The organism is Vescimonas fastidiosa (genome assembly GCF_018326305.1).
Taxonomy (GTDB): domain Bacteria; phylum Bacillota; class Clostridia; order Oscillospirales; family Oscillospiraceae; genus Vescimonas; species Vescimonas fastidiosa.
In genome coordinates, this window is the sequence record NZ_AP023415.1 from 1,378,614 (window position 1) to 1,436,284 (window position 57,671).

At 58.2% G+C, this 57,671-nt stretch carries 53 protein-coding genes, 2 tRNA genes and 1 pseudogene (2 of these 56 cut by a window edge); 27 read left to right on the forward strand and 29 right to left on the reverse strand.

The window, feature by feature from the left end:
- Window positions 1–1,268: the 3' portion of a nucleotide-binding domain-containing protein gene (locus tag KI236_RS06575; protein WP_212820377.1), read on the forward strand. The gene continues 76 nt to the left of window position 1, outside the view; only the last 1,268 of its 1,344 coding nucleotides appear in the window; the start codon falls outside the window, past its left edge; it ends in the stop codon at window positions 1,266–1,268.
- A gap of 333 nt (window positions 1,269–1,601) precedes the next feature.
- Here the strand turns inward: KI236_RS06575 and KI236_RS06580 are convergent, their stop codons facing one another.
- From KI236_RS06580 to KI236_RS06600, 5 genes are all read right to left on the reverse strand, one after another.
- On the reverse strand, window positions 1,602–1,976 hold the full coding sequence (locus KI236_RS06580) for a TnpV protein (RefSeq protein WP_212820379.1): 375 nt from the start codon (window positions 1,974–1,976) through the stop codon (window positions 1,602–1,604).
- A 152-nt stretch (window positions 1,977–2,128) separates the two neighbouring features.
- Window positions 2,129–2,428 carry a DUF6809 family protein gene (locus tag KI236_RS06585; RefSeq protein WP_212820381.1) on the reverse strand — a complete coding sequence of 100 codons (300 nt, stop codon included), beginning with the start codon at window positions 2,426–2,428 and terminating at the stop codon, window positions 2,129–2,131.
- Window positions 2,428–3,033, reverse strand: coding sequence for a helix-turn-helix domain-containing protein (locus KI236_RS06590; protein ID WP_212820383.1), 606 nt, complete (start codon window positions 3,031–3,033; stop codon window positions 2,428–2,430). Before KI236_RS06590 ends, KI236_RS06585 begins: the two co-directional genes overlap by 1 nt.
- A 371-nt stretch (window positions 3,034–3,404) precedes the next feature.
- Window positions 3,405–4,073, reverse strand: a complete 669-nt coding sequence (locus tag KI236_RS06595) for a tyrosine-type recombinase/integrase (protein ID WP_212820385.1) — start codon at window positions 4,071–4,073, stop codon at window positions 3,405–3,407.
- A 260-nt stretch (window positions 4,074–4,333) separates the two neighbouring features.
- A complete protein-coding gene (locus KI236_RS06600) occupies window positions 4,334–4,489 on the reverse strand; it encodes a hypothetical protein (RefSeq protein ID WP_228738099.1) in 156 nt (51 codons plus the stop codon).
- A gap of 396 nt (window positions 4,490–4,885) precedes the next feature.
- Between KI236_RS06600 and KI236_RS06605 the strand changes: the two genes are divergently transcribed.
- From KI236_RS06605 to KI236_RS06640, 9 genes are read left to right on the forward strand one after another with little or no spacing between them, the layout of a single operon-like run.
- Entirely contained in the window at window positions 4,886–5,581 is a 696-nt protein-coding gene (locus KI236_RS06605) for a polyphosphate polymerase domain-containing protein (RefSeq protein ID WP_212820387.1), read from the forward strand.
- A gap of 12 nt (window positions 5,582–5,593) precedes the next feature.
- Window positions 5,594–6,271, forward strand: a complete 678-nt coding sequence (locus tag KI236_RS06610) for a DUF4956 domain-containing protein (protein ID WP_212820389.1) — start codon at window positions 5,594–5,596, stop codon at window positions 6,269–6,271.
- Between the two features lie 30 nt (window positions 6,272–6,301).
- Window positions 6,302–7,774, forward strand: coding sequence for a CotH kinase family protein (locus KI236_RS06615; protein ID WP_212820391.1), 1,473 nt, complete (start codon window positions 6,302–6,304; stop codon window positions 7,772–7,774).
- A gap of 18 nt (window positions 7,775–7,792) precedes the next feature.
- Window positions 7,793–10,024, forward strand: coding sequence for a hypothetical protein (locus KI236_RS06620; RefSeq protein ID WP_212820393.1), 2,232 nt, complete (start codon window positions 7,793–7,795; stop codon window positions 10,022–10,024).
- A 25-nt stretch (window positions 10,025–10,049) separates the two neighbouring features.
- Window positions 10,050–11,171: a HEAT repeat domain-containing protein gene (locus tag KI236_RS06625; RefSeq protein ID WP_212820395.1), complete on the forward strand. Its 1,122-nt coding sequence runs from the start codon at window positions 10,050–10,052 to the stop codon at window positions 11,169–11,171.
- A complete protein-coding gene (locus tag KI236_RS12140) occupies window positions 11,156–11,707 on the forward strand; it encodes a glycosyltransferase family 2 protein (RefSeq protein WP_228738100.1) in 552 nt (183 codons plus the stop codon). Before KI236_RS06625 ends, KI236_RS12140 begins: the two co-directional genes overlap by 16 nt.
- A gap of 21 nt (window positions 11,708–11,728) precedes the next feature.
- Window positions 11,729–12,559 (forward strand): glycosyltransferase family 2 protein, encoded by an 831-nt coding sequence (locus KI236_RS12145; protein ID WP_228738101.1) that lies wholly within the window; start codon window positions 11,729–11,731, stop codon window positions 12,557–12,559.
- A 14-nt stretch (window positions 12,560–12,573) separates the two neighbouring features.
- Entirely contained in the window at window positions 12,574–14,481 is a 1,908-nt protein-coding gene (locus KI236_RS06635) for an EAL domain-containing protein (protein ID WP_212820397.1), read from the forward strand.
- Between the two features lie 7 nt (window positions 14,482–14,488).
- Window positions 14,489–15,082: a nucleotidyl cyclase domain-containing protein gene (locus KI236_RS06640; protein ID WP_212820399.1), complete on the forward strand. Its 594-nt coding sequence runs from the start codon at window positions 14,489–14,491 to the stop codon at window positions 15,080–15,082.
- A 24-nt stretch (window positions 15,083–15,106) separates the two neighbouring features.
- Here KI236_RS06640 and KI236_RS06645 read toward each other — a convergent pair whose 3' ends face one another.
- The 4 genes from KI236_RS06645 to KI236_RS12390 all read right to left on the reverse strand — a co-directional run bounded on the left by KI236_RS06645 (window position 15,107) and on the right by KI236_RS12390 (window position 17,619).
- Window positions 15,107–15,502: a hypothetical protein gene (locus tag KI236_RS06645; RefSeq protein ID WP_212820401.1), complete on the reverse strand. Its 396-nt coding sequence runs from the start codon at window positions 15,500–15,502 to the stop codon at window positions 15,107–15,109.
- Window positions 15,503–15,594: 92 nt separating this feature from the next.
- Window positions 15,595–16,557, reverse strand: a complete 963-nt coding sequence (locus KI236_RS06650) for a TlpA family protein disulfide reductase (RefSeq protein WP_212820403.1) — start codon at window positions 16,555–16,557, stop codon at window positions 15,595–15,597.
- 5 nt (window positions 16,558–16,562) lie between these two features.
- Entirely contained in the window at window positions 16,563–17,513 is a 951-nt protein-coding gene (locus KI236_RS06655) for a 4Fe-4S binding protein (RefSeq protein WP_212820405.1), read from the reverse strand.
- Entirely contained in the window at window positions 17,506–17,619 is a 114-nt protein-coding gene (locus KI236_RS12390; protein ID WP_456243478.1) for a CD1871A family CXXC motif-containing protein, read from the reverse strand. Before KI236_RS12390 ends, KI236_RS06655 begins: the two co-directional genes overlap by 8 nt.
- Window positions 17,620–17,807: 188 nt before the next feature.
- Between KI236_RS12390 and KI236_RS06660 the strand changes: the two genes are divergently transcribed.
- Both KI236_RS06660 and KI236_RS06665 read left to right on the forward strand, forming a co-directional pair.
- A complete protein-coding gene (locus KI236_RS06660) occupies window positions 17,808–18,485 on the forward strand; it encodes a response regulator transcription factor (protein WP_212820407.1) in 678 nt (225 codons plus the stop codon).
- Window positions 18,482–19,624 carry a sensor histidine kinase gene (locus tag KI236_RS06665; RefSeq protein WP_212820409.1) on the forward strand — a complete coding sequence of 381 codons (1,143 nt, stop codon included), beginning with the start codon at window positions 18,482–18,484 and terminating at the stop codon, window positions 19,622–19,624. Before KI236_RS06660 ends, KI236_RS06665 begins: the two co-directional genes overlap by 4 nt.
- Window positions 19,625–19,703: 79 nt before the next feature.
- On the opposite strand, the gene KI236_RS06670 is transcribed toward KI236_RS06665, so the two are convergent.
- From KI236_RS06670 to KI236_RS06740, 15 genes are all read right to left on the reverse strand, one after another.
- Window positions 19,704–20,294, reverse strand: a complete 591-nt coding sequence (locus KI236_RS06670; RefSeq protein ID WP_212820411.1) for a TetR/AcrR family transcriptional regulator — start codon at window positions 20,292–20,294, stop codon at window positions 19,704–19,706.
- 183 nt (window positions 20,295–20,477) lie between these two features.
- The gene (locus KI236_RS06675; protein ID WP_212820413.1) at window positions 20,478–21,479 is read right to left on the reverse strand and encodes a transglutaminase domain-containing protein; all 1,002 of its coding nucleotides are present in this window, start codon (window positions 21,477–21,479) and stop codon (window positions 20,478–20,480) included.
- A gap of 286 nt (window positions 21,480–21,765) precedes the next feature.
- Complete coding sequence (gene phoU, locus KI236_RS06680) at window positions 21,766–22,410, reverse strand: phosphate signaling complex protein PhoU (RefSeq protein ID WP_212820415.1); 645 nt, start codon at window positions 22,408–22,410, stop codon at window positions 21,766–21,768.
- Entirely contained in the window at window positions 22,410–23,165 is a 756-nt protein-coding gene (pstB, locus tag KI236_RS06685) for a phosphate ABC transporter ATP-binding protein PstB (protein ID WP_212820417.1), read from the reverse strand. Before pstB ends, phoU begins: the two co-directional genes overlap by 1 nt.
- Window positions 23,166–23,170: 5 nt before the next feature.
- Window positions 23,171–24,028: a phosphate ABC transporter permease PstA gene (pstA, locus tag KI236_RS06690; RefSeq protein ID WP_212820419.1), complete on the reverse strand. Its 858-nt coding sequence runs from the start codon at window positions 24,026–24,028 to the stop codon at window positions 23,171–23,173.
- A 1-nt stretch (window position 24,029) separates the two neighbouring features.
- Window positions 24,030–24,962, reverse strand: a complete 933-nt coding sequence (gene pstC, locus KI236_RS06695) for a phosphate ABC transporter permease subunit PstC (protein WP_212820421.1) — start codon at window positions 24,960–24,962, stop codon at window positions 24,030–24,032.
- 377 nt (window positions 24,963–25,339) lie between these two features.
- Window positions 25,340–26,182: a phosphate ABC transporter substrate-binding protein gene (locus KI236_RS06700; protein ID WP_212820423.1), complete on the reverse strand. Its 843-nt coding sequence runs from the start codon at window positions 26,180–26,182 to the stop codon at window positions 25,340–25,342.
- A 299-nt stretch (window positions 26,183–26,481) separates the two neighbouring features.
- A complete protein-coding gene (locus KI236_RS06705; RefSeq protein WP_212820425.1) occupies window positions 26,482–26,817 on the reverse strand; it encodes a branched-chain amino acid transporter permease in 336 nt (111 codons plus the stop codon).
- Window positions 26,814–27,506, reverse strand: coding sequence for an AzlC family ABC transporter permease (locus KI236_RS06710; RefSeq protein WP_212820427.1), 693 nt, complete (start codon window positions 27,504–27,506; stop codon window positions 26,814–26,816). Before KI236_RS06710 ends, KI236_RS06705 begins: the two co-directional genes overlap by 4 nt.
- Window positions 27,507–27,653: 147 nt before the next feature.
- Window positions 27,654–28,532, reverse strand: a complete 879-nt coding sequence (epsC, locus tag KI236_RS06715; protein ID WP_212820428.1) for a serine O-acetyltransferase EpsC — start codon at window positions 28,530–28,532, stop codon at window positions 27,654–27,656.
- A gap of 364 nt (window positions 28,533–28,896) precedes the next feature.
- Entirely contained in the window at window positions 28,897–29,541 is a 645-nt protein-coding gene (locus tag KI236_RS06720) for a M23 family metallopeptidase (protein WP_212820430.1), read from the reverse strand.
- Window positions 29,542–29,723: 182 nt separating this feature from the next.
- Window positions 29,724–31,235, reverse strand: a complete 1,512-nt coding sequence (gpmI, locus tag KI236_RS06725; protein ID WP_212820432.1) for a 2,3-bisphosphoglycerate-independent phosphoglycerate mutase — start codon at window positions 31,233–31,235, stop codon at window positions 29,724–29,726.
- A gap of 26 nt (window positions 31,236–31,261) precedes the next feature.
- Window positions 31,262–32,035, reverse strand: a complete 774-nt coding sequence (tpiA, locus tag KI236_RS06730) for a triose-phosphate isomerase (RefSeq protein WP_212820434.1) — start codon at window positions 32,033–32,035, stop codon at window positions 31,262–31,264.
- Between the two features lie 81 nt (window positions 32,036–32,116).
- A complete protein-coding gene (locus KI236_RS06735) occupies window positions 32,117–33,385 on the reverse strand; it encodes a phosphoglycerate kinase (RefSeq protein ID WP_212820436.1) in 1,269 nt (422 codons plus the stop codon).
- 142 nt (window positions 33,386–33,527) lie between these two features.
- Window positions 33,528–34,025: a tRNA (cytidine(34)-2'-O)-methyltransferase gene (locus KI236_RS06740; protein WP_212820437.1), complete on the reverse strand. Its 498-nt coding sequence runs from the start codon at window positions 34,023–34,025 to the stop codon at window positions 33,528–33,530.
- Window positions 34,026–34,546: 521 nt separating this feature from the next.
- Here KI236_RS06740 and KI236_RS06745 point away from each other — a divergent pair.
- The 9 genes from KI236_RS06745 to KI236_RS06785 all read left to right on the forward strand — a co-directional run bounded on the left by KI236_RS06745 (window position 34,547) and on the right by KI236_RS06785 (window position 44,746).
- Entirely contained in the window at window positions 34,547–35,506 is a 960-nt protein-coding gene (locus KI236_RS06745) for a ribose-phosphate pyrophosphokinase (protein ID WP_212820438.1), read from the forward strand.
- A 99-nt stretch (window positions 35,507–35,605) separates the two neighbouring features.
- Window positions 35,606–36,190: an aminoacyl-tRNA hydrolase gene (pth, locus tag KI236_RS06750; protein WP_212820440.1), complete on the forward strand. Its 585-nt coding sequence runs from the start codon at window positions 35,606–35,608 to the stop codon at window positions 36,188–36,190.
- 250 nt (window positions 36,191–36,440) lie between these two features.
- Window positions 36,441–39,989 (forward strand): transcription-repair coupling factor, encoded by a 3,549-nt coding sequence (gene mfd, locus KI236_RS06755; protein WP_228738102.1) that lies wholly within the window; start codon window positions 36,441–36,443, stop codon window positions 39,987–39,989.
- A complete protein-coding gene (locus tag KI236_RS06760) occupies window positions 39,986–41,092 on the forward strand; it encodes a peptidyl-prolyl cis-trans isomerase (RefSeq protein ID WP_212820442.1) in 1,107 nt (368 codons plus the stop codon). Before mfd ends, KI236_RS06760 begins: the two co-directional genes overlap by 4 nt.
- 200 nt (window positions 41,093–41,292) lie before the next feature.
- Window positions 41,293–42,549 carry an acetyl-CoA C-acetyltransferase gene (locus tag KI236_RS06765; RefSeq protein ID WP_212820443.1) on the forward strand — a complete coding sequence of 419 codons (1,257 nt, stop codon included), beginning with the start codon at window positions 41,293–41,295 and terminating at the stop codon, window positions 42,547–42,549.
- A gap of 252 nt (window positions 42,550–42,801) precedes the next feature.
- Window positions 42,802–42,887: transfer RNA gene (locus KI236_RS06770), tRNA-Leu, on the forward strand.
- 17 nt (window positions 42,888–42,904) lie between these two features.
- Window positions 42,905–42,980, forward strand: a tRNA-Met gene (locus tag KI236_RS06775).
- 122 nt (window positions 42,981–43,102) lie between these two features.
- Window positions 43,103–43,648 carry a DUF5662 family protein gene (locus KI236_RS06780; RefSeq protein WP_212820445.1) on the forward strand — a complete coding sequence of 182 codons (546 nt, stop codon included), beginning with the start codon at window positions 43,103–43,105 and terminating at the stop codon, window positions 43,646–43,648.
- A 210-nt stretch (window positions 43,649–43,858) separates the two neighbouring features.
- Entirely contained in the window at window positions 43,859–44,746 is an 888-nt protein-coding gene (locus KI236_RS06785) for a 4Fe-4S cluster-binding domain-containing protein (protein WP_212820447.1), read from the forward strand.
- Between the two features lie 162 nt (window positions 44,747–44,908).
- Here KI236_RS06785 and KI236_RS06790 read toward each other — a convergent pair whose 3' ends face one another.
- Both KI236_RS06790 and KI236_RS06795 read right to left on the reverse strand, forming a co-directional pair.
- Window positions 44,909–45,910, reverse strand: a complete 1,002-nt coding sequence (locus tag KI236_RS06790; protein WP_212820449.1) for an aspartate-semialdehyde dehydrogenase — start codon at window positions 45,908–45,910, stop codon at window positions 44,909–44,911.
- 18 nt (window positions 45,911–45,928) lie between these two features.
- On the reverse strand, window positions 45,929–47,248 hold the full coding sequence (locus KI236_RS06795) for an aspartate kinase (protein ID WP_228738103.1): 1,320 nt from the start codon (window positions 47,246–47,248) through the stop codon (window positions 45,929–45,931).
- A 157-nt stretch (window positions 47,249–47,405) separates the two neighbouring features.
- Here KI236_RS06795 and thrC point away from each other — a divergent pair, with 157 nt between their 5' ends.
- The 3 genes from thrC (at window position 47,406) to KI236_RS06810 (ending at window position 50,036) form a co-directional block, all read left to right on the forward strand.
- A complete protein-coding gene (gene thrC, locus KI236_RS06800) occupies window positions 47,406–48,872 on the forward strand; it encodes a threonine synthase (protein WP_212820450.1) in 1,467 nt (488 codons plus the stop codon).
- Window positions 48,866–49,741, forward strand: a complete 876-nt coding sequence (gene thrB, locus KI236_RS06805) for a homoserine kinase (protein WP_212820452.1) — start codon at window positions 48,866–48,868, stop codon at window positions 49,739–49,741. Before thrC ends, thrB begins: the two co-directional genes overlap by 7 nt.
- Before the next feature lie 127 nt (window positions 49,742–49,868).
- On the forward strand, window positions 49,869–50,036 hold the full coding sequence (locus KI236_RS06810; RefSeq protein ID WP_212820454.1) for a hypothetical protein: 168 nt from the start codon (window positions 49,869–49,871) through the stop codon (window positions 50,034–50,036).
- A gap of 168 nt (window positions 50,037–50,204) precedes the next feature.
- Here KI236_RS06810 and KI236_RS06815 read toward each other — a convergent pair.
- From KI236_RS06815 to KI236_RS06825, 3 genes and pseudogenes are all read right to left on the reverse strand, one after another.
- Window positions 50,205–50,470: pseudogene (locus tag KI236_RS06815) on the reverse strand (DUF1294 domain-containing protein).
- Between the two features lie 42 nt (window positions 50,471–50,512).
- Window positions 50,513–51,442, reverse strand: coding sequence for a pseudouridine-5'-phosphate glycosidase (locus KI236_RS06820; protein ID WP_212820456.1), 930 nt, complete (start codon window positions 51,440–51,442; stop codon window positions 50,513–50,515).
- A 54-nt stretch (window positions 51,443–51,496) separates the two neighbouring features.
- Window positions 51,497–52,573 carry a PfkB family carbohydrate kinase gene (locus KI236_RS06825; RefSeq protein WP_212820458.1) on the reverse strand — a complete coding sequence of 359 codons (1,077 nt, stop codon included), beginning with the start codon at window positions 52,571–52,573 and terminating at the stop codon, window positions 51,497–51,499.
- 151 nt (window positions 52,574–52,724) lie between these two features.
- Between KI236_RS06825 and asnS the strand changes: the two genes are divergently transcribed.
- The 3 genes from asnS to KI236_RS06840 all read left to right on the forward strand — a co-directional run.
- Entirely contained in the window at window positions 52,725–54,119 is a 1,395-nt protein-coding gene (gene asnS, locus KI236_RS06830) for an asparagine--tRNA ligase (RefSeq protein WP_212820460.1), read from the forward strand.
- Between the two features lie 1,179 nt (window positions 54,120–55,298).
- The gene (locus tag KI236_RS06835) at window positions 55,299–56,174 is read left to right on the forward strand and encodes a hypothetical protein (RefSeq protein ID WP_212820462.1); all 876 of its coding nucleotides are present in this window, start codon (window positions 55,299–55,301) and stop codon (window positions 56,172–56,174) included.
- A protein-coding gene (locus tag KI236_RS06840; RefSeq protein WP_212820465.1) for a class I adenylate-forming enzyme family protein crosses the window boundary here: on the forward strand, window positions 56,167–57,671 show its 5' portion. 271 nt of this gene lie beyond the right edge of the window; only the first 1,505 of its 1,776 coding nucleotides appear in the window; it begins with the start codon at window positions 56,167–56,169; its stop codon lies beyond the right edge, outside the window. Before KI236_RS06835 ends, KI236_RS06840 begins: the two co-directional genes overlap by 8 nt.

The window sequence follows — 57,671 nt, forward strand, 5'->3', positions numbered from 1 at the left end:
TGCGTAATAAAAAAACTTTAAATATAGACCGACTAAAAGCAGGATTAAAAGAATTAAATGATGAAAACGGAACCAGTTATTCAGTTTCTGATATCAAAGAACAAGGCAGTATTGCAATGTCTACGGTTGTTCAAAACGATGACAAGGATTATGATATAGATATAGCAGTGATTTTTGATGAAGAAAATATCGGTTCAGATACTGGAACTACAACAATAAAACATATTGTTACTAATGCTCTAAAAAAGAAATGTTCAAATTTCAAAAAAGATCCTGAAGCATTAACCAATTGTGTAAGAATAGAATACGCAGATGGATATCATGTCGATTTTGCTATATACAAAAAAACTTCTGATGGTACATATTATCATGCGGGCAGTAGTTGGCAAGAGCGAAATCCAATGTCTATTAAAAATTGGTTTAGTGACGCTGTAAAAAACAAGGGTGATAATCTTAGGAGTGTTGTACGTCTTTCAAAGATGTTTTGTAAATCTCGCAGCAGTTGGCAAATGCCAGGGGGACTGATACAATCTGTACTATGTGATGAGTGCTTCGTCGAATATGAGCGTTTGGATGAGTGCTTTTATTATACAATGAAAGGTATCATTAAACGACTTGAAGAGTCAATAGAAGTATATAACCCCACAGATGCGACTAAATCTCTGCTGTTAAAGCAAAAAGACAGAGATAAGATGAATAATTGGAAGCAACGTTTAAGTGACAAACTGGATAAAATTGATGTTATACTTAAGTCTGATTGCACAAAAAAACAGGCTTTTGATTCATGGTACAAAGTATTTAATCATGATTTTTGGCTGTATAGTGATAATGAATCCACACAGAATTCTTATTCAAATATTGTAAAAAGTTATACTTATGCAAGTTCAGAAGAGTATATAAGAAATAAATATAAAATAGATATTAATTATTCAGCACGAATTGATTGTAATGTTGAGGCAAATGGTTTTCGGCCAAGACTTTTGTCACACATCCTTAAATGTAGGGAATGGTTACCAAAATCAAGAACACTTACTTTTTATTGCGAAACAGATACCCCGGCTCCTTATGAAGTTTTATGGAAAATAAGAAATGTCGGCATTGAGGCAGAACGAAGAAAAATGATACGTGGTGAAATAATACGAAGCAACTATGGTAGAACTAAAAGGAGAGAGCATACAGATTTTGAAGGGCCTCATTTCGTTGAATGTTATATTATAAAAAATGGTGTTTGTGTAGCTATTGCCAGAATAGATGTTCCAATAAAATAGAAAAAACTGCATCTCTTATACTGCTAAAGTATCCTCAAATTCAAACAATATACAAACGAACAAATTAACTATCAATCAACCAAACAGCTTAACGTTTTCTTCGGCATGTATTTATCTATTAACTTCTTAATGAAGAAAACTTGGTCTGTTATATATTTAGAAATATCAACTTTTAAAAATATGGTTGCAAATCCCCTCGATACTTTATAATCTGATAAATTAATCAAGCGAGATTTGGTAAATTGTGATTGACTAATTTTCTCTTATAAGTTAGAAAACAAATCAGGTGCAAGAATCCAAATTCCTGCACCCGCTTGTCATTTCAATGGTTTTTTATATGAAAATAATCTCTGCATTTACAACTTCGTTAACACGCTCTCGAATATTATTTATCCTGCACACCCACTCCATAGGGTTGTCTGCTTTCAGTTGTTCGGTCATGCCCTCCCGCTCAGCGTACTCTTTTACCAACCGAAGAAAGAGTGATTGTGCTTCTTGCTCTACATCAGCGAGATGAGAACGGAGTTTTCCAAAAGTAAGCAGATTGTAGTAGAGAATTTTATGGTGCTGCTTTAAGTACCTCAGGCGACGCTGTCCCCACACGCCGATAGGACATTCTTCTTCGGCGGGTAATGTAAGATCGGGCAGGCAATAATCGCCCTGCATGGTGTATGTACCGCCCGTTTGTTCAAATATTGTTTTAGCCATAATAGATAACCTCCTTTGATACGCTCATTGTACCAAAGGAGGTTCCTGTTTGCGAATGTGCGATTTCGATTATCACACATTGCATATTGAAAAAATTAGTCAACTACAATTTAGTCAATCGTAATTGACTAAATTGTGATTCGGCAAACCCTTCATTCTTTTAGATAGCTTTCAAACGGTGCGTCATCGCTGCAAAAGGTATCAAAAATCATTTTAGCGCCGAGGCGGAAGCCGACAATGAAAGAATCAAGACCACTTTCGCCCATCAGTTCGCCGTAAGCGTTGCAGAAATCGAGGAACAGCGCCTTATCCTCGCCGCTTAAACGCCCGGTCAGCTTTTCTTCCAGCTCGTTGATGTCTTTTGAAACCTTAAGAGTATGACTGCCCTTTCGGTATCCTCTGGCCTGCGGATCAACATTTCCGTAGTACAGCTCTTCCAGAAAATTTGTCATTACTCCGCACCTCCTTCACCGTCTGCTGTGTGCAGGTTGCGGATTTTCCGCCAGCTGGAAAAGCCTTGTAGGGTGCGGATGTGCCAAGGTGATTTGCGGGTGATGGTGCGAAAGTAGGTAGAGCAGAAGAACTCCACCAAATAGACCTTCGGAATGTGGTTGACGTTGTTTTTCCGGAAAGACTTGATGTGTCCCTGATTGCACCAGTTGTTGATGGCGGTTTTTCCGTAACCGGTGATTTTGGAAACCGTTTGGGTGGTCAGTACATCGGGATATCCGGAGAGCAGATCGGTATAATACAGACGCAAATGCTCCCGCACGATTGGGGGAACCGGTTCCTCCATCTGAACAGTATAATCGCCTTTGTACCAGCCTGCCGGGGCGGAATAGCTTTCGGGAAAGACCTTGCGGTTTTCCAGATAGGCAATCACATCCTCCTTTTTTATTTTGTAGCAGCGTGTTTTCCTGCCCGTGTACTCGCAGGGGATTTTCCCGCTTTGTAGCAGGTACAGGGCGGTGGATTTGCTGATATGGCAAATGCGATACAGCTGGTCTTTCGTGATTACATCGGGGACGGCGTCCCAGTTGATTGCGTTTTCTTTCATGACAATACACCTCATATCTTGATAATCTTTGCCGGCATTCGAACTGTCCGTGTATTGCCTTTTGATTTTTGTTCTTTCCGTTCTTTCCGCAGTTCTTTCCAAAAGCGGAAAAATCGTGGATTGGAACCGATGAGCGATTCCTCAGTATTTTCGGGCAAATTTTTCAAAAAGTCCAGATTTCATGCGGGTTTAAGGGCGAACAAGGCTAACTGAAACTGACAGGAGAAACCATGTAAGTAACAGACGACGATAAAACTCGAAATGTCGTGTTCCCAAAAGGAACCTAGGGTTCGAATCCCTAACTCTCCGCCAAAAACCCAGTCATATCAAGGCTTTTGCCCATATGACTGGGCTTTTCTTTTCTCTCAAGGTCACATCGGCGTACATGATTTTCGGCAAGAACTCAGGTGTGCCAGCCGGTCTGCCTTGTGTCCGGCAGAGTCAGGATATTGTCCATTACATTTGCCGAGGTGATCTTGGACTTGTAATCCAAATGGCTGTAAATATTCGCCGTCGCGCCTATTCTCCTTTTGCTGCTCCCTCAGCACCAGCAGCTTTTCCCGGATGTTGCTGACCAGCGGCAGGAAGCGCAGGCTGGATTTCGTCTTGGCACGGTCGGCGCAGACGATTTCACATTTGCCGTCTATCTTTGCGTTGGTTACAATGTGCTTAATGGTGATGGTGTCCCGCTCAAAGTCGATGGCGTCCCATTTCAGCCCCAGCGCCTCGCTGCGGCGCAGGCCGTAAAAGGCGGTCATCTGAATCAGCAGGGAGTACGGATGATCCTTGGACGCTTCCAGCAGCCTCTCCAGTTCCTCCTGCCGGTAATAGTCCGCAATGTACCGCTGCTTCTTGGGGCGCTCCACCTTGTCGGCGGGGTTGAAGGGAATCAGATCCATTTTGACGGCGTATTTCAGCGCCTTGTGGATATTGGCGTGATAGTGGATCACTGTACCGGGGGACACGGTTTTCTGCGAATCTGTTGTACATATTCTTCCTCCTTTTGCGCCCGCCGTGCGGGTTTCTATCATCATCCACATGATAGCGCAACCCGAAGGAAAAGCCCAATGTGTGAAAAGCAAATTTACAGATTTGGCAGCTGTAGCATCGCCAAATCGCAGAAAATATTTTCGCCAAATCGCAGGATTATCTTGAATCGGATGCGCTGATCCGCTATAATATAGTCATTCTATTCACGGTGTTATAGATGCTTTTCACATCGTAGCCCTTGTCGGCAAGGAAGGCGCATCCACCACGCCCAGCTCATACAGCTTCCGCACCAGCTTGGCCATGATCGGCTTCAACGCACTGTTGTCCACTGCCGCAGGAAGCGGTCATAGGTCCAATAAGACGGCAGCGACTCCATGATGTTAAAGCCGCAGTAGTGGGCAATGAGCCGGTTGTTGTTCAGATAATCCGCCAAATCTGTGATCTGCGTGAAGCCCTCGCATTTCATAAAAGGGGCTCCGCTTTCTATATCATTTGAGTGATTTTCGGTTTCAGCCATGGCCGGGAACCATTGCAATTACTACTCTTTTGGAGTTTTGCTCATGGCTGTTATAATTATTTCGTAAGGTGATCCTATCCGGTTCCCGCGCACGAGAGGACTTCCGCCGCACAAGCGATGTCACACGCCAAATGCCGGAAAGGACTTTACTTATGCGGCGCAGCCCTGTATAAACATTTAAGACGGAAAATCGTCGAAAGACTATGCTGCAGGGCCATATGTCTGAGCGGGAGCCCCTATGATCGACCGACCGCACTCTTAAGGCAACACCGCGCAGTGAAAGCTGCGGTATTGCCTTAGCAGGACTGCGGTCAGTTTCTTTCTCTGCGAAAGGAGGGAGCATCGGTGAACCGCGTGTTCCGCGAGGAAAAGAAATATCTGATCTCGCTGCCGGAGGCGCTGCAAGCCTGCCATCGGCTCGCGCAGGTCATGCACGAGGACCCGCACAACGGCATAAGCGGCTACCCTGTCCGCTCGCTTTACTTCGATACGCTCGACGACAGGGACTTCCGCGAAAAGGCTGCGGGCGTAGAGCTGCGGCGCAAGCTGCGCCTGCGCTGCTATGATCCGACGGCAGACTTCGCCATGCTGGAGATGAAGCAGAAGCAGGGCGCAAGTCAGCTCAAGCGCTCTCTGCGCGTGACACGGGAGGATGCCCAAGCGCTCACGCGCGGCGACTACGCGCCGCTGCTGCGGTATCCGGAGCCTTTTGCCGCGGAGTGCTACGCGCTGATGCACAGCCGGTGCTATCGCCCCAAAACGATCGTAGAATACGACCGCAAGGCATTTATCGCCAAGGAGAACAAAATACGCATTACCTTTGACAGCCGCATTGTTTCCGTCGAGAGCTGCTTCGACCTCTTTTCGCCGCGGCTGAACATGAACCCCGTGCTCGATCCGTACTGCGTGGTGCTTGAGGTCAAGTACAACGGCTTTCTGCTCGATTATATTCGCGAGCTGATCAACAGCGTGGATCGCAGTGAGCTTTCTGTCAGCAAATATGTGCTTGCCCGCCAAAACGGATGTCAGACGAGGCTATAGGAGGAAAACGCCATGAGACAACAGATCCTGAACCTTTTTACCACACCCCGCGATATGTCGTGGGAGGATATTCTGCTCAATATCGTCCTGGCCGCCGTGCTGGGCTTTTTTATCTTCCTGTCCTACGCCATCTCCCACCGCGGGACGATCTACAGCCGCAAGTTCAACGCCTCACTCGTCATTCTCGCGGTGCTGACGGGGACGGTCATGACCGTCATCGGCAACAACATCGCGCTGTCTCTCGGTATGGTGGGCGCGCTGTCCATCGTCCGCTTCCGCACCGCCATCAAGGACTCGCGCGATACGGTTTATATCTTTTGGTCCATCATTGTCGGCATCTGCTGCGGCGTGGGCGATTATGCCGTGGCCTGCATCGGCAGCGCCGTGACCTTCACGGTGATCCTGCTGCTCGGCTGCATCAAGAGCGATAACCGGATGCTGCTCATCATCCGCGCCCACCGCAGCAAGCAGGAGCCGATCAAGGCGCAGGTCTACAAACTCTTTCGCGCCAAAGCGACGCTGCGTGTGGAAAACACGACGGAGGATACGGTCGAACTGATCTACGAGATCACGCAAAAGCTCCTGCGCCGCGCGGAGCAGACAACGCCGGACATTCCCGGCAGCATCTATTCGCTGGGAAGCATCGATTATGTCAATCTTGTCATGCAGAACGACGAGGTGTCGAACTGAGAAACCGGAAAGAGGGGAGCGGAGACGAACATGAAATACAAGCGAATGGCTCTTGCGGCCTGTGCGCTGCTGCTCCTCCTATCCGCAACAAACCTGTCAGCCGTGCTGACCGATGAGCACCCACGCTATCATCAGCATCTTGAGCGCCCCGCCTACACGCCCTGCGCCGAGCATGACGGCGAGACGCTCTGCACGCATCTGCCGCTCGTGCTCATCGACACCGGCGGCACGGAGATCCCCGGCGTTCCCATCCAGAGCGGCGGCAGCGGCCGTGAGGACGATGCTTTCACCACCACCGCAGACGGCAGTACACTGCTGCGCGCGTCCGTCTCGGTGGTGGATCATGCCGAGGGCAACAATCACCCCGCCGACACGCCGACGCTTCAGAGCGTCATTGACATTCGAGTGCGAGGCAACTCCTCGCGCTATTTTGATAAGCACAGCTATCTTGTCAAGACGCTGACGGACGACGGTGCGGCCTCGCGCGATGTCGCCATGCTGGGGATGGATGCCTTCGACGAGTGGGCGCTGCATGGGCCGTACCTCGATAAGACACTCATCCGCAATTATATGTGGTACAATCTTGCGGGCGAGATCATGGACTACGCGCCGAATGTGCGCTTCTGCGAGGTACTGCTCAACGGAGTGTATCAGGGGCTTTATGTTATGACGGAGACTGTCAGCTCCGGCGCGGATGCCCGCTTGAAGCTCACGGAGCCGTCGAAGGACACGGTGCAGACGAGCTATGCTCTGCGCCTTGACCGCGGCAGCGGCAACGAGGTCAAAAACATTGAGGCCTTCTCCCAATACGCCCTGCGAAATCTGCAGGATATGGACATCGTCTATCCGGGAACAAAATGGCTTACGCCGGAGCGCGCGGCGTGGATCGCACAGGATTTCTCCGACTTTGAAAAGTCACTCTACTCCTATGACTATGATACCGAGCCCTATGCATGGTGGGAGCAGGCGGACATGAGCTCTTTCGTGGACTACTTTATCCTCAACGAGTTTACCTGCAACTATGATGCGGGCTGGCTTTCCACCTATATCTACAGGGATGTGCGCGGCAAATACAAAATGTGCATCTGGGACTTCAACTCCGCCTGTGACAACTACAGTCATCCGGTCACAGAGCCGCAGCATTTTGAGCTGCAATACAATGTCTGGTACTATATGCTCAGCAAGGACGAGGACTTTATAAACGCCGTGATCGAGCGCTACCGTGCGCTGCGGCAGGGTGTCCTGAGCGATGCATATCTCAACGACTATATGGATGCCGTGGTGGAATGGCTCGGCCCCGCCATCGACCGCAATTTCTCCGTCTGGGGCTACGCGCTGGATAAGGATATGATCTCACCCGCAGGGCGAAACCCGCACACGCACACCGAGGCCGTCGCGCAGATGAAGCGCTTCTGCGCGGAGCGCGGCGCGTGGATGGATGAGCACATCGACATTCTGCGCCAATACAGCCACGAATCCAAAAATAAGAAATTCAACCACTGAGAAAGCGAGGGCGGAGCCGTGAAAAAATTTATCATTGCACTTTCCGCTCTGATCCTGCTCTATCTTGCTTATGACACGGCGCGCTACCGGCTGGGATGGTACATCGACCTGAAACCGGACGAGCCGGTGACGGCCTTTATGACCACGGATACGCAAAGCATTTACATGGATCGCGGCAGCGGTCCCGAGCCGTTTATCGTTAAGGGCGTAAACCTCGGCGTGGGCATCCCGGGCGAGTGGGCGACGGACTACGCCGTCAGCAAGGAGACCTATCTGCGCTGGTTTGCCCAGATGCAGGAGATGGGCGCCAATACCGTACGCGTTTACATTACGCTGCATGACGATTTTTATAATGCCTTCTATGAATACAACACGCTGCGCGAGGAGAACGGCGAGGAGCCGCTCTGGCTGATCCATGGCGTGTGGGTCAACGACTATGTGCAGAATTCCCACCGCGACGCCTACGATAAGGACTTTCTCGATGCGTTTATCAAGGACGGGCGCACGCTGGTCGACGTCCTGCATGGCAACAAGAAGATCTCGCTCGGGCGGGGCACGGGATCGGGCTTTTACAATAAGGATGTTTCCCGCTGGGTCATCGGCTATATTCTCGGTGTGGAGTGGGAGGATGTGACCGTCACCTACACCAACCACAAATACCCCGATCTGCCGCCCTATCAGGGCGCGTACCTCTCCGCGACGGAGGACGCCTCTGCCTTTGAGTCCATGCTGGCGCAGGTGGGCGACCGGATCATTGAATACGAGAGCCGCCGCTATAAGAGCCAGCGGCTTGTGGCGTTTTCCAACTGGCCGACCACCGATCCGTTCCTCTATCCGGAGGATATCACGACCTTTTTTATGAAGTGCGCGCAGGTGGATGTGGAGCATATCCGTGCGGAGGACGCCTTTCTTGCCGGGCAATTCGTTTCCTATCATGTCTATCCCTACTATCCCGACTATCTCAACTATATCCTCAACCCCGCGGTGATGGACCGCACGCCCATCTGGGACGGCAAGGCCGTCATCTCCCGTGTGGAGACCGGTCCCGGCACGCCCATCGGTTCCGTGCTGCGCCAATCGGACTTCTACGATGAGACCGGCGCGGCGAACACCTACCTTGCCTATCTGCGCGCCCTGCGGCGGCATCACACGATGCCCGTCGTCATCTCCGAGTTCGGCGTTTCCACCGGGCGCGGCATGGCGCAGATCGACCGGAACACCGGACGCAATCAGGGCCATATGTCCGAGCAGGAGCAGGGGCAGGCGCTCGTGGACTGCTGGGGCGACATCACCGCGGCAAACTGCGCGGGCGGCTGCGTCTTTACCTGGCAGGACGAGTGGTTCAAGCGCACCTGGAACACCATGCACGCGGTGAACCTGCAGCGCACGCCCTACTGGAGTGACTACCAGACGAACGAGCAATACTTCGGGCTTCTCTCCTTCGACCCCGGCGCGGAGGAATGCAGCGCGTATGTGGACGGCGATCTCAGCGAGTGGACGGAGGAGGATAAACTCTTCGATACCGGCACGCGCGCCCTTTCGATGAAATACGACGAGAAGTTCATCTATCTGCTCGTCTATGAAAAGGGCTTTGCGAACGGACAGAAAACGCTCTACATCCCCATCGACACCACGCCCAAGACGGGCAGCACCTACTGCGAAAACTTCGGCCTGCGCTTTGAGGACCCGGTGGACTTCGTCCTCGCCATCGACGGCAGGGACAACAGCCGCCTCCTGGTGCAGGAGCGCTACGAGGTGCTGCGCGCTATGTTTTACCACGAAACCCACGACGCGGACGCCTACCTCGACCCGCCCGACGCGGACACGCCGCTTTTCAAACCCATCGACCTGATGCTCCAGACGGCGACGCCGCTGCTCACGGGCAACTGGCAGGCAAGCACTGAGACCTACGAGACGGGCGATCTTGCCTACGGCAACGCGAACCCCGCCGCGCCGGACTACGATTCCCTCGCGGACTTCATCTTCGCGGGCGACTATGTGGAACTGAAGCTTCCCTGGCAGCTTCTGAACTTTTCAGACCCCTCGCGCATGACCATCCACGACGATTACTATGAAAACTACGGCGTGGACTACATCACCATCGACACGATGTACCTTGGTCTTACCGACGGCGCGGCGCAGGAGCGCACGCCGCTCTATCCCGCGGCGCTCAAGGGCTGGGGCAATACAGTCAGCTATCACGAGCGGCTCAAGCCCTCGTACTACATTCTGCAAAAGCTCTGGCAGTAAAACACATGAGAAAGGAAGAACGCCGGTGTTTGTTCAAATTCTGATCTACACCTATCTCGGCATCTGCGCCGGCATGATCCTCTTTAACATTGCAACGGCGCTCCTTTCGCGGCGCAGGGAGCATCGTTCCTTCTGCGACGGCATCCGCCTTGAGCTGACGGTCTCGCAGGAGCTTGACCGTCTTGCGGAGACCGGAGCGGTCAGCGAGAGGCATCTGCGCTTCATGGAGCGCAGACTGCGCCGCGTGAACGGCATGGCGGCCTTTGACGCCGCGCTGGAGCGCCTGCGCGTGAGGCGGCCAGAGCTGACCCGCTCCTATCTGACGGCGCTTAACGGTGTGATGATCACGCTGGCAGAGGATTACTGCCGCCGCGATGAGATCGAGGCGGCGTACTTCCCCTACATCATCAAGAAATACCAGCTGCTCGGCGGCGCGGACGACGCGCCGCTCAAGGAGGAGCTGCTCAAACTGCTGAACGAGCCGAGCATCTACTGCCGCGAGAACGCCATGCAGGCGCTCTACACCTCGGGCGACGCGCAGATCATCGTGCGCGCGCTGCGCATCATCGACGCGAGCAGCCTCTACTACAACCCCAAGCTCCTTGCCGACGGACTTTTGAACTTCAACGGCGACGAGACGGAGCTTTCCGAGGCGCTGTGGGCGGCGTTTGAGGATTTCAAGGTCTGGATGCAGGTGACGATCCTCAACTATTTCCGCTTTTCCTCCGGCGCGCACTGTGAACGGGTGCTCGCGCTCCTCAACGACGGCGCGCGGGACGACGAGCTGCGCTTTTCCTGCCTGCGCTATTTCGGTCGCTACCCCTATGAGCCGGTCTATCCCGATCTGCTGCGCTATGCGACGCCCTCGGAAAACGCGCGCTGGGAGTACGCCGCCATCGCCTCGTCGGTGCTGGCGAGCTATCCGGGGGAGCAGACCCTGACGACGCTCAAGCAGAACCTGTATCATCCCAACTGGTATATCCGCTTCAATGCCTCGCAGAGCCTGGAGCGGCTTGGCTGCGGCTACCGTGATCTGATCGACGTGATCGAGGGGCACGACCGCTACGCCTCCGAGATCCTGCGCTATCGCTTTGATGTGCGGGAGCTGGAGGAGCGAAAGGAGGACGCAGTATGTACGACGGTATAAAGCTGTTTCTTGAGTGGGTGGGCTATTTCTTTATCGCCTATCTGATCGGCTATTCGACCTTTTTGTTCCTCTCGGTCATCGTCGGCTCCCTCGACCTCTATAAGAGGAACCGGCAGGAGAAGTTCAAAAGCATTCTGCCCTCGGATTACTATCTGCCCATCAGCATCATCGTGCCCGCCCACAACGAGGAGATCACCGTTGTGGACACGGTGCGCTCGCTGCTTGCGCTCGACTACCGCTCCTATGAGATCATCGTGGTGGACGACGGTTCGAGCGACGCGACCTCCGAGGTGCTTGCCGAGGCGTTCGATATGCACCTTGTTCACCGGCCCATCCGCCGGCAGATCAACTGTCAGCGCGAGGAATACGTCTATGAGACACGCACACAGAAGGTACCGGTGACGCTCATCCGAAAAAAGAACGGCGGCAAGGCAGACGCGCTGAACATGGGCATCAACGCCGCAAATTTCCCGTACTTTATCTGCATGGACGCGGACTCCGTGCTGCAGTACGACTCTCTGCGCCGCATCGCCTAGCCGGTGCTGGAGGACGGCAAGGTGGTGGCGGTGGGCGGCATCGTGCGCATCTCCAACGATGTGGAGCTGGAAAACGGGCGGGTGAAGCATTACCGCCTGCCGCGCAGCATCCTCGCTTTCATGCAGGTGCTGGAGTACGACCGCTCCTTCCTCGCCTCGCGCATCCTCTTTGACCGCTTCAACGGCTCGCTCATCATTTCCGGCGCGTTCGGACTGTTCAAAAAGGACACGGTCATCGCCGTGGGCGGCTACGACAACAAGACCATGGGCGAGGATATGGAGCTGGTGGTCAAGCTGCACGAATACTGCACGGTCAACAACATCGACTATGCCATCCGCTACGCCACCGACGCCATCTGCTGGACGCAGGTGCCCGAGCGGCTGCGCGATCTGTGCAAGCAGCGAAAGCGCTGGCATCTGGGCCTGTTCCAGAGTATGTACAAGCATCGCGTCATGTTTTCCAATCACAGGTTCGGCGCGGTGAGCTTTGTATCCTATCTCTATTTCCTCATTTACGAGCTGCTCTCGCCGTTTATCGAGGTCTTCGGCGTGTTCACGATGGTGCTCGCATGGTGGTGCGACCTCATCAATGTGCCGTTCATGCTGCTCTTCTTCCTCATCTACGCCGTCTTCGGCGGGGTCCTGACGCTCACCGCCTTCTTCTCACGCATCTATACGGCGGATCTCACGCTCTCGTTCGGCGACGGCCTCAAGGCCGTCTGCCTGTGTCTCTTTGAGCTGGTGTTCCTGCGCTTTATTCTCGCATGGGTGCGCTGCACGGCCTTTATCGGCTATAGGAAGAAAAAACTCAGCTGGGGGCGCATCGAGCGCCGCAAGATCGATTTGAAATAAAGGGGGTGCCGCCTGTGCGCCGAAAAAAGCTCTTGAAAATCACGCTCTACGCTGCGCTGACGATCGGAGCGCTGCTGTGCTGTGTGCAGGATGCAAGCGCGAGGGAGACGCTTCTGATCTCGGGAAACGCCGATCTCTATCCCATCGAGTCCTACGACAGCCACAGCGACTCTTATGTGGGTCTGCTGCCGGAGCTGTACCGCCGCGTGAGCGAGCGCACGGACTACGACCTTGTCTACCTGCCGTACAGCAAAAATACCACGCAGGCGCAGCAGGCGGAGAACCGGCAGGCGGATATCATCTCCGCCTTTCCCGCCGGAACGGTGGACAACGCGTACCTGCGCCGCAGCGAGCTTTTCTGCTCACTGCCCGCGTCCGGCAAGCCGCAGAATATCTGCATCGGCTTTGCCTCCGCGCTGCCCGAGGCGCAGGCGGAGGAGATCGCGCGTGCGCTCGACGGCATCGGCGCGGCGGAGCGCCTCGGCATCCTTGCCGTCAGCGTGAAGGACGGCGGCGCGTCGCTCTATCGCACGCGCTGGCTCGTGACGCTCGCGGCGCTGGGCGTGATGATGCTCGGCGCGGGGGTCGCGCTGGGCGTCCTTGTGCGCAAAAAGCGCGCGGAGCTGAAGGCGAACGCCCTCATCGACCCGCGCTACGGCATCGGCAACGACGGGTATTATCTGAACTGCATGGAAACACTCATCCCCGCCCCGCTCAGAAACATCGTCTATGTCATCTGCATCGGCTGCGATATGCCCTCGCTCGAACGGCGCTTTGGCGAGACGGAGCGCGAGGAGATCTTCTCCCGCGCGGCGGAGTATCTGCGCCTTGGCTGCGGACGCGAGGAATACCTCGCCTGCGTGGGGCGCGGGATGTTCGCGCTCGTGTGTCAGTGCGGCAGCCGCGAGGCGGCACAGCAGCGCGCCGAGGGGCTTATCCGCGGGCTGGACGGCTACCTTGCGGGCTTCCGCGCCGAATATGCCGGCGCGTTCCGCGCGGGCATCTGCTCGCTGTCGGAAAACCCCGACTGCGGCGCCGAAGCTGCGCTCTACAATGCGCGCCAGGGCTGCGCCCTCGCGTTCCGCACGGAAACGCCCTGCGCGTTCAGCACGCGCGGTATGATCGACGAGAGCGAGCAGCTCGAGCGTCTGCGCGGCAGCATGAGCAAGGCGGTGGAAAAGGGCGAATTTGAGCCGTACCTCCAGTTCGTCGTCGATCGCACCGGCACGGTCGTCGGCGCGGAGGCCGTCTCGCGCTGGCAAAACCCGGAGGAGGGACTGCTCAAGCCCTCAAAATACATCGACCTGATGATCCGCGCCGGCACGATCACCGAGCTGGATCTCTATATGCTCCGCTGCGCGTGCGTGCAGCTCCAGACATGGAAGCGGGAGGGGCGCGGGACGCTGTGGCTCTCGTGCAACTTCACGCGCCAGTCCATCGCAGACGAAAAGATCCTCGTGCGCGTGCGCGAGATCGTCGAGCAGTACGACTTTACGCGCGACCGCCTTGTGGTGGAGCTGACGGAGGACTCCTACGCGCACGACCGCGAGGCGGCGCTGCGGACGATCGAGGGGCTGCACGCAATGGGGCTTCGCATCGTGCTGGACGATATCGGCGCGGGCTATTCCTCGCTCTCCGACCTGAGCACCTACCCAATCGACGGCGTGAAGATCGACCGCAGCATCGTGACCGAGTCCGCCTTGCCGCGTGCCCGCGCGCTGCTGGAGGGCATGATCCGTCTTTCGCACGACATGGGCATCCGCGTGCTGTGCGAGGGCGTGGAGGACAAGGCAACGTGCGACGCCGTGCTTGCGGCGGGCTGCGACTTCATTCAGGGCTTTTATTTTTCGCGCGTCCTGCCCGGGCGCGAAGCGGAATCCTTCCTGCGCAGCCTGGCGGCGCGCGACAGGGAGGAAGGATAAAGAAGGAATGAACATGGTCAACAAAAAACGAGTAGGCATGATGATGGCGGTCACGCTCCTGATCGGCGTGCTGCTCTTCTGTTCGGTCTTTTTCCTCGTCCGGCGGGCGAATCGTGAGATCACACAGCGCTCCTTTGACGAATTGACTACCGCGACACGCCAGATCGCAAAGGATTTTGTCGACACGGCGAACGCGGACCAGACCATCCTCTCCGCCATGGCGGAGCTGATCGCGGGGCATGACGAGCGTGACAATGACGCGGTGCTGCGCATCATGAAATCCTTCAGCCTCAGTGAGACCTTTGTCTCCACCGTCGCGCTGCTGCGACCCGACGGCACGCTGCTGCTGACCGACGGCGGCCTTTATCGCATCGGAGGCGACGAGTTTGTCGTCTTTTCAAAGGCAGATGCAGCCGTATGTGAAGCGCGTATGCAGGCGGTATCATCGGCGCTTGCCGCACAGGACTACAGCATTTCCTACGGCATTGCCGCGCAAAGGGTGTCAGCCGGATTGGGAGACCTTGTCCGCGAAGCGGACGAAAATATGCTGAAAGACAAACGGCGCTACTATGCCGAGCACGATCGCAGAAGGCCAAGATAACGCCAAGACGATAAAATGTCCGCATCATTCTCTCCATTTCTGTACCTCCCAAAGCATATCGATATGCCGGTGGGATTTGCGGTTGGTGTTGTTGTAATCGTCCGAGCAGAGCCAGTCGATGAGATAGCATTTGGGGATCATGTACTTCTGCAGCAGCGCCAGCGCCTTCAGCTTCCCCACGCGAATCCATTGGCAGACGGTGCGGCGGTTATAGCCTGTGAAGTCCACAGCGGCGGCCACATCCATCACATCCGGAAGCGCGGCCAGCTTGCTCTCATAGTAGCGCCGGAGCTTCTTCTCGTCTTTAGCGCACGGCGGATGGATGCGGATTTTATAGGGCCGAACCATTTCGCTTCCGTATTTGTACCAGTTCTTCGGCGCTATGTATTTTTTGGGGTTTACCTCACGGTCGTTCATCACACACCCGGTATATTCTCCACCTTGCAAACACAGCGGCAATGCAGATATCCCGCATTGCCGCTGTGATTTGTATTCTTATTTCGGAACAAGCATCAGCCCTTACTGCTTGCAATGGCCTGATCGATGAGCTTCTGCAGCGTCTGCGCCTGCTTTTGTCCGGTTATCGCGCCGACGATCGGCTCGCCTACAATGTTGCCGTTTTTGTCAACCACATATGTGGTCGGATAGGAGTACAGTCCGGAGGTAAATTCTCCGGCCTCGCTTTTCGAGTCAAACCAAATGTTTTTGTAGGATACGCCCTTCTTTGTCAGAATATCCTTGGCCTCGGCGATAGCCGTTTTGTCCCCATCCAGGGTAAAGGAGTTGATGCCGACTACCGCGCCGCCCTTTTCGGCCAGCTGCTTGTTAAGCGCTTCCAGCTCGGCAAGCTCTCCCACGCAGGGGCTGCAGGTGGTGAACCAAAAGTTTACCACGGTAACCGTGTTTTCCCCAAACAGTGTGCTGCTTTTCACCTCGTTTCCCGCAAGGTCCTTGCCGTCGAATGCGGGAAATTTCGTCAGATCGCTCTTCTCGATGGGCTTTCCGTTTTCCGCCGGAACGCTCATGTCCCCATCGGAGGGCTTGTTGCCGCAGCCGGGGAATTTTTGTTCAAGAATCGTCAGCTTTCCCTCGATCTCCCGAATCAGCTCCGCGCCTTCGTTAAGCACCTTCAGCTCGTCCGATTTGAACTGGTCCTTGGCGCCTTCAATCGTTTTGAGCAGGAAATCCCCGTAATTGCCGCCGTCCTCAATCATGGTCATGTTTTTATTGGCAGAGAGAAAGACCTTTTCCCACAGGGCGCTGTTCTGGGACAGAATCGCATTTTCCTGCTCCATCAGCTTTTGATGCAGCTCCGCCGCCTCGTCCGCTGTGGCCGGCTCCGCCGCCAAAAAGGCTGCAATTTCAGCCTTTTTGCCGCCGTCGTCTTTCTTACTATCCTTGCCCGTGCCGCAGGCGGCAAGACTGAGCACCAGCAGCGCCGCGGTCAATAGGGTTAAAATCTTTTTTGCTTTCATGGTGTTTACTCCTTTTCTGTATTGTGTATTTGTTTTTCTGTCTCCGCCTTTTCGCCGGAGGGCTCCCTTTCCTTCCCTTTACCGAAGCCGTAGCAGAAGCTCACCGCCTTGGTGGGGCAGGCCCGGATGCACATGCCGCAGCGTATGCATTCGGTGTGGTCGGGGTTTTTGGTTACATCCACATCCATCTTGCATGCCTTCGCGCACTTTCCGCAGGAAACGCACTTGTGCTTGTCCACCTTCATTCCGAAAAGTGACACTCTGTTCATCAGCGCATAAAAAGCGCCCAGCGGGCACAGCCACTTGCAAAACGGCCTGTAGAAAAGCACACTCAGCACGATCACCGTTATCAGTATCCCGAGCTTCCACGAAAAGAGCACGCCCAGGGCGGAGCGGATTCCCGAATTGACGGCGGCAAGGGGTATCGCCCCCTCCAGCACGCCCTGGGGACAGAGGTACTTACAGAAGAACGGGTCCCCCATGCCCACATCGTTTGCGATAAGCGCCGGAAGCAGGACCACCGCCAAAAGCAAAACGGCGTATTTAATGTAGGTCAGCGGCTTCAGTCTTTTGGTGGATAGCTTCCGGGTCGGGATCTTGTGCAGCAGCTCCTGAAACCATCCGAAGGGGCAGAGGAATCCGCAGATGAACCGCCCCAGCAGAACCCCCAGCAATAGGAGAAATCCTGTAATATAGTAGGAAAAGGCGAATTTCGAAGACCCCACCACCGCCTGAAACGAGCCGATGGGGCAGGCGCCCGACGCGGCCGGGCAGGAATAGCAATTGAGCCCCGGCACGCAAACGACCTTTCCCTTCCCCTGATAAATTCCGCCCTTCAGGAAATTGGGCAGATGCAGGTTGCTCAGCAGTGCCGCTCCCCCCTGCACCCATCCGCGAAAGCGGGAGAGGCCCTGCGAAATGCCCCCTCTTTTTTTACTGTGTTTACCGTTATCCAATTCCCACACACTCCAAACACAGCCGTATTGCCTTGCTCAGCACGGTATCGGCCTCCCCGCGCAGGACTCCGTAGCACAGCATTGCCCCTCCGCAGATAAGAAGCAGGATCTGAAATACGGCTTTTTTTGATCGAAACAACCCGGTCACCCCTTTCTTTTGTAACACCATTGTAGCGCATCGGATATAAAATCCCTGTTAAGAACGAAAACTTAACCAAAATTTTATCTCCATGTGGTATAATGAGACTGCTTATACCATCGACGAACCGAAAAAACACCCCAAGGAGATTTTCTATGCATATTTTAGTGGTTGAAGATGAGCGCGCATTGTGTGAGGCGATCGTTCGCAGTCTCAGGCGTCTTGCTTACAGCGTAGATTTTTGCTATGACGGAGACAAAGCCCTTGCGCTGCTGGGCGTGGAGCGGTACGACCTTGTCTTGCTGGATCTGAATCTGCCGGGGGCGGACGGGATGACGGTGCTGCGGACGCTGCGGCAAAAGGACAGAGATACGAAGGTGCTGATTTTGTCGGCGCGCAGTGCCGTTTCCGACAAGGTAGAGGGTCTGGATGCCGGTGCCAATGATTATTTGGCAAAGCCCTTTCATTTAGAGGAGTTAGCCGCCCGGATACGCAGTCTCACCCGGCGCCGATTTACGCAAAACGATGTGGTCCTCACCTGCGGGCAGGTAGCCTTTGACACCAAATCCCGTACCGCCACAGCCGGCGGGCAGGAGCTATCCCTTACCCGAAAGGAGCTTGGAATACTGGAATACCTGCTCCTGCACCAGGGCTGCCCGGTCAGTCAGGAGGAGCTGCTGGACCATGTGTGGGATAACCGTGTGGACCATTTCAGCAATTCCATCCGGGTGCATATCTCCGCGCTGCGAAAGAAGCTGCGCGCCGCCCTGGGCTTTGACCCGATCCGCAATCGCATCGGAGAGGGCTATGTTATGGAGGAAGAGAAACCGTGAAAAATCTATCCCTGCAGTGGCGCATCACCCTGATGACCGCGCTTCTTATCGGCGCCACCTGTATTTTCATGAATGTCCTGATCGGCTACTCCGGCAGGCATTACATGGATTCCATAGGCTCCCACATTACGGGCTACGAGGAAACGGGCGGAGAAGATCCGGATTTTTTCGACCCCCGGCGGGAAAGGCTTGACCAGGAGCTTACCATCGTCATTCACGGCGCGCAGGAATCCTTTATCGCTACCAACTGGTATATTACGGCGGCAGCGGCACTGCTGGGCGGTGTGCTTGCGTACTTTTTAAGCGGCCATGCCCTGAAGCCTCTGCGCACCTTTGCCGCCCAGGTGGAAAAGGTGCAGCCGAACAATCTGACGGATACAAAGATCCCCGAAGCGGTCCTGCCGGAGTTCCGGCAGTTCAGCCGGTCCTTCAATCAGATGCTTGACCGCCTTGACTCCGGCTTTGCCGCTCAGCGGCAGTTCACCGGAAACGCCGCCCATGAGCTGCGCACGCCGCTTTCCCTGATGCAGGCGCAGCTTGAGCTGTTTTCCGCAGAGCATCCCGAGGTATCCCCGGAAACGGCAGACTTTCTCCGTTTGCTGCGCGAGCAGACCGAGCGCATGACTCAGATGACAAAAACCCTCCTGGAGATGAGCGAGCTTCGGACGGTACCCTGCACCGAGCGCATAGAGATAGGGCCTATGGTAGAGGAGATCTTTACCGATCTGGCCCCCCTTGCCGAGAGGAAGAACATTACCCTCAAGGCCACCGGTGACGGCACCATGACCGGCAGCGACACACTGCTCTACCGCCTGCTCTATAATCTCACCGAAAACGCCATCCGCTACAACCGCCCTGACGGAACGGTGCATATCGCGGTAGCATATGAGGCCAGCTGCCTTCATATCACGGTGACGGATACCGGCTGCGGCATCCCCCAGCCGTACCGGGAGAGCATTTTTCAGCCCTTCTTTCGGGTGGATAAATCCCGCAGTCGGGAAAACGGCGGCGTGGGGCTGGGACTGTCTCTGGCGTGGGAGATTGTGGCCCTCCACGGCGGCGAAATTCGGGTGGCGGAAAGCTCCGAAAAGGGGACGACCATCGCCGTGAGCTTTCCCACGGACGCAAGCGCGGATTAACGGAGGTTATTCCAATAAAGCTTTAGAGGCAAGGCCAAAGGACCTTGCCTCTACTTCGTTAAATTAAAACCCGCCGCTTTTACCGCTCCGGCCGAAATCCCTGCAAAAACATCGGCATCATCAGCGCGCTGTACCGCCCCAAGGCGTACTCCCCGCCGCACAGGCACCAGTCGTACATCATTCCCCGCTCAAACATGGCGTAGGCCTTGGCGATCTCATTGGCCGTCATGTCCGTGCGAAGCTGCCCCCGGCTCTGCCCGTCCCGGATGATCTGGTACAGCAGCTTAAAATAAGTGCGGTTGCGGTCCAGCAGGTGCTTTTCCCCTCTTGTCACCAGCTGCGAGGAAAACAGCCGTGCCAGCAGCTCCAGGGACACGCTGTTGTCGATCATATTGAAAAGCTCCCGGTTCAAAAACACCAGCGTCTCCACTGCGTCAGCCTCCGGGTCGATCCGGGGCCGCAGCTCCTCGTACTTTTCATCAAACAGCACCGACAGCGACCCCAGCAGTGCGTCCTTCCCCTCAAAATAGTGGTAAAAGGAGCCCTTGGAGGTCTCCGACTCAAACACGATGTCCTCCACCGTGGTGTCCTCGTATCCCTGCTCATAAAACAGCCTCCACGCCGCCGCCACGATCCGCGCCTTCGTGTTCCGCCCCGCCTTCTTCGCCATTCCCATTCCTCCTAAACAATCGACCTTCTGTAATCTCTATAAATGTCATTGCCGGGGCGCATAGCGCCGGAAGGGTCGCCGCCCCGCACTTCTTGTACCCTGTCATTGCCAAGCCAGCGCGAACGCTGGCTGTGGCAATCCGCATCCCCTAAATCTCTCCATTTTCCACTTTCAACTTTCCTCTTATTCCTCCTGCCCCTCGTCCGGCTGCTGCACCTCCGTCTCTCTGGCCGCGCCGAAGTCCAGCTGGATCACCGCCTGCCGCACATTCACCGCGCAGCTTACGCCCAAGCCCTTCTTCCCGGCCTGCGCCGCCGCCCGGTCCAGCAGGTCCGCCAGTATCTCCCGGTTCAGCCCGCCGCCCCGCCAGTGAAACACAAAATGCGCCTGCTTCTTTCGCAGGGCCTGGCGCACCCGGTTTTCCACATCCTCGGGCCTCGTCAGGGACACAGAGCGGTAGTAGTACCCCTTTTCGTCCCCGCACGCCGGCACCGGCAGCACCAGCTTCTCGTGGTCCAGGAAAATATGCCGGTCATCCAGATTAAAATAGTCATACCGCTTCACGCCCCGCTGCAGCGAATTGTCAAAGGTGGCGTCTAAATGGTATCGTTTTCCGTCTATTGTGAGTATGTTCCAGGTATGGCGGTATCGTACCCCCCTCTCCGGATTGGCTTCGCTGAGGGCAATGATGCACTCCACCCCCACCGCGTCGCACAGGGCCTTCACCGTTTTGGCAATGCCCTCGCACACGCCGACCCCCTGGGTCATAGGCCCGATGATCTCATGGGAATAGGACTTTTTCAGCTTGTCATAGCGGACATTCTCCAAAATAAAGTCGTGAATGGCCAATTCCTTCTCCAACTGACTTTTCCCCTGCAAGGGCCGCACAAGCCGCTGCATCCGGGCGGAAATGGCCTGCTGATGGGTGCGTATCTTACTCTTTTCAAAGAGATACTCCGGAATAAGCTCCACATGGTCCGCCCCCGGATAGTACCGATAGCTGTACCCCACCACATAAAACAGCAGCGGCGTGTCCAGCTTCAGCCGCAGATATACCTCCGCCAGCCGCTCACTCTCCAGCCGGACCACCCGTATGGAGGGAGCCAGTGCCTCCAGTCCGGTTTTCATCTGCTCATAGGCCGCCTTTTCCGCCCGATCCAGCCCCTTGTAATAGTACCCGTCCATACGCCGTTCCTCTCTTCGTTCTACTCCTCATTGTACCAAAATCCGCCCCCCTGTCAACCCCGCATTTCCCACCCCGCCGCCCAGCCCTGCCCGCACTCCCCTGTAAAAACCATGTCATTGCGAGACCAGTTCGCAAACTGGTCGTGGCAATCCGCTTTCCCGTCCTTAAAAGCACTTTTCGCTGCACGCAAGCCTTTTGTCGGAAAAACCCGGAGGGTTTTTCGACAGTCGAAAGGACTGCCGCTTTCCGCAGCAGTCCCCGTATTCTGTATATTCCTTCACCCTCTCACTCCTCCGGCGGGTGTGCCCCTGTCACCGAGAAAATCACCCACTCGGCGATGTTGGTGGCGTGATCGCCGATGCGCTCGTAATACTTGGCGATCATCAGCAGGTCCAGCACCGACTCCCCGTTCTCCGGGTCCCGGGCGATACACCCGATAAGCCGCCGCTTTACCTGGCTGAAGTATTCGTCTACCTGGTCGTCCCGGGCAATGACCCGCTTGGCCAGATTTGTGTCCTGCTTCACATAGGCGTCCACGCTGTCCGTCACCATGCAGATCACCGCCTGGGCCATCTGCCGCAGCAGGTCGTCATGCTCCGCCGCCCCGTCCAAAAACGACACAATTTCCGCAATATCCTCTGCCTGGTCGCCAATGCGCTCCATGTCCGTTATCATCTTCAGCGCCGCGGAAATTTGCCGCAGATCCCTTGACACCGGCTGCTGCTGTAAGAGCAGCTTCAGGCACAGGGACTCGATGCTCCGCTCCTTTTCGTCGATCTCCGCATCCACCGGTGCTACCTTGGCAGCCAGTGTCTTGTCTCCCTCGGTCAGCGCCCGGAAGGCCAGGGCAATGACCTCCTCGCACAAAGCGCCCATCTCCGTCAGCTCCCGGTTCAGCTGGGCCAGCTGCCGGTCGAATCTGTTTCTCATTAGCCAAACCTCCCGGTGATATAGTCCTCTGTCCGCTTGTCCTGGGGATAAGCGAAGAGCTTTTCTGTCTTTCCCATCTCCACCAGCTCTCCCAGCAGGAAGAAGGCTGTGTTGTCGGAGATACGGGCCGCCTGCTGCATGTTGTGGGTCACCATCACCACGGTGTACTTGCTCTTGAGTTCAATGGCCAGATCCTCGATTTTCGAGGTGGAAATGGGGTCCAGGGCGCTGGTGGCCTCGTCCATCAGCAGCACCTCCGGCTCCACCGCCAAGGCTCGGGCGATGCACAGTCTCTGCTGCTGTCCGCCGGAGAGCCCCAGAGCGCTCTTTTTAAGCCTATCCTTCACCTCATCCCAGATGGCCGCCGACCGCAGAGACCTCTCCACGATCTCGTCCAGCTCCTTCCGTCCCCGGATGCCGTGGGTCCGGGGGCCGTAGGCCACATTGTCGTAAATGCTCATGGGGAATGGGTTGGCCTTTTGAAACACCATGCCGATGCGCCGGCGCAGCACCGTGGGGTCCACGGAAGGCTCATAGATGTTCTCCCCGTGAAAATTCACCTCGCCCTGAATTTTCACCCCCGTTATCAGGTCGTTCATGCGGTTCAGCGTCCGCAAAAAGGTGGACTTGCCGCAGCCCGAGGGCCCAATAAAGGCGGTGATCTCATGGGCCGGGATGTCCAGGGTAATATGATGCAGCGCTTGGTTGGCCCCGTACCACAGGTTCAGGTCCTTTGCCTGCAAAATGGGATCCATTTCGCTCACTCCTTTCCGTTTTTCAGTCTCCGCCCTACCCAGGCGGCAGCCAGGTTGATAATAAGTGTCAGTGCCATCAAAATGGTGGCAATGGAGAAGGCCAGAGCCGTCTCCCCGCCCTCTGTGGCGTATACATACAGCGCCACCGTCAGTGTGGCGGCGGAGGTATGCAGGGAGTCGATGAAGTTCACCAATACCATGCCGAAGCCCGCCGTATACAGCAGCGCTGCGCTCTCACTGACAATGCGCCCCACCGCCAAAATGCACCCGGTCACGATACCGTCCACGGCGTTGGGCAGCACCACGGTGCGTATCATGTGCCATTTGCCTGCGCCCAGGCCCGTGGCCCCCTCCCGGTAGGACTGGGGCACCGCCTTCAGGCTCTCCTGGGTGGTACGCACCACCGTGGGCAGGATCATCACCACCAGGGTCAGGCTCCCTGCCAGCACACCTGCCTGCAGGCCCATCTTCTGCACAAAAAATAGCATGCCCACCAAGCCGAAGATGATGGACGGTATGCCCGTCAGCGTCTCCGTGGCAAACTCGATAACACGCACCAGCCTTGCACTCCCTGCGTATTCCGTCAGATAGATGGCCGCGCCCACGCCGATGGGCAGCACAAGGGCCATAGCCACCAGGATAATATATAAGGTGTTGAGAATGTTGGGCAGGATGCCCACGGTATTTTTAATATAGCTGGTCTGGGTGGTGAGTATCTCCCAGCTCAGCCCCGGAATGCCCCGGTAAAAAATGTACCCGATGAGAAAGAGCAGCAGTCCGCAGGTAAGGGCGGCGCCCAGCCGCACCAGCACCGTCATAGTGCCGTTGTAGACCCTGCGCCGCAGGGAGAGCTTTTCGCCCATATTACGCATCCCCTTTCTTTTTGATGAGTACATTCAAAAGCACATTGATGAGCATGATAAACAGGAACAGCACCAGCCCGATGGAAAACAGGGCCTGGTGATACAGGCTTCCCACCTGGGCATAGCCCATGCCGGACACGATGCCCGTGGTCAAAAACCGCACCGGCGCAAAGATGGACGGCATATTGGACACATTGCCCGACACCATGATAATCGCCATAGCCTCGCCGATGGCCCGTCCCATGCCCAGGACGATGGCCGCCGCCACGCCGCTGCCCGCCGCCGGAAGCGTCACCTTGAAATAGGTCTCCAGCTTCGTGGCCCCCAGGGCCAGGCTGGCCTCCTCATATTCCTTGGGTACCGCCCGCAGAGCGTTCTCCGCCACATTGATGATGCTGGGCAAAATCATAATAGCCAGCACGATCATGGCCGCCAGCAGGCAGGCGCCGGAGCTGAGGGAGAAGGTCCGCTGAATGGCCGGCACCAGCACGATCATGCCCACCAGACCGTAAACCACTGACGGGATGCCCGCCAGCAGCTGCACCGCTGTGCGGATGGCCACAGCCACCTTGGGCGGGGCGATCTTGGCCAGGTATACCGCCGTCAAAAGTCCTACCGGCACGCCCAGCACCACCGCCCCGGCGGTGCCGTATATAGAGGTAAGAATAAAGGGTAGAATGCCGAATTCCGCCCCGGTGGTGGCATTGGTGGGGTCCCAAACCCGGCCAAATAGGAAATCCGCCAGCCCGATCTGCCGAATGGCCGGCAGCCCCGAGAGGATCAGGTAAATGCTGATGAGCAGCACAAACCCCACAGTCAGCGTTCCGCAAAGAAGAAACGCCACCTGAATACCGCCCTCCACGGCCTTGTGCGCCTCTCGGGCGCCCCGCCGCTTCCGCACCGTGCCTCCCACCGTCAAACTCTCAGCCGTCATATCTTATTCTCCTTCCAACTCATAAAAACCATCTTAAAACCTGTCATTGCCAGGGGCGACCCTCGCGGTCGCCCGCCCTACCACACCTCTTGTTACGCTCCGTAGGGGCGGGGTTCTACCCCGCCCGCCCTTGCCAAGTCATCCGCATTTTTGTAGGGGCGGACGCCTCTGTCCGCCCGCCGACATCGCACCGCACCCACGGCAGGGCACGCGGGCCCTGCCCTACAAAATGTGTGGTTGTAGGGCGGGACCCATGTGTCCCGCCGACCACCGTACTACTTGTAACGCCCCCGCCGCCCGGTCTCGCGCCGCACCACTTCCCTAATACACACCGCATACGGGCGGCCACCCAGGCCGCCCGTTGCTCGGTTTATTTCTCACTTAGCTACCGGCACAGCCCCGGCGTTCTTGATGAGGTCCGCCGCCGCGGTAGAGGTGGCGAAGTCGAAGAAGGCCTGTGCGGCGGGAGAGAGGGTCGCGCCGCTCTTGGTCACCAACACGAAGGGACGCTGAATCTGATAGCTGCCGTCCAGCACGGTGGCCTCGGTGCAGGCTACGCCGCCCACGGTCACAGCCTTAACGGTGGTCTTGCCTTCCACAGCGGAGAGGGAGGCATAGCCGATGGCGTTGGGGTTGCCAGCCACGGCCTCGATAACGCCGCCGGTGGAGGTCAGCTCCTGGTCCAGCTTGCAGGCGTCCTTGGTCTTGGTGATGGACTCGAAGCCGTCTCTCGTGCCGCTGCCGGACTCACGGCCAATGCAGGAGATCGTGCCTGCGGTGCCGCCCACCTCACTCCAGTCGGTGATCTCGCCGGTGAAGATCTTGGCGATCTGCTCCACGGAGAGGTCTGTCACGGTGCTGTTTGCGTTGACGATAATGGCGATGCCGTCCAGAGCCACCACAGTGCCCTCCAGACCATTGGCCTTCTCCTCGTCCTTCAGCGCCCGGGAGGAAAGGCCGATGTCGGCGGAGCCGTTGGAGGCGGCCTCGATGCCGGAGCCGGAGCCGGTGGGGTCATAGGTCACGGTCACGCCGGTGTTGTCCAGCATAAACTGTTCCTTCAGTGCGCCGATGACCTTGTCCATGGAGGTGGAGCCGTTGGTGGAGACCTTCCCGGTCAGAGCGGTGTCGCCGCCCTTGTTGTCACTGTCCTTGCTGCCGCAGGCCGCCAAGCTCAGGGCCAGTACCGCAGCCAGTACCAAGCAAATTACTTTTTTCATTTTTGAAAACCTTCTTTCTTTTGTAATGGATATTTGCCTCTTGCTCTGGATTCATAGTAAAACTCCTGTGTTAAGTCCGAAAGAAAGATCGTGTAAAATTTACATCAAATTTTTCAAGCTCCCAAATCCCCCTCCAAAAAGGCCACCCTGCGCAAGGGGAGCTGACGGAGGGGTCGGCCCCAGCACTGCTTGTAGCATCTTCGTAGGGGCGGGATTCTTCCCCGCACCCGCCCGCTTTCCTCTCGAAATAAAAAAGCCCCCGGCAACCGCCGAGGGCCAAAATCCCATATTCCCAATTCTCACACAAACACCGCCTGCACCAGCACCATGTACACCGCCGTACCCACACCGATGGACAGCAGCACATTCCCCTTCCACAGGTGCAGCCCCGTCACCACCGCCAGGGCGATGAGCTCCGGCAGCCCGTGTGGTGCGGCGGCAATGTCCACATTCCGCAGGCAGTACACCACCAAAAGTCCCATCATGGCCGCCGGCAGCGTCCGCCCTAAATACTCCACAATCTTCGGCACCGGCCTGCTGTCCGGAAACAGCACAAAGGGCAAAAAGCGCGTGATCACCGTCCCCAGCGTCACCGCCAGCACAATGCCCAGTGCCTGCACATTCGTCAAAGTCATAGCTTTTTCCTCCCCAGCAGCAATACCACCAGCACCAAAATCATCGCCGGTATCACCAGTTTGTCCGCACCGAACACCGCCAGCGCCGCCACAGTGCATGCCATTCCGATGACACCGCTCCTGCGGTTTTCCGGATTTTTCACCTGCTCGATAAACAGCACCACAAACAGCCCCGTCAGCGCGAAGTCCAGCCCCGTGGTGTCAAATCGGATGAACTTCCCCGCCAGGGCCCCCAGCACCGAGCCGCCCACCCAGTAGATATAGTCCAAAACCGACACCGCCAGGTAAAAGTCCCGGGCCCTCACGCCCTCCGGCGGCTCCACAGAGGATACAATAGAGAAGGTCTCGTCGCTGAGTGTGTAGACCAGCGGCACCTTTGCCCAGCCCATGCCCCGGTATTTTCCCAGCATGGACACCCCGTAAAACAGGTGCCGGGCGTTCACCATCAGGCTCATGAGAAACGCCCCCACCGGGTCAAAGGCGCCCGTCAGCAGTGTGATAGCCACGAACTGCATGCTCCCGCAAAAGGCCACCGCGCTCATGAGAAACGCCCAAATAGCCCCGTACCCCTTAGCCTGCATCAGCACGCCGTAGGCCATCCCCAGCACCAGGTAGCCCGTCAAAACCGGCACCGTGTGAGGGAACGCGGCAGCCAATGTACGCCCCAGGGAGCGTCCCGTCCCGTTCATGGCCTCCACCTCCAAATTCAAAGTTCTTCGCCTATTTTACCCTGCTTTTCCTAAAAACACAATAAGGAACGCACCAATAAATCCCCCCAAAAGCGAAAAAACAAGCGCACATTTCTTGAGAAATGTGCGCCTGCGTTTCGCTATCCATTATTTGTGTTCTTCGTTTCGGTGCTTGAACACCGTCTCCGGGGCATGGATGACCACCCTTGTGTCCTCCTGCACAGACCCGGTGAGGAAGGCGTTGCCGCCCACCACGCTGCCCCGGCCAATGACCGTCTCGCCGCCCAAAATGGACGCGCCGGAGTAGATGGTCACATCGTCCTCCACCGTGGGGTGCCGCTTGCCGGGCCGGGAGTGGTGGCCATCCCGGGGAGAGAGGGCTCCCAGGGTCACGCCCTGATACAGCTTCACTCTGTCGCCTATAACCGTGGTCTCGCCCACCACAATGCCCGTGCCGTGGTCAATAAAGAAGTAGTCGCCGATCTGCGCGCCGGGGTGGATGTCGATGCCCGTGTGGCTGTGGGCGTATTCGGACATCATCCGGGGCAGAATAGGCACCTTCATCTGATACAGCTCATGGGCCACCCGGTATACCAGGATGGCAAACAACCCCGGATAAGAGAACAGTATCTCCTCCCGGGACCCCGCCGCCGGGTCCCCGTCAAAGGTAGCCTCCAGATCCAGCTGCACCTTTTGGGCGATTTTGGGCAGGCGCGTCACCATTTCCGCGGCCAGCTCCTGGGCCTGCAGCTCCTGCTCCTCGGGCAGCGCCAGGGCGATCTGGCTGAAAAGCTGCTTTTCAATGCGCTCTAAGAGCAGCGCCGCGTAGTCCTCCGGAGCCAGGCTCATAAGCGCCGCCTCCCCGTAGTACGCCGGGAAGATCAGCCGCCGGATGTCCTTGATCAGTAGGATCACCGCCTGCCGGTCGGGCAGCCGCAGCTTTTTGCCGTACAGGGGCACGGATGCCGTGGTGTAGGTTTGCGCCATGGCCTTGGCGGCGGCGCAGATATGGTTTTCACTCATCATACATTTTCACTCCCGAAACGAAATCCAAATAAAAACAGAGGGCGCCTCATGCACCCTCTGCCGATTGCTATAACACTGTGCCGCCGAGCTCAAATCTCCGGCACACCCGCAGAGCATACATGACCAAAATGGGCGCAACAACAACAGGCCATACACACGGCCTTGCAGCAGTTACACATCGCAAAGTGGTCCATACTCTGCCTCCTAAATCTATCTAATGCTGTAGTATATGGTAAAACCGGCCCAAATGCAAGAGGCAACCTGCACAAAAAAACAAACCCATCTCTTGGATAGGTATCATCGGTTGACAAGGCTGCCGAAAAAACTCCCAGTTTTTTCGGCAGCCTCCGTCCCTATTCCCTTTTCACTGCACATACTCCGCCGGGTCAATGACCTTCCCGTCCTTGCTCACGGAGAAATGCAGGTGCGGCCCCACATCCGCCTCGGCACTGGCGGTAGACCCCACCAGACCGATGATGTCCCCGGCCTTCACAGTCTTGCCCTGCTCCACCGGCGGCTCCTGCTGGAGGCAGCTGTATTGGGTCTCGTATCCGTCCTCGTGGGTAATGACCACCGTCACGCCCATGAGATCATCGTACCGCACCTCCTTCACCACGCCGTCGGCGGCGGTTTTCACCGCGTCCCCCTCCTCGGCCTTGATGTCGATGCCGCTGTGGGTCCGCCAGTCCGCCATGGTCTCGTCATACAGCAGCTCCGTCATGCTGAACACCGTCACCGTAGTCCCGTCCAGGGGCGAGCAAACCTGGGGCAGCAGCTCCTCCGGCTTCAGGGTCTCCTCCACCGGCTCGGGTGCCTGGGCCCGCTGGATGTCCTCCACCGGCTCCTGCTGCACCACCGGGGTGTCCCGGTCCTCCCGGGCCACCTCCGCCTGCTGCAACAAGGCGAGGTACCCGGCCACGCCCACCACGGCCAGGCATAGCACCAGGGCTATGTAAAAGCCCCGGCCACCGAAAAAGCTCTTGGTCTTGTCGTGATTCATTCGACTCATTGTATTCACCCTTCCTGCGGCCGCTGGGCCGCCTGCCGCAGAGGAACCGGTCTGCGGCCACCGAATTCTTGCATAAAAAATCTCACTGCCTGCAGTATGCACAGACAGTGAGATTTTTATACAATTATAAGAATTTACAACATTTTCAAAATAGCAGCCGAATGAATTTTCTCCCAGCCAAATCACCGAACGATCAGGCTCTTTCCGTCCATCTCCTCCGGGCAGGCCAGTCCCATCACATCCAGGATCGTGGGAGCGATGTCCGCCAGGCGGCCCTGGCGCAGCTCGGTGCCGGCGCCGCAGAGGATGAAGGGCACCCGGTTGGTGGTGTGGGCGGTCATGGGGCTGCCGTCGGGCTGCACCATCTGCTCGGCGTTGCCGTGGTCGGCGGTGATCATGGCGATGCCGCCCATCTCCAGGGTGGCGTCCACCACCTTGCCCACACACTCGTCCACCGTCTCCACCGCCTTGATGGCGGCAGGCAGCACGCCGGTGTGGCCCACCATGTCGCAGTTGGCAAAGTTCAGGATCACCACATCGTATTCCCCGCTCCGGATGCGCTCCACGCACTTGTCGCAGACCTCATAGGCGCTCATCTCCGGCTGCAGGTCGTAGGTGGCCACCTTGGGCGAGGGCACCAGCACCCGGTCCTCCCCGGGATACTGCTTCTCCACACCGCCGTTGAAGAAGAAGGTCACATGGGCGTACTTCTCCGTCTCGGCGATACGCAGCTGGGTCATGCCCATGGAGCTGAGATATTCACCCAGTCCGTTCTTCACAGGGATCCGGGGCCAGGCCACCAGCACATTGGGCATGGAGGCGTCGTACTCGGTGTTGCAGACATAGGTAGTGGGGAAGAACTCCCGGGGAAAGCCGTCAAACTCCGGGTCCACTATGGCCCGGGTGATCTCCCGGGCCCGGTCGGGCCGATAGTTGAAGAAGATGATGCTGTCGTTGTTGGAAATGGTGCCCTGGCTGTCGCAGACCACCGGCTCCATGAACTCATCCGTCACGCCGCTTTCATAGCTCTTTGCCACGGCGTCCACCGGGTCTTCGTTCTGCACGCCCTCGCCGTATACCATGGCGTCGTAGGCCATCTGCAGGCGCTCCCAGCGCTTGTCCCGGTCCATGGCATAGTACCGGCCCATGACGGTGGCGATCTTACCTACGCCGATCTCCGTACACTTTTTCCGGCACTGGGCCACAAAATCCTTGCCGCTGGTGGGGGACACATCCCGCCCGTCCAAAAAGGCGTGGATGTAGACCTTCTCCAGCCCCTTGTCCTTGGCCATTTTCAGCAGAGCCCACAGGTGCTCCACGGTGGAGTGTACGCCGCCGTCGGAGAGCAGGCCGTACAGATGCAGACTGGTGCCCTTTTCCAGGCAGTCGTCCATGGCCTTGTTGTAGGCGGGATTTTTGAAAAACTCGCCGCTTTCGATAGCCCGGCTGATCCGGGGCAGGTCCTGAAAGACCACCCGGCCTCCGCCGATGTTGGTGTGGCCCACCTCGCTGTTTCCCATCTGCCCGGCGGGCAGACCCACATCCAGTCCGGAGGCGGAGAGGGTGGTGTGGGCATTGTCGGCAAAGAGGCGATCCAGCACCGGGGTGTTGGCCAAATAAACAGCGTTCCCGGGGCCGGGGGTGCCCATGCCGAAGCCATCCATAATAATCAGTACAGTGGGTGTTTTATTCATAACGATTTCCTCGCTTTTCCGGCTGCTCAGCCTTGGTTGGCCGCATTGATGATCTCGATAAACTGCTCCGCTTCCAGGGACGCGCCGCCGATGAGGCCGCCGTCGATATCCAGCTCCGCCAGCAGCTCCCGGGCGTTGGACGGTTTCATGGAGCCGCCGTACTGCACGGTCACGGACCGGGCGATGCGGGCGCCGTACAGGTGGCGGATGGTGGCGCGGATAAAGGTGCAGACCTCGGCGGCCTGCTGGGCGGTGGCGGTCTTGCCGGTGCCGATGGCCCACACGGGCTCATAGGCAATGACGCACCTGCGTGCCTTCTCGGCGGGTACGCCTGCCAGAGCGGACTTCACCTGCAGGGCGATGAGCTCCATAGTCACCCCCAGCTCCCGCTGGTCCAGGGTCTCGCCCACGCAGATAATGGGGTGCAGGTCAGCCTCCAGGGCAGCGATGACCTTTTTGTTCACGGAAAAGTCTGTTTCGCCGAACATCTGCCGCCGCTCGGAGTGGCCGACGATAACATATTTTACGCCCAGATCCTTCAGCATATCCGCCGATACTTCGCCGGTATAGGCGCCGCTTTTTTCATAAAAAACATTCTGTGCGCCCACGGAGACCCGAAGATCCTTGAAGGCCTTCAAGGCGGCGGGGATATTTACGGCCGGAACGCACACCACGATGTCGCACCATTTGGTGCGGGGGAGCAGGCGTTTAAGCTCCTCGGCGAATTTCTTCGTTTCGGAGGCGGTTTTATTCATCTTCCAGTTGCCGGCGATGATGGTTTTGCGGTATCTGCGATTCATAGCTTTTTCATTTAACTCCTACTTTTTTATATTGATCTCCCCAAAAACAGGGAAATGGTTCGCCCTCGGCGCGGCTGTCCATTACTTATCCAGCAGGCACGCGACGCCGGGCAGCTCCTTGCCCTCCAAAAACTCCAGAGAGGCGCCGCCGCCGGTTGAAATATGGGTCATCTTGTCGGCATAGCCCAGCTGCTCCACGGCAGCCGCGCTGTCGCCGCCGCCGATGATGGTGATGGCGTCGGTTTTGCTCAGGGCCTCGGCAATAGCCTTGGTGCCTGCGGCGAATTTCTCAAACTCGAATACGCCCATGGGGCCGTTCCAGATGACGGTACCCGCGTCCGACACAGCCCGGGTATAGAGCTTCACGGTCTCCGGGCCGATGTCCAGGCCCTGCCACCCGTCGGGAATCTCTCCGGCAGGGACCACCCGGGTGTCGGCATCCGGGGCGAAGCGGTCGGCGATAACGGTGTCCACGGGCAGCAGCAGCTTCACACCCTTGTCCGCAGCCTTTTTTATCATGTCCCGGGCGTACTCCGTCCAGTCGCTTTCCAGAAGGGAGTCGCCGATCCTTCCGCCCTGGGCGGCGGAGAAGGTATAGGCCATGCCGCCGCCGATGATGACGGTGTCGGCGATCTCCAGAAGGTTATTGATAACGCCGATCTTGGAGGAGACCTTGCTGCCGCCTAAGATAGCCACCAGGGGACGCTTGGGGCTTGCCAATGCGCCGCCGATGATGCGCAGCTCCTTTTCAATAAGGAACCCGGATACGGCCGGCAGGTACTTGGCAACGCCTGCGGTGGAGGCGTGGGCCCGGTGAACGGCGCCGAAGGCGTCGGACACATAAATCTCCGCCAGGGAAGCCAGCTTTTCGGCAAAGCCAGGGTCGTTTTTCGTTTCGCCCTTTTCAAAGCGGGTGTTCTCCAGCAGCAGCACCTGGCCGGGCTGCAGGGCGGCAGCCTTGGCGGTAGCGTCCTCCCCCACCACATCGTGGGCGAAGAGCACCTCCTGTCCCAAAAGCTGGGACAGCCGCTCCGCCACCGGGGCCAGGGTCAGCTTTTGCAGGGATTTTTCCCATTTCTCCCGGGTAAGAGAGGCGGGGTCCTTGCCCTTCTCGCTCTGCTTTTTCACCCATTTATCAAAGTCGGGCTCGGGCTTACCCAGGTGGGAGCAGGCGATAACGGCAGCGCCGTGGTCCAGCAGGTAGCGAATGGTGGGCAGGGCCGCCACAATACGCTTGTCGCTGGTGATGGTGCCGGTCTCCTTATCCTGGGGCACATTGAAATCACAGCGCAGAAGGACTTTTTTGCCGGAAACATTCACATCGGCAACGGTCTTTTTGTTGTAATTCATATAATAATCTCCTTGATGGATTGTGATAACGGGGTGAGTGGTGCGGGGAAACAGGGGCGTCCGCCCCTACGGTATGGTTTCATGAGGGTGCGTAGGGGCGTAGCTCTCCCCCCTCGCAACAACAGGTTACTTACTATTTATATTATTTTATATTATTTTTCATTTCGCCCGTGCCCAGCAGGCCCGGGAAATGGTTTTGCCGGAGGGCCTCGTAGGTCAGAATGGCCACAGAGTTGCTGAGATTCAGGCTGCGGGCCTCCTCCCGCATGGGCAGGCGGATGCAGCGGTCATAGTGCTCCCGGCGAAAGGACTCCGGCAGCCCCGCCGTTTCCTTGCCGAAAAACAGCCAGCAGTCCGGGGAGAATTGGGCCCGGGTATAGTCCCGGGGTGCCTTGGTGGTGGCAAGCCACAGGTCGTCCTTTGCCTCCGGGTGGAGGGCAAACAGCGCCTCCAGGTTTTCATAGTCGCACACCCGGACCAGATGCCAGTAGTCCAGACCCGCCCGGCGCACGGCGCGCTCGGATATATCGAAGCCCAGGGGGCGGACCAGGTGCAGCCGGCTGCCGGTGGCGGCGCAGGTGCGGGCGATATTGCCGCAGTTTTGAGGGATCTCCGGCTCGACGAGGACGATGTTCAGCATGGGACGGCTCCTTTTTGTGCCAAATGCAGGGGCATATTTTTGCATTTTACAGATACTCTGCCTATTGTAATGCAAAGGAAATGGAAATTCAACCGCAAAATGGGATTTTTTGCGAATTATTTCTTTGAATCCAGGTTTTTTAGGGACGGAGAGTGCAAAATACCCCTGATTTTTTCAAGGGCTGCGGTGTTTTTCTCCAAGATGAAAAATTTTTTTCTTTTTTTAGGAAAAACACTGGATTTTACGAGAAATGCTGGTATAATGAAAGGGAAAACAGAACGGAAAGGAAGTGTAGTCCCATGGGATGCAGATTCGTACCGCTCCGCGTTCCCGCGGGGCTGTTTCCGCCAAACCGCTGACGCTGCGGCTTGCTCTCTCCTTCGGCGTGGCCAAGGAGGGGCGGCCTTATAAAGCGTTTGGCGGTTTTTCTTTGCATAGGAAGTATCTGCGCCGACGCTCCGTTCGTATACATCGAGAGAGAAAAGTTTTCGGATAACGAAAGAAAGTGAGTGTATTTCAAAATGATTTCTCATGGTAAGGACATCAAGATCTTCACCGGCAATGCCAACCCCGCCCTGGCAAAGGAGATCTGCCAGATCATCGGCACCAAGCTGGGCGACGCCGAGGTGACGCATTTCGCCGACGGCGAGGCCTCTGTCTCCCTGTACGAGACTGTTCGCGGCAGCGATGTCTTTCTTATCAACTCCACCTGCAAGCCCGTCAACGACAGCCTCATGGAGCTGCTCATCATGATCGATGCCTGCAAGCGCGCCTCCGCAGGCCGCGTCACCGCCGTGGTGCCCTACTTCGGCTATGCCCGGCAGGACCGCAAGGCTAAGAGCCGCGACCCCATCAGCGCCAAGCTGGTGGCCAATATGCTCACCGCCGCAGGGGCGGACCGGGTGCTGACCATGGACCTGCACGCCGCCCAGATCCAGGGCTTTTTCGACATCCCCGTGGATAACCTGCTGGGCAATCCCGTGTTCGTTGACTACTATGCCAAGAAGTTCGGCGGCGCGGTGGAGGACATGGTGGTGGTGTCTCCCGATGTGGGCAGCGTGGCCCGGAGCCGCACCTTCGCCCAGAAGCTGCACATGGGTCTGGCCATTGTGGATAAGCGTCGGCAGAAGGCCAATCACTGTGAGGTAATGAATGTCATCGGCGATGTGGCCGGGAAGGACTGCATCCTCTTTGACGACATGGTGGACACCGCCGGCTCCCTCTGCAACGCCGCCCGGGCCATCGTGGAGGTGGGCGGGGCTCGCAATGTGTACGCCTGCGCCTCTCACGGCCTGCTGGACGGCCCCGCTCTGGAGCGTATTGCCGAGAGCCCCATTCAGGAGTTGGCCCTGCTGAACACCCTGCCCGTGGCCTTCGGCGAGAGCTGCGGCAAGATCAAGTATCTGTCCGTGGCGCCCATGTTTGCCGAGGCTATCGAGCGCATTTATCAGGAGATCTCCATTGCCAAGCTCTTCAACTGAGCGTCGGGAGAAATCGGCTGGTCAAACCGGCTTATTCGTGCTATAATGGTCGGGCGAGTCATTCTCGCCCGACCAAAACTTTTGCAGGAGCGTGAGGATATGTTTTTGAGGCAGAGCGGCTTTACCTGGCTGGTGGTGGGCCTGGGCAACCCCGGCGCACGGTTTGAAAGCACCCGGCACAACATGGGCTTTTTGGCTGTGGATCGGCTGGCGGAGCAGGAAAAGCTGCGCTTTAATAAGCTGCGCTTCAAGGCCTGGACGGCGGAGTGGAAGCTGGGTGAGGAGAAGATCCTGGTGATGAAGCCCCAGACCTACATGAACCTCTCCGGAGAGTCCGTAGGCGCGGCGGCTCGATTCTATAAGATCCCGCCGGAGCATATTCTGGTGGTGTCCGACGACATTGACCTGCCCGTGGGAAAGCTGCGGCTGCGGGCCTCCGGGTCCGCCGGAGGGCACAACGGGCTTAAAAATATCATCCAGCACCTGGGCAGCGACCGTTTCCCCCGGATCAAGGTGGGCGTAGGCTCCCCCAAGCAGGCGGGCTATGAGGTGGTAGACTGGGTCATCGGTATGCCCATGGGTGAGGAGCAGAAGATCCTTCTGGACACCCTGGACCGGGCGGCCCGGGCCATTGCGGCGGTCATCACCCTGGGGATGGATAAGGCCATGAATAAATTCAACTGAGCTGGCGAAAAAACTTCGTTTTTTCTGCCAAAAGGTTTGCAGTCTGCTGCGCGCATAATTTTGAGCCCTTGGCTCAAAATTCCACACTGGCAGCCTGAGAGGAATTTTTCCCCACGCGCATGTCGCGGTGAAAAATGATCCCAATTTTTTGCCGCCTGCGGGCGGCAAACTCTGCGAGGCTTTTTGCTATAATTGTATTAAGCTATATTTCAGTTAGGTTTGATAGGATGGCTGGAAAGGAGGGGACAAGTTGAACGGACTTTTGCAGGAGCTGCTGGGTCTGGCGGAGGTAGAGCACATCCGTCGGGAGCTGGAGAGCGGCTGCCCCAGCGCTGTGATGACCGGGCTGTCCCCTGTGCATCGGGTGCTTTTATCGGCGGCGCTGAGTCGGGCCGTTAAGCGGCCCTTGGTGCTTGTGTGCGCCGACGAGCGGGAGTGCCGGCGCTTTGCCGGGGACCTGGAGGGTCTCCTGGGAGAACCGGCTCTGTGGCTGCCGGGCCGGGAGATGCATCTGCGCCCGGAGACGGTGGGAAGCCGCCAATGGGACTACCGGCGCATGGCGGCCCTGCACCGAATGCTGGTGGAAAAGCCGCCGGTGATCCTCACCACCGCCGAGGCTCTGTGTCAGCGGTGCATTCCGCCCCAGGTGCTTTCCTCGGCGGTGCGGGTTCTGGAGCCGGGTCAGCGCTATGACCCGGCGCAGCTTTGCCGGGATCTGGCGGACGCCGGCTATACCCGGTGCGACCAGGTGGAGGGACCCGGGCAGTTTGCTCTGCGGGGCGGCATATTGGATGTGTTCTCCCCGGAGGGAGAGCAGCCTGTGCGCTGCGACTTTTTTGATGATGAGATCGACGCCCTGGGGCGGTTTGACCCCGGCACCCAGCGTCGAACGGAGAATATCGACCGGGCCGTGCTGCTGCCGGCGGCAGAGGTGCTTCCCGGGTGCCGCCCGGAGGCGGCGGAGATTTTGGAAAAGGCCGCCCGGCGCTATGAAAAAAAGGATGAAACCGCCCAACTCTGTGCCACCCTGCGCGCCGATGCGGCGGCGCTGCAGGCAGGAGTCATCCCCGGCGGCGGCGACCGCTATATGGCGGCGGTGTATGAGGAGTTTTCCTGCCCGGCGGACTATCTGCCGAAGGGCGCGCTGGTGTGCATCAGTGAAAGCGGGCGGGTTGCCGAGGGGCTGAAGCAGTGGCTTTGGCAGCGGCACCAGGATATTGTGGCATCGGAGGAAAGCGGCGTGCTGGCCGGAGAATTTTCCCGGCTGCAGTGGGACCGGGAGGAGTTGGTTCACTTTTTGGGCGGCTTCCCGGTGTGCCAGATGGAGAGCCTGCCCACCAGCCGTTTTCTGTTGGAGCCCAAGGCCATGGTGCAGGTGGCGGCCAAGCAGCTGTCCGTATACGGCGGCAGCCTGGAGACCGCCGTCACCGATCTGACCCACTATCTCACCTCGGGCTACCGGGTGCTGGTGCTGTGCGGAGGTCGGGTCCGGGCGGAGAATCTGCAGCGGCTGCTGCGGGAGCGAAAAATCCCGGCGGCGCTGGATTTTTCCGGCCACGCCATGCCGAAAAAGGGGCAGGCGCTGATCGCCCTGGGCACCCTCAGCGCCGGAAGCGAATACCCGGGGCTGCAGTTGGCAGTCCTCACCGAGGGGCAGCTGACGGCCCGGGTCTCCGGCAAGGAGCCCCGGCGCAAGGCCGCACCCAAGAATGACCCCACAAGACAAAGGCTCCAGTCCTACGCCGACCTGACCCCCGGAGACCTGGTGGTGCATCAGCACCACGGCATCGGGCGTTTCGTTTCTATGATGCGTCTGCCGGTGGACGGGGTGGAGAAGGACTATATCAAGATCGCCTACGCCGGCAGCGACTGCCTGTATGTCCCGGCCACCCAGCTGGACCTGGTGAGCAAGTACATCGGCACCGGGGAGGACACCGGCCATACCAAGTTAAACAAGCTGGGCGGCACCGAGTGGGCCAAGACCACCCATCGGGCCAAGGCCGCCGCCAAAGACCTGGCCAAGGGGCTTATCGACCTGTACGCCCGGCGGCAGCGGCTGGAGGGCTTTGCCTTCTCGCCGGATTCCCCGTGGCAGCAGGAGTTTGAGGAGGCCTTCCCCTACACGGAGACCGACGACCAGCTCCGGTGCATCCGGGAGATCAAAAGCGACATGGAGCAGCCCCGGCCCATGGACCGGCTCCTGTGCGGCGATGTGGGCTACGGAAAAACGGAGGTAGCCCTCCGGGCGGTGATGAAGTGCATTTTAGACGGCAAGCAGGCGGCCATTTTGGTGCCCACCACGGTGCTGGCCCAGCAGCATTACGCCACCGCCGTAAGCCGTTTCCGCAGCTTTCCCGTAACGGTGGAGGTGCTGAGCCGTTTCCGCAGTCCCAAGCAGGTAAAGGAAATTCTGGAGCGCACAGCCCAGGGAAAGGTGGACCTGCTCATCGGCACCCATAAGCTGCTGCAAAAAAATGTTACCTTTCACGACCTGGGACTGCTGATTATCGACGAGGAGCAGCGCTTCGGCGTAACGGCCAAGGAGCAGCTCAGACAGCGCTCGGCCCAGGTGGATACCCTGACCCTCTCGGCCACCCCTATTCCCCGAACCTTGAATATGGCTCTTTCGGGCATACGGGATATGTCCGCCATCGAGGAGCCGCCCCGGGACCGCCAGCCGGTGCAGACCTATGTGCTGGAGCACGACTGGGGCATTCTGGCCGAGGCCATGCGCCGGGAGCTTGACCGGGGCGGGCAGGTATACTACCTGCATAACCGGGTGGAGAATATCGAAGCCGCCGCCGGGCGCATCCGCCAGCTCCTAGGAGACGATGTCTCCATCGGCATCGCCCACGGAAAAATGAGCGAGAGCCAGCTGAGCCGGGTGATGCAGGATATGGCGGAGGGGGACATTCAGGTCCTGGTCTGCACCACCATCATCGAAACGGGCATCGACATTCCCAATGTGAACACCCTTATCATCGAGGATGCCGACCGCATGGGTCTGAGCCAGCTCCACCAAATTCGCGGGCGCATCGGGCGCAGCCCCCGGCGGGCCTACGCTTACCTCACCTACCGTCAGGGAAAGATTTTGACGGAGGAGGCCGGCAAGCGCCTCACGGCCATACGGGAGTATGTGGAGTTCGGCTCCGGGTTCAAGATCGCCATGCGGGATCTGGAGATTCGCGGAGCAGGCAATCTGCTGGGCGCGGAGCAGTCGGGCTATATGATGAGCGTGGGCTACGATATGTATTTGAAGCTCTTAAACGACGCCGTGCTGGAGCAGCAGGGAAAGGCCGCGGAAATTCGGCCCGAATGCTCTGCCGACCTCACCGTGGCGGCCTACATCCCCGAGCACTATATCCCCCAGCCCAAGCAGCGGATGGACCTGTACCGCCGCATTGCGGCCATTCGTTCGGTGGAGGACTCCCGGGACATTCTGGACGAGCTGCTGGACCGCTTCGGCGACCCGCCCCGGGCCGTAACGACTCTTTTGGAGGTGGCTCTGCTCCGTGCGGACGCGGCCAATGTGGGCATCTGCGACATTTCCCAAAAGGGAAACCAGCTCCTCTTCCGCTTTACGGATCGGGTGGACCCGCCCAGCCTCTTGGCCCTTTGTACGATGGTGTCCTATAAGGGCCGGCTTTTGCTGCACTCCGGGAGCCAGCCCTATCTGTCCCTTTATTTGAAAGAAAAAGAAAATGCCTTGCAGGCCGCCTCGGTTCTCACCGAAAATCTGCGGCTGAAGCAGGACGAATATACGGGCAGCAAGCCCCAAACAGAAGGAGAAAAGCTATGAAAAAACTTATCATTCGCGCTCTGGCCGGACTTTTGGCCTCTGTGGTACTGGTGGCCTGTGTGTCGCTTATGGGGAATATGCCCGGCGGCAAGCGCACCGACGGCATTTTCTATGAAGCCAGCGGCATCCATCCCGACGCCACCCTCATGACCGTGAATAAGCAGCCCGTGACCGCAGAGGAGTTTCTCTACTGGCTGGCCTACGACTGCGATTATCTGTCCTCCTACATGGGCGGCAATGTGGACTTCAGCACCGCCGTGGGCGGCAATATGACCTACGGCCAGTATGCCCTGGAGGATGCCCAGCGGACGGTGACCCTTTACGCCGTGGTGCGCAACTGGGCCCAGAAGGCGGGCATTGAGCTCTCCCAGGAGTCCCAGGCCCAGCTGGACGCCCAGCGCCAGCAGTATGTGACCTATTACGGCGGCGAAGAGGGCTATGCCAAGCAGCTGGAGCTCATGGGGCTCACGGACGAGGGCTTCCAGCAGATCAACCGGGTGTATTTCCTCTATGCCCAGCTTTACAGTGCCTACTGCACCGAGGGCGGCGTCCTCTACCCCGCCCAGGAGGAGATCGACAGCTTCGCCAAGTCCCATGAATACTACACCTTCCTGCCCCTGCACTGGTCCGTTACCGGCACCGAGGACACCGACGCAGCCACTCTGGCCCAGGCGGAGGCTGCCGTAGCACGCCTGCGCAGCGCCGAGGATAAGGAGGCCACCTATCTGGAGATCGCCCAGGAGATGGCCCTGCAGGCCACCGCCGCCGGAGAGACCGCCGCTGCCGCCGACCTGGGCAGTGTCAATGCCGCCGCCCTGGCCGCCTTGGCCGAGGGAGAGGTCAGCGATGTGGTGCAGACCCAAAGCGGTTACTATGTGTTCGTGCGCAAGAGTCTGAACACCGCCGCCGTGGTGGACAAAATGTTCAACGCCACCCTGGACGATATGCGCGAGAATGCCGGCGTGCGTTACAGCAGCCGCTACTTCGACAGGCTCGATGCCGGCAAGTTCTACACCAAGCTCCTGACCCTGCGCACCCAGCTCTCCGCTGCCAACACGGACACCGGCGCCTCCGCAGACACGAATACAACGCCCCAGTCCTGAAAAGGGCCCGTTTTTATTCGTCAAAACAACGAAAGATTTGCGCATTTCTTTGCCATAAATAACAATCTTTGTTTTGCGACCCATTTTTGTATCTTTTGACCATTGACTATTGTTAAAAAAATGACTATCATGGGGTTGCTTTGAAAAATGCGCTTTCACGCATCCATTTTTAACTATAAAAAATTAGGAGGAACACATTCATGAAAGACCTGTATGTTGTCAATTGCTGCAGAACAGCCATCGGCTCCTTTGGTGGCTCCCTGAAGAATACCCCCGCTGCCGATATGGGCGCTATCGTGGTCAAGGAGGCCCTCAAGCGCGCCAATGTCGCTCCCGAGAATGTAGATGAGCTGATGTTCGGCTGCATCCTCACCGCTGCCCAGGGCCAGAATGTTGCCCGTCAGGTTTCCATCAAGGCCGGCATTCCCTACTCCGTCCCCGCTTACACCGTGGGCATGGTCTGCGGCTCCGGCATGAAGTCCGTCATCGAGGGTGCCCGTTCCATCCTGGCCGGCGATTCCGACATCGTTGTCTGCGGCGGTACCGAGAACATGAGCGCCGCTCCCTATGCCTCCCTGGACGCCCGCTGGGGTGCCCGCATGGGCGATAAGAAGCTGGTGGACACCATGATCAAGGACGGCCTGTGGGACGCCTATAACAACTATCACATGGGCACCACCGCCGAGAATATCAACGACATCTGGGGCATCACCCGCCGCGAGCAGGACGAGTTCGCCGCCGCTTCCCAGCAGAAGGCCTGTGCCGCCCGGGATTCCGGCCGCTTCGACGACGAGATCGTGGCCGTGCCCGTCAAGGTGAAGAAGGAGATCGTGGAGTTCAAGCGCGACGAGTATGTGAAGGAAGGCGTCACCGCCGACAGCATCGCCAAGCTCAAGGGCGCCTTCCCCGTAGGCCCCGAGTCCCCCAATCCCCAGGTGGTACACACCTTTGAGGTCACCGGCGCCCAGGATGCCGCTGACAAGGGCACCCAGCGTGTCACCGCTGCCAACGCCTCCGGCATCAACGACGGCGCTGCCGCCATCGTGCTGGCCTCCGGCGAGGCCGTGGCCAAGTACGGTCTGAAGCCCATGGCCAAGCTCATCGGCTGGGGCCAGGGCGGCGTGGATCCCAAGATCATGGGCGTAGGCCCCGTGGTGGCTTCCCGCAACGCTATGAAGAAGGCCGGCGTCACCATCGACGATATCGACCTGGTGGAGGCCAATGAGGCATTCGCCGCCCAGTCCATCGCCGTGGCCCGTGAGCTGCACTTCGACATGAGCAAGGTCAATGTCAACGGCGGCGCCATTGCCCTGGGTCACCCCGTGGGTGCTTCCGGTGCTCGTATCATCGTGACCCTGCTCCACGAGATGCAGAAGCGGCCCGAGGCCAAGAAGGGCCTGGCTACCCTGTGCATCGGCGGCGGCATGGGCACCGCAGTGGTGTTTGAGAAGTGCTGATCGGCTGAGGCATAACCCATAAAGCAAATTTTGGGGGTCCCGGGCTTCCGGGGCCCCCGTTTTACCCTGCCGAAAAATCCTTTGGATTTTTCCGGCAAAAGGATTGCAGCCTGCGGGCGGCAAGCTCTGCGAGGCTTTTTGAAACGCTGGGGGAGGGGAGAAGTAGTCCTAATTTTGTCGAAGGGCAAAAATATTGCACAGAGGTGTTGACAATTCCGCAGGAATGTGGTATTCTAATTCTTGCCAAAATCCGCCGGTGTGGTGGAATGGTAGACACAGGAGACTTAAAATCTCCCGGTAGCAATACCGTACCGGTTCGAGTCCGGTCACCGGCACCATCCGGTAAACTATATATCGCGGAGTAGAGCAGTTGGTAGCTCGTCGGGCTCATAACCCGGAGGTCGGAGGTTCAAGTCCTCCCTCCGCAACCAAATCCATTACCGTTGTTGATACCATATCAGCAACGGTAATTTTTTATTTCCCCTGCATCCCCCTGTCCTTTTTGGGTAAACTGTGCTATACTGGAGGCATCTTTCCGATGGAGGTCCGGGAAATGCACATTCGGGAACATTTGAAAACCGTCACTCGCCACCGTCGCCTGGTGCGGCACTACTGCTTTCGTCTGGGCCTGTATTGGCAGGGCCTCACCCATGACCTGAGCAAGTACAGCCCCACGGAGTTCTGGCGCAGCGCCAAGTATTACCAGGGCTTTCGCAGCCCCAACGACCAGGAGCGCAGCGAAACCGGTGTCAGCCTGTCCTGGCTGCACCACAAAGGCCGCAACCGCCATCACTTCGAGTACTGGATCGACTACCGCATCGGCCCCGACGGCACCGTGACCATGGGCGGCTGCAAGATGCCGAAAAAATATGTAGCGGAGATGTTCTGCGACCGCATCGCCGCCTGCCGGGTCTACCAGGGCGAAAAGTACACCGACGCCTCCGCCTACGACTACTTTCACCGCACCAAGGGTCACCTGTGGATCAATGAGGAGACCGCAGCCCTGCTGGATCGCTGGCTCCTGCTGCTGAAGGAGCAGGGAGAGGACGCCGCCCTGCGTCAGATCCGTCGGGAGCTCCGCGCCTCCCAGGTCTATTGACTCCGCCCCGGCCTTCCATAAGAAACAAGTTGTCAATAAAGCGAAAAACTACCCAAGCGGTAAGGCTGGGTGTCCCTCGCCATTCAAATCCGTGTTTTTTGAAGCCTGGTGAAAAAAATAACGACTATTTTTCTATGTTTTTCTTGCTTTTTGACATTTTTCGGTGTAAGATGTATTGGAGATTTTTTTCGGAGAGGTAGATCCATCAACATGAGCCATCCTTACAAGACCCGGGCAGGCGGCGCCACCGTCACGGTTTTCGTCCCGTACGACTGTGCCAACCACTGCCCGTTCTGCATCAATAAAAAGGAATATGCCGACTGCAGCGGCTTCAGCCTGGAGGCCATCCTTCGCAGCATTCGCACCATGGATTCCATCACCCCGGCGTGCGACTTTGTGTTCACCGGCGGCGAGCCCCTGGCGAATTTAGATGCTCTGCAGCAGATGCTGGACGCCATCCCGGCCACCCACAAGATTTATATCAACACCACCTTCCCCGTGCAGCCCCACTGCCCGGCGGAGAAAATGCTGGCCTTCACGGAGAAAAACAAGGACAAGATCACCTGCATGAATATTTCCCGCCACCTGGTGAAGTATGTGGAGGAGTCTCCGGATGAGGTCATCGCCCGCATTGCCTGCCCCACCCGCATCAACTGCGTGCTGTATAAAAACTATCCTGCGGCCAGACTGGTGGACTATGCCGAGCGCTTCCTGCCCTACGGCATCCCCATTCAGTTCCGCTACGACTACACCGAGACCACCCCGGAAAACCTCTACGAGCAGGAAAACGACCCCATCCTCCGGGACCTGAAGAAGTACTTTACCTACATGGGCCTGGACGGCTGCCGTATGCGCAACGGCTTCCACTTCCTCTATAAGGGTCTGCACATGACCTACCACAAGACCCTTCCCTACTCCACCATCACGGAAAAGGGTGAGGACGGCATCACCTACGACATTCTCTACGACATCCTCATCAAGCAAAACGGCGAGATCCACTCCGACTGGACCGGCGTCAAGATGGATGTAGAGGCCTACCGTCATGTGGTCTTTGAGCCCTACGACCTGAAGGTTCTGGACGGCACCGTAGATTATTAAGCAAAAAATTTTCCCCCGACGGAGCCATCCGCCGGGGGATTCATTCTTCATAAGCCCTGTCATTCCGAGACCAGTCCGCAGGCTGGTCGTGGGGATCCGTACTCCCCTTGCACAAGAAACAGGAATACGGCTCCTCACCGCCATGACAGGATTTTTCGCCAGTTATTCAGTCAAAAGCTGCGCGATCTGCACGGCGTTGGTGGCCGCGCCCTTGCGCACCTGGTCGCCGCAGCACCAGATGTTCAGTCCGTTGTCCGAGGTCAGGTCGTCCCGAATCCGTCCCACAAACACCGTATCCTGGTCACTGGTGTCCAGGGGCATGGGATACTTCTTATTCTTCAGGTCGTCCACCAGCCGGCAGCCGGGGGCGGCGGCGATCAGCTCCCTGGCCCGCTCCACGGAGATCTTCTCCTTGGTCCGCACCACGATGGACACACTGTGGCTGCGCACCACCGGTACCCGCACGCAGGTGCAGCTGACCTTCAGCTCCGGCAGATGCATGATCTTGCGCCCCTCGTTCTGCATCTTCATCTCCTCGGAGGTGTAGCCCTCAAAGGCCTCGCCGCCGATCTGCGGGATCACATTGTACGCGATCTGATACTGAAATACCTTGGGCTCGTAGCTCTTGCCCTCCCGCAGGGCCTCCACCTCGTTCATCAGCTCAATAGGCCCGCCTGCGCCAGCGCCGGAGGTAGCCTGGTAGCTGCTTGCCACGATGCTCTCAATGGGGCTGTCCTGGTTCAAGGCGTTGATGGCCACCAGGGACACGATGGTGGTGCAGTTGGGGTTGGCGATGATGCCCTTGTGCTTTTTGGCGTCCTCCGGGTTAATTTCCGGGATCACCAGCGGCACATCCGGGTCCAGGCGGAAGGCGCTGGAGTTGTCCACAAACACCGCCCCCGCCTTTACAATGGCCGGTGCAAACCGCTTTGCAATGTCATTTTCCGCCGCGCCCAGCACAATGTCCAGGCCCCGGAATGCCTCGTCGCAGGCCGGCTCCACGGTCAGTTCCTGGCCCTGCCACTGGATCTTCTGCCCCGCAGACCGCTCCGACGCCAGCAGATGCAGCTCCTCCACCGGAAAGCTCCGCTCCGCCAAAATCTTCATCATTTCCCGGCCCACGGCACCCGTGGCGCCCAAAATCGCTACCTTATACTTTTTCATCACAGTATCCTCCGTTTTTTATTTTACAAAGCTGTCATACAGTACCCGGATCGCTCCGGCAAAGTCCTTGTTGTCCACGCCCACGATAATGTTCAGCTCGTCGGGCCCCTGGGTGATCATGCGGATGTTGATGCCGTTTTCGCCCAAAGCGGCGAAGATCTTCCCCGAGGTGCCGGGCTTAAAGGCCATTTTCCGGCCCACCGCCGCCACAATGGCCATGTCCTCGGTGACATGGATGCTGTCGGGCTTCAGCATTTTCTGAATGTCGCCCAAAAGCTGATACTGGCAGGGCCGCAGCTTGTCCGCCGCCACCACCAGGGAAACGCTGTCAATGCCCGAGGGCAGGTACTCCAGCACCAGCTGATACTTTTCCAGCACCTCCAGAATCCGCCGCAGCACGCCCACCTCATTGCTCATGCCGTTTTTGGTGATGGTGATAACGGAGAAATTCTTCCGTCCGGCGATACCCGTAATGAAGTTTCCGTCCAGACTCTCCTCCGTCTCGTCGAAGGACTCCATGATCATGGTGCCCGGATGCTCCGGCTGATTGGTGTTGCGGATGTTCAGGGGAATATTCTTCTCCCGCACCGGGAAGATGGTTCCCTCGTGGAGCACCTGGGCTCCGATATAGCTCAGCTCCCGCAGCTCCGAGTAGGTAATGCGCTCAATGGGCAGCGGGTCCTTCACAATCCGGGGGTCCGCCATGAGGAAGCCCGACACATCCGTCCAGTTTTCATACACATCCGCGTCCAGGGCCGCCGCCGCCAGGGCGCCGGTGATGTCGCTGCCGCCCCGGGTAAAGGTCTTGATGCTGCCGTCGGGCATGGTGCCGTAAAAGCCCGGGATCACCACCCGCCTTCCGGAGGCCGTCCGGGCCAGGATCTCGTAGCTCTTCTCCTGGTCCACCGTGCCGTCCAGGTTAAACTTCAGCCACAGCTCGCTGTCCAGGAAGTCGTAGCCCAGGTAGTCCGCCATGAGCCTTGCCGCGAAATATTCGCCCCGGCTCACCAGCTCGTCCTGGCTGATGCCCGCGTCCATCTTCTTTCGCAAGGCGGCAAACTCCGTTTCCAGGTCCGTTTTCAGCCCCAGGTCGTCCCGAATCTCCATGTACCTGGAGCGGATCATGTCGAATACCGTGTCGCAGGACACCCCGTATTTAAGATGTGCATAGCACAGATACAGCAGGTCCGTCAGCTTGTGGTCGTCGGAAAACCGCTTTCCTGCGGCGGAAACGATGACCACCCGCCGGGCCGGGTCCGCCTGCACAATACTCTTCACCTTTTCAAATTGCTTGGCGTCCGCCATGGAGGAGCCGCCGAATTTCAGCACCTTTAACATTATTTTGCCTCGCTTTCATCGGAAATTGATGCAAGGTTTTCAAGTCCATTGACAAAAAGCCCTATTTTGTCCGTCAGTAAAAAACACTTGCTTTTTTCTTGGGGACAGTGTATCATATCATTATGCAAAATGCAAGAAAAAGATTGGAGAAACTTGTATGAAATATCAAAGCACCCGCAACCGCGCCCTTACGGCCTCTCCCGCTGCCGCCGTACTCCGGGGCATCGCGCCGGACGGGGGACTCTATATGCCCGAAGCCATCCCCGTTCTTAACTGGCAGTCTCTCCTGGAGGCGGACACCCTCACCCTCTCCGCCCGCATCCTCTCGGCCCTGCTGCCGGACTACCCGGATATGGACGGCCTGGTCCGCCGGGGCTACGCCGGGAAATTTGAGACGGAGGAGCTGACCCCGCTGGTAAAGGTGGGCGACCGCTATGTGCTGGAGCTGTTCCGGGGCCCCACCAGCGCCTTTAAGGATGTGGCCCTGAGCCTGCTGCCCCAGCTCATCAGTCAGGCCCGTACCCTGGAGAATATCCGGGATGAAATGCTCATTCTCACCGCCACCTCCGGTGACACGGGCAAGGCCGCCCTGGAGGGCTTCCACGATGTCCCCGGCACCAAGATCATCGTGTTCTACCCCTACGGCGGCGTCTCCGCCGTGCAGCAGGCCCAGATGGTCACCCAGGAGGGTGCCAATGTAAAGGTCTGCGCCGTCCGGGGTAATTTCGACGATACCCAGACCGGCGTAAAGCAGATCTTCGCCTCCTGTGACGAGGAGGATCTCCCCGGTCTGCGTCTCTCCTCGGCCAACTCCATCAATATCGGCCGCCTGGCCCCCCAGATCGTCTACTATTTCAAGGCCTATGCCGACCTGGTCCGCCGGGGCCGCATCCGGGTAGGCGAGCCGGTCCATTTCTGTGTCCCCACCGGCAACTTCGGCGACATCCTGGCCGGGTATTTTGCCAAGCGCATGGGCCTGCCCGTAGGCCGCCTGATCTGCGCCTCCAATCGCAACGATGTCCTTACCGACTTCCTCTCCACCGGCGTCTATGATAAGCGCCGCACCTTCTATAAGACCACCTCCCCCTCCATGGACATTTTGGTCTCCAGCAACTTAGAGCGCCTTTTGAGCCTCCTCACCGGGGACGATAGCTATGTGGCCTCCCTCATGAAGGATTTGAACGAGCAGGGCCATTATAAAGTCACGGAGGAGCTTCTCCGGAAGCTTCAATCGGAGTTCTCCTGCGGCTGCTGCGATGATGACGCCGCCGGGCGCACCATCGGAAAGGTTTGGGCCCAGGAAAAGTACCTTCTGGACCCCCACACCGCCGTGGCCTGGACCGTAGCCGATCAGTTCTCCCACACCCATCACGACGGCGCGCCGGTGGTGGTCCTCTCCACCGCCAGCCCCTATAAGTTCCCCGCCGCCGTTCTCTCCGCCCTGGGTCAGAGGGTGTCCGATGACGAATTCGCCGTCATGGACGATCTCCACGCCTGCACCGGCGTGCCTGTGCCCAAAAACCTGGCGGCTCTGCGGGAAAAGCCTGTGCGGCACCGGGATGTTATCGACCGGGAGGATATGCTCTCCTATGTTCTCCGGAAAGCTGGTGAAAAACAATGGTAACCGTCCGCGTCCCCGCCACCACCGCCAACTTAGGCCCCGGCTTCGATACCCTGGGCCTGGCTCTGGCCCTGTATAATACCCTCACCTTTGAGGAAGTGCCCGAGGGCCTCTATTTTGAGGGGGTAGAGCCGGACTACGCCACGGAGGAAAACCTGGCCGTGGTCTCCTATAAGGCCGTGCTGGCGAAGCTGGGCCTGCCCATGCCGGGCCTGCGCCTTTCCATCCGGGCGGACATCCCCATTTGCCGGGGCCTGGGCAGCAGCGCCGCCCTGATAGCCGCCGGCGCCGCCGGCGCCAACGCAAACCACGGCTCCCCTCTCACTCGGGAGGAGCTGCTGGCCGTGTGCAACGACATCGAGGGTCACCCGGATAACCTGGCCCCGGCCATTTTCGGCGGCCTGGTTGCCTCCTTTGTGGAAAACGATCGGCCCTACATCGCCCGGTACAGTCTCCACAAGAGCCTCCGCTGCACGGCCCTGATCCCGGACTTCCAGCTCTCCACCCACCTGGCCCGGAGCGTCCTGCCCAAGGAGGTCCCCTACGGTGACGCCATCTTCAATGTCTCCCGCACCGCCGTGCTGCTGCGGGCCTTGGAAAACGGCGATGCGGAGACCATCTCCGTAGCCCTCCGCGATAAGCTCCACCAGCCCTTCAGGCGCACCCTGATCCCCGGCTTCGATGCGGCGGAAAAGCTGGCCCACGACTGCGGCTGTGTGGCCTTCTTCCTCTCCGGTGCAGGCCCCACCCTCCTGTGCCTGTCGGCGGACCCGGACTTTGATGAAAAGCTGGCCTCCCGTCTCTCCCGGCTCCCGGGCCACTGGCAGCAGCTCCCCCTCCCCGTAGACCATGAGGGAATTATCGTCTCCTGACCGATACCGAATTCGCTTTTTCATTTGACAGCCCCGGTTTCTGTATGGTATACTCAGCAAAGAGGAACGCTTTTTTCGTTTCCGCAGTATTTACAAGAAAAGTTTTTCAGAAAACGGGAGGGACAACATGAAAGCAAAGCACGCTCTGTACTTAGGCCTTATCATCATCGGCGCCGCCTTTCTGCTCATCGACGCCACCGTCCTGGGCTTTATCTTCGAGGCTGCGGGCCTCGTTCTCCTGCTGATCTCCGCTCTCATGGAGTGGGCCGGTGAGCATCAGGACCCCCACCCCTAACGCCGCCCTTATTTTTTCGTAGGGGTCGGCGTCCTCGACGACCCGCTTGTATGCACTTCTTTATTTCTGCGTAGGGGCGACCCTTGCGGTCGCCCCTACGCCCCCCACGAAGCACAAAAAGCACCTCCCACCCGGGAGGTGCTTTTTGCTCTATATTACTTTATCACTTTACCGCGCCAGCAGGTACACGGCCCCGGCTGCCTGCAATAAAAGCATCGTCGGCAGACCCCACCGAAAATACCAATGCCGGGTCTTGTGGTGAAACACGGCCATGCCCAGAATGCCGCCCACGCTGCCCCCCAACAGGGGCAAAATCAGGAGCGTTTTTCCGGGATGCGCCACTGCCCTTTTTTCGCCCGGCGCTTGTCTGCGCCGTACAGGGCAAATGTCACCAAATTCAGCACCGCCAGGTACACCAAAAGTACATCTTCCATGCACCGATACGACACCGAAATGTCACCGATTGTCACCGAAAATCACCCATTATTTTCCAGCTTGCTGAGGGAGCAGGCGATCTGGGAGGCCACCCGGGCGTTGCTAAACACCAGCTGGATGTTGCTCTCCAGGCTGTCGCCGCCGGTGAGCTCCTTCACCTTGGCCAGCAGGAAGGGCGTGGTCTCCTTGCCGTGTACACCCTTGGCCTTGCACTCGGCCACAGCCTCGTCGATGGCCTTGTTAATCACAGCGGGATCCATGGAATACTGCTGGGGAATGGGGTTGGTGACCAGCATACCGCCCTCCTGACCCAGGACCTGCTTCACATGGAAGGCCTTGGCTACCTCTTCGGGGGTGTCCAGCTCATAGTCCACGCCGAAGCCGGAGGAGCGGGTATAGAAGGCAGGCAGCTCCTTGGTGCCGTAGCCGATGACGGTGACGCCCTTGGTCTCCAGGTATTCCAGGGTCAGGCCCAGGTCCAAAATAGCCTTGGCTCCGGCGCAGACCACCAGCACAGGGGTCTTGGCCAGCTCCTCCAGGTCGGCGGAAATATCCATGGTGGTCTCCGCGCCCCGATGCACGCCGCCGATGCCGCCGGTGGCAAAGACCTTGATGCCCGCCATGGCGGCGATCATCATGGTGGTGGTGACGGTGCAGGCGCCGTCCATGCCCTTGGCTACCAGCACGGGCAGGTCCCGGCGGCTGGCCTTGGTCACGGCGTGGCCGGCCTTGCCCAGGTAGTCGATCTCCTCCGGGGTCAGGCCCGCCTTCAGGCGGCCGCCGATGATGGCGATGGTGGCGGGCACAGCGCCGAAGGAGCGGATGATCTCCTCCACCTTCAGGGCCGTCTCCTTATTCTGAGGATAGGGCATACCGTGGGAGATGATGGTGCTTTCCAGGGCCACAACGGGCTTGCCCTCGTCCAGGGCCTTCTTTACCTCGGGTGCAATGTCCAGATAACGGTTCAGCATAATGAAATACCTCCTGTTTTACATTATATATTTGATAGGGTTTGTTAAAACGATTTACATATGTGCCAGCAGAGCCTGCTCGCTCATAGCGGCGCTGATGGTCTCGGCGCTGGCCATGGTGACGGTGGATGCTGCCCGGCCTGCCCGGGCGGACTTTTCCAGGTCGCTGCCCTGGAGATAGGCCCAGGCCAGAGCCGCCATAAAGGCATCGCCGCAGCCGGTGGTGCTGACGATGTTCCCCTTCAGCGCCGGGAGCTTCCGCTTTTGGCCGCTGTGGTCGGCAGCAAAGACGCCGTCGGCCCCCAGGGAGATGAATACCCGGTGCAGCCCCGTCTCCAGCAGGGCGTCCGCCGCCCGGCAGAGACTGTCATCGTCGGTGATAGGCACCCCGGAGAGAAGCTCCGTCTCCAGACGGTTAGGCTTGAGGGTGTGGAGCTTACCCAGAACAGGGCGGAGCTTTTCGGCCTTGGCGGTGGAGACCGGGTCTGCGAAGATGGGGGCCCGGCAATTCTCCGCCACCCACTGAATGCTCTCGGAGGGGAGGTTGGTATCCAGCACCACCACCTGGCTGCCGTCTAAAAGCTGGCGGCGGCTCTCCAGGACCCGGGGGGTCAGATTTTCGTAAATATCCATGTCGGACACCGCCAGCTGCATATCCCCGTCCTCATCGTTAATGAAAAGATAGGTGGAGGTGTGGCCGCCGGGAATCACCGGGGACTGGGAGATGTCGATGCCCAGCTCGCCGCACACCGCCGCCAGCTTTTGGGCGTACACATCGTCGCCAAAGGCCGTGACCAGGCGCACATCCAGTCCCATGAGGCTCATGTTGTGGGCGATGTTCCGGCCCACCCCGCCGGGGCTCATGCGCACGGTACCGGGGTTGGAGTCCTTGCCCACCAGCTTTTGATTGGGGCGGCCTCCGATGTCCATGTTCATGCCGCCTACCACGGTGACATAGGGGCTGCGGGTGACGATATACCCCTTGCCGGCGATGCAGCCCTTTTTCATCAGATTGGAAATATGCACCGCCACACTGGAGCGGGTGATGCCCGCCCGGTCTGCCAGCTCCTGCTGGGAGATGGTGGGGTCCGCCTCGATCCAGTTGAGAATCTGCCGTTCGCGCTGTGTCATGGCGTTCTCCTTTCGTAAGCAAAGCTTTGTTTTCTAAACTTGTGCTTATATTCTCACACTTCTTTCCCTTTGTCAATAGGAAATATGTTGCCAAACTGAAAAAATGTGTTTATAATGGAACATACTAACACAAATAAAGGTGGATATTACTATGGATCGAATGAGAATCGCCACCCTGTTCGCCGACCGGGATAGTCTGGACGGCAAGGATGTGGTGGTATGCGGCTGGGCACGGACCATCCGGGATATGAAGGGCTTCGGCTTTATCGAGCTGAACGACGGCTCCTGCTTCAAGAATCTGCAGGTGGTGCTGGACGCCTCCGTGCTGGAAAACTACAAGGAGATCGCCGGTCAGAATGTGGGGGCGGCCCTGGTGGTGCATGGCACGGTGGTGCTGACCCCGGAGGCCAAGCAGCCCCTGGAGGTGAAGGCCCGGTCCGTGGAGGTGGAGGGTAAGTCCGCCCCGGACTATCCCCTGCAGAAAAAGCGGCACAGCGTGGAGTTCCTGCGCAGCATCCAGCATCTGCGGCCCCGGACGAATCTCTTTTCCGCTACCTTCCGGGTGCGGTCTGTGGCGGCCTATGCGGTGCATGAGTTTTTCCAGAACCGGGGCTTTGTATATGTGCAGACCCCCATCATTACCGGCTCTGACTGCGAGGGTGCAGGGGAGATGTTCCAGGTGACCACCCTGGACCTGGAGAATCCGCCCCGGACCCAGGACGGGCAGGTGGATTACAGCCAGGATTTCTTCGGGAAAAAGACCAGCCTCACGGTCTCGGGCCAGCTGAACGCCGAGAACTTCGCCATGGCCTTTGGCGATGTATACACCTTCGGCCCCACCTTCCGGGCGGAGAACTCCAACACCCAGCGCCACGCCGCTGAGTTCTGGATGATCGAGCCGGAGATGGCCTTCTGCGACCTGGCCGGGGACATGGATGTGGCGGAGGCGATGATCAAGTATATCATCAAAAGCGTCCTGGAAAAGTGCCCCCAGGAAATTGAATTTTTCAACAGCTTTGTGGATAAGGGGCTGAAGGAGCGGCTGGAGCATGTGGCCTCCAGCGACTTCGGACGCATCAGCTACACCGAGGCGGTGGAGATCCTCAAGAAGAACAACGGCAAGTTCGACTTCAAGGTGGACTGGGGCACCGACCTGCAGACGGAGCATGAGCGGTTCCTCACCGAGCAGGTGTTTAAGCGTCCCGTGTTCGTGACGGACTATCCGGCGGAGATCAAGGCGTTTTATATGCGCATGAACGATGACGGCAAAACCGTGGCGGCGGCGGACTGCCTGGTGCCCGGCATCGGCGAGATCGTGGGCGGCAGCCAGCGCGAGGAGCGGCTGGAGATGCTGGAAAAGCGCATCCGGGACCTGGGGATGAATCCCGAGGACTACTGGTGGTACTGCGACCTGCGGCGCTACGGCACCTGCAAGCACGCGGGCTTCGGCCTGGGCTTTGAGCGGATGGTCATGTACCTCACGGGAGTGAGCAACATCCGGGATGTGGAGCTGCACCCGCGCACGGTGGGCAATGCGGATTTCTGATGAATTGAATCGGTTTGAAAAGGGGCTCTGCCGGGTGGCGGGGCTCCTTTTTTTGCGTGAAGGGAAAAGCATTTTCGGGGACGGGGTGGACGGATTGCCACAGCAGTGAATCGGTCACTGGTTTCGCAATGACATGGTTTTTTGCAAGGAGTGCGGTGCAAGTCCGGCGGCGGAGTGAGGGCACCCCGCCCTACGGAACGGTTTGTAGGGGCGGACGACTCTGTCCGCCCGACCCCGATAACGCAACACCTTGTAGGGCAGGGCCCGTGTGCCCTGCCGGGTGCGGAAAAAACCTGTCGGGCCGTCGAGGACGCCGGCCCCTACGAAAGCGTTACAAGGGGCGCAGGAAAAGAATCCCCCAGTCACGGCTTCGCCGTGCCAGCCCCCTTTAGGCAAGGGGGCCAAGGACGGGGGGGGACGGATTGCCACACCAGTGAATCGGTCACTGGTTCGCAATGACAGGGTTTTTGCAAGGAGTGCGGTGCAAGACTGGGCGGGTCGTCCGGGAGGCCGACCCCTACAACGCCATTCACCGATAGAACTTCGTAGGGGGCGATGCCCACATCGCCCCGCGTCCGTTACAAGGGGCGCGGAAGAACGGGCGGGGTAGAACCCCGCCCCTACGAAAGCGTTACAACGGGCGCAGGAAAAGTTTGTAGGGGCGGACGACTCTGTCCGCCCGCCCCCGATAACGCAACGCCTTGTAGGGCAGGGCCCGTGTGCCCTGCCGGGTGCGGAAAAAACCTGTCGGGCCGTCGAGGACGCCGGCCCCTACGGATGGGTTGCAAGAAGTGCGTAGGGGAGGGGCTCTGCCCCTCCCGCGGGCGACCGCAAGGGTCGCCCCTACGGAGCGTAACAAGAAGTGCTATGGTCGGGCCGATGTAGGCATCGGCCCCTACGAAAGCGTTACAAGAAGTGCAATGGGCGGGCGACCGCAAGGGTCGCCCCTACGGAGGGTTACAAGAGGTGCGGTGAGGTGAGGAATCCCCCAGTCACGGCTTCGCCGTGCCAGCCCCCTTTAGGCAAGGGGGCCAAGGACGGTGGGGATTATATGGGGCCACGAAGTTTTTTTGTTTTCATGCAAATTTATACTGGAAAAACAGCTTGGGATTTGCTATACTCTTCATTATAGTGGGAATAAATTTTTATCAGCCTAAAAATAAAACAACAGGAGAAAAAATGGAAAAACAAAAAAAGCGCCGGGGCGACCGCAAGGATGGACGGCTGCTGCGGGAATTGGATTCTCTGCATTTTATCACCGGCATCATCTATCCCAACCGCTGTGACAATGAGGCCTACATCTCTCTGCGGGTGGATCTGACGGCTATGAACGAATACCTGGCAAAGCGCAACGAGACGGAGACGGAGTTTCCCTACACCATGTTTCACATTGTGGTGGCGGCCCTCCTTAAAACCATCACCCTGCGGCCTAAGCTGAACCGCTTCATTGTCAACAGCAATTTCTACCAGCGCAACGAGGTATCCGCCTCCTTCGTGGTGAAAAAGCAGTTCTCCGACAAGGGTGCTGAGGCTCTGGCCTTCCTGCACAGCCGGGAGGATTTCTGCCTGCAGGATGTGCACCAGTACATCCGCAGCCAGGTGACGGAGTGCCGCAGCGATAAGGTAGACTCCTCCACGGAGAGCATGGACATTCTCAACAAGCTCCCCCGCTGGCTGGGCAAGACCGCTGTGAAGGTCCTCATGTGGCTGGATAAGCACGGCTGGGTGCCCCAGGACATGATCGCCACCGACCCCTATTACAGCTCCGTGGTGCTGTCGAACCTGGGGTCTATCAAGCTCAAGTGCGGCTACCACCATCTGACCAACTGGGGCACCTGCTCCCTGTTCTGCATCATCGGTGAAAAGGCCCTGCGGCCCTACTTCGACGAGCAGGGCCGGGCCTCCATGCGGGAGACGCTGGACCTGGGCCTGACCATTGACGAGCGTCTGGCCGACGGGTATTACTACTCCAAATCTGTCCGGCTCCTGCAATATCTGCTGGAGCATCCCTGGGAGCTGGAAAAGCCTATGAAGGAGGAAGTTCAGTATGAGTGAAGTGAAAACACCCTGGGCCGCCCACATGGGCGATGTACCCATGCACCTGGAGTATTTCGGCGGGTCTATGTTCCAGGCTCTGGAACAGGTGGCCCAGGAATACCCCAACAACATCGCCTTTGACTTTATGGGCAAGTCCACCACCTACCGCAAGATGATCCAGGAGATCGAGCGCTGTGCCAAGAGCCTGAAGGTGCTGGGCATCCGGGCCGGGGACAAGGTGACCATCGCCATGCCCAACTGCCCCCAGGCCATCTATATGTTCTACGCGGTGAATCTGGTGGGCGGCATTGCCAACATGATCCACCCCCTGTCGGCGGAAAAGGAAATTGAGTTCTACCTCAATGAGTCCGAGTCTATCACCGCCATCACCCTGGACCAGTTTTACGACAAGTTTGAGCATATCCGCCAGAACACCGGCATCGTGAACATTATCATCGCCTCCGTAAAGGATGCCCTGAGTCGGCCCGTCCGGGCGGGGTATATGCTCACGGAGGGGCGAAAGATCCAGAAAATTCCCGATGATGCGCCGGTGATACGGTGGAAGGAATTTATGGACCTCAGCCGCCACTGCTTCTATAAGAATTTCCGGGTGGACCGCAAGGCAGAGGACCCGGCGGTGATCCTCTACTCCGGCGGCACCACCGGCACCACCAAGGGCATCGTGCTGACCAACGGCAACTTCAATGCCCTGGCCAAGCAGATCATCGCCACCAACCCCATGTTCCGCCCCGGAGACCGGATGCTGGCGGCTATGCCCCTGTTCCACGGCTTCGGGCTGGGCGTGTGCGTCCACTCTATGCTGGCCAGCGGCGGCCGGTGCATCCTGATCCCCCGGTTCACCGCCAAGAGCTATGCCAAGCAGATCGTGAAGTATAAGTGCAATTTCATTGCAGGCGTGCCCACCCTGTACGAGGCGCTGCTGCGGCTGCCCAGCATGGATAACGCCGACCTCTCCAGCCTCAAGGGCGTTTTTTCCGGCGGCGACAGCCTCTCCATCGAGCTGAAGAAGAAATTCGACAAGTTCCTCTACGATCACCACGCCGTCATCCAGGTGCGGGAGGGCTACGGCACCACCGAGACCGTCACCGCCTGCTGCCTGACGCCCACCAATATGTACAAGGAGGGCTCCATCGGTCTGCCCTTCCCGGACACCTACATCAAAATCGTGAAGCCCGGCACCGACGAGGAGCTGCCCTACGGTGAGGAGGGCGAAATCCTGTTGGCCGGACCCACGGTGATGAAGGAATACATGAACCATCCCCAGGAGACCGCCCAGACCCTGCGAAAGCACGACGACGGCCTGACATGGGTGTACACCGGCGACCTGGGCACCATGGATAGTGACGGCTTCATTTACTTCCGGGGCCGGGCCAAGCGAATGATCATCTCCTCGGGCTACAATGTGTATCCCGGTCAGATCGAGAATATTTTGGACGCCCACGAGGATGTGCAGATGAGCTGTGTTATCGGTGTGCCGGACGCCTATCGGATGCA

Coding starts and splice junctions, on each gene's coding strand:
- KI236_RS06580 (WP_212820379.1), bottom strand. CDS start 1,976: ATGGCTAAAACAATATTTGAACAAACGGGCGGTACATACACCATGCAG.
- KI236_RS06585 (WP_212820381.1), bottom strand. CDS start 2,428: ATGACAAATTTTCTGGAAGAGCTGTACTACGGAAATGTTGATCCGCAG.
- KI236_RS06590 (WP_212820383.1), bottom strand. CDS start 3,033: ATGAAAGAAAACGCAATCAACTGGGACGCCGTCCCCGATGTAATCACG.
- KI236_RS06595 (WP_212820385.1), bottom strand. CDS start 4,073: ATGTGGATGATGATAGAAACCCGCACGGCGGGCGCAAAAGGAGGAAGA.
- KI236_RS06600 (WP_228738099.1), bottom strand. CDS start 4,489: ATGAAATGCGAGGGCTTCACGCAGATCACAGATTTGGCGGATTATCTG.
- KI236_RS06610 (WP_212820389.1), top strand. CDS start 5,594: ATGAGACAACAGATCCTGAACCTTTTTACCACACCCCGCGATATGTCG.
- KI236_RS06615 (WP_212820391.1), top strand. CDS start 6,302: ATGAAATACAAGCGAATGGCTCTTGCGGCCTGTGCGCTGCTGCTCCTC.
- KI236_RS12140 (WP_228738100.1), top strand. CDS start 11,156: ATGTACGACGGTATAAAGCTGTTTCTTGAGTGGGTGGGCTATTTCTTT.
- KI236_RS06640 (WP_212820399.1), top strand. CDS start 14,489: ATGAACATGGTCAACAAAAAACGAGTAGGCATGATGATGGCGGTCACG.
- KI236_RS06650 (WP_212820403.1), bottom strand. CDS start 16,557: ATGAAAGCAAAAAAGATTTTAACCCTATTGACCGCGGCGCTGCTGGTG.
- KI236_RS06660 (WP_212820407.1), top strand. CDS start 17,808: ATGCATATTTTAGTGGTTGAAGATGAGCGCGCATTGTGTGAGGCGATC.
- KI236_RS06670 (WP_212820411.1), bottom strand. CDS start 20,294: ATGGCGAAGAAGGCGGGGCGGAACACGAAGGCGCGGATCGTGGCGGCG.
- KI236_RS06675 (WP_212820413.1), bottom strand. CDS start 21,479: ATGGACGGGTACTATTACAAGGGGCTGGATCGGGCGGAAAAGGCGGCC.
- phoU (WP_212820415.1), bottom strand. CDS start 22,410: ATGAGAAACAGATTCGACCGGCAGCTGGCCCAGCTGAACCGGGAGCTG.
- pstB (WP_212820417.1), bottom strand. CDS start 23,165: ATGGATCCCATTTTGCAGGCAAAGGACCTGAACCTGTGGTACGGGGCC.
- pstA (WP_212820419.1), bottom strand. CDS start 24,028: ATGGGCGAAAAGCTCTCCCTGCGGCGCAGGGTCTACAACGGCACTATG.
- pstC (WP_212820421.1), bottom strand. CDS start 24,962: ATGACGGCTGAGAGTTTGACGGTGGGAGGCACGGTGCGGAAGCGGCGG.
- KI236_RS06700 (WP_212820423.1), bottom strand. CDS start 26,182: ATGAAAAAAGTAATTTGCTTGGTACTGGCTGCGGTACTGGCCCTGAGC.
- KI236_RS06705 (WP_212820425.1), bottom strand. CDS start 26,817: ATGACTTTGACGAATGTGCAGGCACTGGGCATTGTGCTGGCGGTGACG.
- KI236_RS06710 (WP_212820427.1), bottom strand. CDS start 27,506: ATGAACGGGACGGGACGCTCCCTGGGGCGTACATTGGCTGCCGCGTTC.
- epsC (WP_212820428.1), bottom strand. CDS start 28,532: ATGATGAGTGAAAACCATATCTGCGCCGCCGCCAAGGCCATGGCGCAA.
- KI236_RS06720 (WP_212820430.1), bottom strand. CDS start 29,541: ATGAGTCGAATGAATCACGACAAGACCAAGAGCTTTTTCGGTGGCCGG.
- gpmI (WP_212820432.1), bottom strand. CDS start 31,235: ATGAATAAAACACCCACTGTACTGATTATTATGGATGGCTTCGGCATG.
- tpiA (WP_212820434.1), bottom strand. CDS start 32,035: ATGAATCGCAGATACCGCAAAACCATCATCGCCGGCAACTGGAAGATG.
- KI236_RS06735 (WP_212820436.1), bottom strand. CDS start 33,385: ATGAATTACAACAAAAAGACCGTTGCCGATGTGAATGTTTCCGGCAAA.
- KI236_RS06740 (WP_212820437.1), bottom strand. CDS start 34,025: ATGCTGAACATCGTCCTCGTCGAGCCGGAGATCCCTCAAAACTGCGGC.
- KI236_RS06745 (WP_212820438.1), top strand. CDS start 34,547: ATGATTTCTCATGGTAAGGACATCAAGATCTTCACCGGCAATGCCAAC.
- pth (WP_212820440.1), top strand. CDS start 35,606: ATGTTTTTGAGGCAGAGCGGCTTTACCTGGCTGGTGGTGGGCCTGGGC.
- KI236_RS06760 (WP_212820442.1), top strand. CDS start 39,986: ATGAAAAAACTTATCATTCGCGCTCTGGCCGGACTTTTGGCCTCTGTG.
- KI236_RS06765 (WP_212820443.1), top strand. CDS start 41,293: ATGAAAGACCTGTATGTTGTCAATTGCTGCAGAACAGCCATCGGCTCC.
- KI236_RS06780 (WP_212820445.1), top strand. CDS start 43,103: ATGCACATTCGGGAACATTTGAAAACCGTCACTCGCCACCGTCGCCTG.
- KI236_RS06785 (WP_212820447.1), top strand. CDS start 43,859: ATGAGCCATCCTTACAAGACCCGGGCAGGCGGCGCCACCGTCACGGTT.
- KI236_RS06790 (WP_212820449.1), bottom strand. CDS start 45,910: ATGAAAAAGTATAAGGTAGCGATTTTGGGCGCCACGGGTGCCGTGGGC.
- KI236_RS06795 (WP_228738103.1), bottom strand. CDS start 47,248: ATGTTAAAGGTGCTGAAATTCGGCGGCTCCTCCATGGCGGACGCCAAG.
- thrC (WP_212820450.1), top strand. CDS start 47,406: ATGAAATATCAAAGCACCCGCAACCGCGCCCTTACGGCCTCTCCCGCT.
- thrB (WP_212820452.1), top strand. CDS start 48,866: ATGGTAACCGTCCGCGTCCCCGCCACCACCGCCAACTTAGGCCCCGGC.
- KI236_RS06810 (WP_212820454.1), top strand. CDS start 49,869: ATGAAAGCAAAGCACGCTCTGTACTTAGGCCTTATCATCATCGGCGCC.
- KI236_RS06820 (WP_212820456.1), bottom strand. CDS start 51,442: ATGCTGAACCGTTATCTGGACATTGCACCCGAGGTAAAGAAGGCCCTG.
- KI236_RS06825 (WP_212820458.1), bottom strand. CDS start 52,573: ATGACACAGCGCGAACGGCAGATTCTCAACTGGATCGAGGCGGACCCC.
- asnS (WP_212820460.1), top strand. CDS start 52,725: ATGGATCGAATGAGAATCGCCACCCTGTTCGCCGACCGGGATAGTCTG.
- KI236_RS06835 (WP_212820462.1), top strand. CDS start 55,299: ATGGAAAAACAAAAAAAGCGCCGGGGCGACCGCAAGGATGGACGGCTG.